General features: G+C 71.0%; 52 protein-coding genes, 8 tRNA genes and 1 pseudogene (1 of these 61 running past the window's edge). 31 read left to right on the plus strand and 30 right to left on the minus strand.

What is annotated here, in order from left to right; translation table 11 throughout:
* Positions 1–218, minus strand: a pseudogene (locus BM093_RS15650) (hypothetical protein); the annotation flags it as partial.
* A gap of 60 nt (positions 219–278) precedes the next feature.
* On the opposite strand from BM093_RS15650, the gene BM093_RS15655 reads away from it, so the two are divergent.
* From BM093_RS15655 to BM093_RS15685, 8 genes are all read left to right on the plus strand, one after another.
* Positions 279–1,331, plus strand: a complete 1,053-nt coding sequence (locus tag BM093_RS15655; protein WP_143105399.1) for a hypothetical protein — start codon at positions 279–281, stop codon at positions 1,329–1,331.
* A gap of 206 nt (positions 1,332–1,537) precedes the next feature.
* Positions 1,538–1,798, plus strand: a complete 261-nt coding sequence (locus tag BM093_RS35140) for a hypothetical protein (protein WP_143105400.1) — start codon at positions 1,538–1,540, stop codon at positions 1,796–1,798.
* 286 nt (positions 1,799–2,084) lie between these two features.
* Positions 2,085–2,279, plus strand: coding sequence for a hypothetical protein (locus BM093_RS15660; RefSeq protein ID WP_093343644.1), 195 nt, complete (start codon positions 2,085–2,087; stop codon positions 2,277–2,279).
* A 185-nt stretch (positions 2,280–2,464) separates the two neighbouring features.
* Positions 2,465–6,091, plus strand: a complete 3,627-nt coding sequence (locus BM093_RS15665) for a hypothetical protein (RefSeq protein ID WP_143105401.1) — start codon at positions 2,465–2,467, stop codon at positions 6,089–6,091.
* Positions 6,092–6,464: 373 nt separating this feature from the next.
* A complete protein-coding gene (locus BM093_RS15670; RefSeq protein ID WP_093343649.1) occupies positions 6,465–6,815 on the plus strand; it encodes a hypothetical protein in 351 nt (116 codons plus the stop codon).
* Positions 6,815–7,048, plus strand: coding sequence for a hypothetical protein (locus BM093_RS15675; RefSeq protein WP_093343652.1), 234 nt, complete (start codon positions 6,815–6,817; stop codon positions 7,046–7,048). The genes BM093_RS15670 and BM093_RS15675 overlap by 1 nt, the downstream gene beginning before the upstream one ends.
* A gap of 63 nt (positions 7,049–7,111) precedes the next feature.
* Positions 7,112–7,987, plus strand: coding sequence for a hypothetical protein (locus BM093_RS15680; RefSeq protein WP_143105402.1), 876 nt, complete (start codon positions 7,112–7,114; stop codon positions 7,985–7,987).
* Positions 7,984–8,187, plus strand: coding sequence for a hypothetical protein (locus BM093_RS15685; protein WP_093343657.1), 204 nt, complete (start codon positions 7,984–7,986; stop codon positions 8,185–8,187). Before BM093_RS15680 ends, BM093_RS15685 begins: the two co-directional genes overlap by 4 nt.
* A 175-nt stretch (positions 8,188–8,362) precedes the next feature.
* On the opposite strand, the gene BM093_RS37930 is transcribed toward BM093_RS15685, so the two are convergent.
* Positions 8,363–8,494 (minus strand): hypothetical protein, encoded by a 132-nt coding sequence (locus BM093_RS37930; RefSeq protein WP_281248711.1) that lies wholly within the window; start codon positions 8,492–8,494, stop codon positions 8,363–8,365.
* A 141-nt stretch (positions 8,495–8,635) separates the two neighbouring features.
* Complete coding sequence (locus BM093_RS35145; RefSeq protein ID WP_143105403.1) at positions 8,636–8,836, minus strand: hypothetical protein; 201 nt, start codon at positions 8,834–8,836, stop codon at positions 8,636–8,638.
* A 28-nt stretch (positions 8,837–8,864) separates the two neighbouring features.
* Between BM093_RS35145 and BM093_RS15690 the strand changes: the two genes are divergently transcribed.
* Positions 8,865–9,527, plus strand: coding sequence for a DNA-formamidopyrimidine glycosylase family protein (locus BM093_RS15690; RefSeq protein ID WP_245773551.1), 663 nt, complete (start codon positions 8,865–8,867; stop codon positions 9,525–9,527).
* Positions 9,528–9,552: 25 nt separating this feature from the next.
* Positions 9,553–10,197: a hypothetical protein gene (locus tag BM093_RS15695; protein WP_093343663.1), complete on the plus strand. Its 645-nt coding sequence runs from the start codon at positions 9,553–9,555 to the stop codon at positions 10,195–10,197.
* Between the two features lie 132 nt (positions 10,198–10,329).
* Here BM093_RS15695 and BM093_RS15700 read toward each other — a convergent pair whose 3' ends face one another.
* Positions 10,330–10,980 carry a phosphatase PAP2 family protein gene (locus tag BM093_RS15700; protein ID WP_177238505.1) on the minus strand — a complete coding sequence of 217 codons (651 nt, stop codon included), beginning with the start codon at positions 10,978–10,980 and terminating at the stop codon, positions 10,330–10,332.
* Positions 10,977–12,698: a glucose-6-phosphate isomerase gene (pgi, locus tag BM093_RS15705; RefSeq protein WP_093343669.1), complete on the minus strand. Its 1,722-nt coding sequence runs from the start codon at positions 12,696–12,698 to the stop codon at positions 10,977–10,979. Before pgi ends, BM093_RS15700 begins: the two co-directional genes overlap by 4 nt.
* A gap of 472 nt (positions 12,699–13,170) precedes the next feature.
* On the opposite strand from pgi, the gene BM093_RS15710 reads away from it, so the two are divergent.
* From BM093_RS15710 to BM093_RS15720, 3 genes are all read left to right on the plus strand, one after another.
* Positions 13,171–13,638, plus strand: a complete 468-nt coding sequence (locus BM093_RS15710) for a DoxX family protein (protein ID WP_093343672.1) — start codon at positions 13,171–13,173, stop codon at positions 13,636–13,638.
* A gap of 118 nt (positions 13,639–13,756) precedes the next feature.
* Positions 13,757–14,596 (plus strand): HipA family kinase, encoded by an 840-nt coding sequence (locus tag BM093_RS15715; protein WP_093343674.1) that lies wholly within the window; start codon positions 13,757–13,759, stop codon positions 14,594–14,596.
* Positions 14,593–15,039 carry a DUF3037 domain-containing protein gene (locus BM093_RS15720; RefSeq protein ID WP_093343677.1) on the plus strand — a complete coding sequence of 149 codons (447 nt, stop codon included), beginning with the start codon at positions 14,593–14,595 and terminating at the stop codon, positions 15,037–15,039. The genes BM093_RS15715 and BM093_RS15720 overlap by 4 nt, the downstream gene beginning before the upstream one ends.
* Before the next feature lie 36 nt (positions 15,040–15,075).
* On the opposite strand, the gene BM093_RS15725 is transcribed toward BM093_RS15720, so the two are convergent.
* On the minus strand, positions 15,076–15,552 hold the full coding sequence (locus tag BM093_RS15725) for an SRPBCC family protein (protein ID WP_093343680.1): 477 nt from the start codon (positions 15,550–15,552) through the stop codon (positions 15,076–15,078).
* Between the two features lie 86 nt (positions 15,553–15,638).
* On the opposite strand from BM093_RS15725, the gene BM093_RS15730 reads away from it, so the two are divergent.
* Both BM093_RS15730 and BM093_RS15735 read left to right on the plus strand, forming a co-directional pair.
* Positions 15,639–16,745 (plus strand): phosphotransferase family protein, encoded by a 1,107-nt coding sequence (locus BM093_RS15730; protein ID WP_245773552.1) that lies wholly within the window; start codon positions 15,639–15,641, stop codon positions 16,743–16,745.
* A 198-nt stretch (positions 16,746–16,943) separates the two neighbouring features.
* Positions 16,944–17,426, plus strand: coding sequence for a DUF6069 family protein (locus BM093_RS15735; protein WP_093343683.1), 483 nt, complete (start codon positions 16,944–16,946; stop codon positions 17,424–17,426).
* 5 nt (positions 17,427–17,431) lie between these two features.
* Here the strand turns inward: BM093_RS15735 and BM093_RS15740 are convergent, their stop codons facing one another.
* Positions 17,432–18,772, minus strand: coding sequence for a cytochrome P450 (locus BM093_RS15740; protein ID WP_218162791.1), 1,341 nt, complete (start codon positions 18,770–18,772; stop codon positions 17,432–17,434).
* A 165-nt stretch (positions 18,773–18,937) separates the two neighbouring features.
* On the opposite strand from BM093_RS15740, the gene BM093_RS15745 reads away from it, so the two are divergent.
* On the plus strand, positions 18,938–19,813 hold the full coding sequence (locus tag BM093_RS15745; RefSeq protein WP_093343686.1) for a metallophosphoesterase family protein: 876 nt from the start codon (positions 18,938–18,940) through the stop codon (positions 19,811–19,813).
* 80 nt (positions 19,814–19,893) lie between these two features.
* Here BM093_RS15745 and BM093_RS15750 read toward each other — a convergent pair whose 3' ends face one another.
* Both BM093_RS15750 and BM093_RS15755 read right to left on the minus strand, forming a co-directional pair.
* Positions 19,894–20,178: a hypothetical protein gene (locus tag BM093_RS15750; protein WP_093343689.1), complete on the minus strand. Its 285-nt coding sequence runs from the start codon at positions 20,176–20,178 to the stop codon at positions 19,894–19,896.
* Positions 20,179–20,219: 41 nt separating this feature from the next.
* Positions 20,220–20,471 carry a type B 50S ribosomal protein L31 gene (locus tag BM093_RS15755; protein WP_093343692.1) on the minus strand — a complete coding sequence of 84 codons (252 nt, stop codon included), beginning with the start codon at positions 20,469–20,471 and terminating at the stop codon, positions 20,220–20,222.
* A 77-nt stretch (positions 20,472–20,548) separates the two neighbouring features.
* Here BM093_RS15755 and BM093_RS15760 point away from each other — a divergent pair, with 77 nt between their 5' ends.
* On the plus strand, positions 20,549–20,953 hold the full coding sequence (locus tag BM093_RS15760) for a hypothetical protein (RefSeq protein ID WP_093343694.1): 405 nt from the start codon (positions 20,549–20,551) through the stop codon (positions 20,951–20,953).
* Here BM093_RS15760 and BM093_RS15765 read toward each other — a convergent pair.
* Positions 20,950–21,441: a pyridoxamine 5'-phosphate oxidase family protein gene (locus tag BM093_RS15765; protein WP_093343697.1), complete on the minus strand. Its 492-nt coding sequence runs from the start codon at positions 21,439–21,441 to the stop codon at positions 20,950–20,952. The two genes, BM093_RS15760 and BM093_RS15765, sit on opposite strands and share 4 nt — an antisense overlap.
* Before the next feature lie 87 nt (positions 21,442–21,528).
* On the opposite strand from BM093_RS15765, the gene BM093_RS15770 reads away from it, so the two are divergent.
* Positions 21,529–22,401, plus strand: coding sequence for an SDR family oxidoreductase (locus BM093_RS15770; RefSeq protein ID WP_093343700.1), 873 nt, complete (start codon positions 21,529–21,531; stop codon positions 22,399–22,401).
* Between the two features lie 9 nt (positions 22,402–22,410).
* On the opposite strand, the gene BM093_RS15775 is transcribed toward BM093_RS15770, so the two are convergent.
* Positions 22,411–22,821, minus strand: coding sequence for an NUDIX hydrolase (locus BM093_RS15775; RefSeq protein WP_177238506.1), 411 nt, complete (start codon positions 22,819–22,821; stop codon positions 22,411–22,413).
* 44 nt (positions 22,822–22,865) lie between these two features.
* Positions 22,866–22,941: transfer RNA gene (locus BM093_RS15780), tRNA-Gly, on the minus strand.
* A 125-nt stretch (positions 22,942–23,066) separates the two neighbouring features.
* Between BM093_RS15780 and BM093_RS15785 the strand changes: the two genes are divergently transcribed.
* Positions 23,067–24,614, plus strand: a complete 1,548-nt coding sequence (locus BM093_RS15785) for an amidase (RefSeq protein ID WP_177238507.1) — start codon at positions 23,067–23,069, stop codon at positions 24,612–24,614.
* 22 nt (positions 24,615–24,636) lie between these two features.
* On the opposite strand, the gene BM093_RS15790 is transcribed toward BM093_RS15785, so the two are convergent.
* From BM093_RS15790 to BM093_RS15830, 9 genes are all read right to left on the minus strand, one after another.
* Positions 24,637–25,530, minus strand: coding sequence for an SMP-30/gluconolactonase/LRE family protein (locus tag BM093_RS15790; RefSeq protein ID WP_093343710.1), 894 nt, complete (start codon positions 25,528–25,530; stop codon positions 24,637–24,639).
* 118 nt (positions 25,531–25,648) lie between these two features.
* Positions 25,649–26,650, minus strand: coding sequence for an LLM class flavin-dependent oxidoreductase (locus BM093_RS15795; protein ID WP_093343713.1), 1,002 nt, complete (start codon positions 26,648–26,650; stop codon positions 25,649–25,651).
* A gap of 152 nt (positions 26,651–26,802) precedes the next feature.
* Positions 26,803–26,877: transfer RNA gene (locus BM093_RS15800), tRNA-Val, on the minus strand.
* A gap of 1 nt (position 26,878) precedes the next feature.
* A tRNA-Cys gene (locus BM093_RS15805) sits at positions 26,879–26,950 on the minus strand.
* A 32-nt stretch (positions 26,951–26,982) separates the two neighbouring features.
* Positions 26,983–27,055, minus strand: a tRNA-Gly gene (locus BM093_RS15810).
* A gap of 225 nt (positions 27,056–27,280) precedes the next feature.
* Positions 27,281–27,355, minus strand: a tRNA-Val gene (locus BM093_RS15815).
* 1 nt (position 27,356) lies between these two features.
* A tRNA-Cys gene (locus BM093_RS15820) sits at positions 27,357–27,428 on the minus strand.
* 21 nt (positions 27,429–27,449) lie between these two features.
* Positions 27,450–27,522: transfer RNA gene (locus BM093_RS15825), tRNA-Gly, on the minus strand.
* A 178-nt stretch (positions 27,523–27,700) separates the two neighbouring features.
* The gene (locus BM093_RS15830) at positions 27,701–28,129 is read right to left on the minus strand and encodes an SsgA family sporulation/cell division regulator (RefSeq protein ID WP_093343716.1); all 429 of its coding nucleotides are present in this window, start codon (positions 28,127–28,129) and stop codon (positions 27,701–27,703) included.
* Between the two features lie 279 nt (positions 28,130–28,408).
* On the opposite strand from BM093_RS15830, the gene BM093_RS15835 reads away from it, so the two are divergent.
* The 4 genes from BM093_RS15835 to BM093_RS15850 all read left to right on the plus strand — a co-directional run bounded on the left by BM093_RS15835 (position 28,409) and on the right by BM093_RS15850 (position 30,795).
* Entirely contained in the window at positions 28,409–29,122 is a 714-nt protein-coding gene (locus tag BM093_RS15835; protein WP_093343719.1) for an RNA polymerase sigma factor, read from the plus strand.
* A complete protein-coding gene (locus BM093_RS15840) occupies positions 29,119–30,093 on the plus strand; it encodes an anti-sigma factor (protein ID WP_093343722.1) in 975 nt (324 codons plus the stop codon). The genes BM093_RS15835 and BM093_RS15840 overlap by 4 nt, the downstream gene beginning before the upstream one ends.
* Before the next feature lie 26 nt (positions 30,094–30,119).
* Positions 30,120–30,662 (plus strand): TIGR02611 family protein, encoded by a 543-nt coding sequence (locus BM093_RS15845; protein ID WP_093343726.1) that lies wholly within the window; start codon positions 30,120–30,122, stop codon positions 30,660–30,662.
* A gap of 61 nt (positions 30,663–30,723) precedes the next feature.
* Positions 30,724–30,795: transfer RNA gene (locus BM093_RS15850), tRNA-Val, on the plus strand.
* Between the two features lie 672 nt (positions 30,796–31,467).
* On the opposite strand, the gene BM093_RS15855 is transcribed toward BM093_RS15850, so the two are convergent.
* The gene (locus tag BM093_RS15855; RefSeq protein ID WP_093343729.1) at positions 31,468–32,226 is read right to left on the minus strand and encodes a hypothetical protein; all 759 of its coding nucleotides are present in this window, start codon (positions 32,224–32,226) and stop codon (positions 31,468–31,470) included.
* A 213-nt stretch (positions 32,227–32,439) separates the two neighbouring features.
* Between BM093_RS15855 and BM093_RS35985 the strand changes: the two genes are divergently transcribed.
* Both BM093_RS35985 and BM093_RS15865 read left to right on the plus strand, forming a co-directional pair.
* On the plus strand, positions 32,440–35,046 hold the full coding sequence (locus tag BM093_RS35985; protein ID WP_093343732.1) for a hypothetical protein: 2,607 nt from the start codon (positions 32,440–32,442) through the stop codon (positions 35,044–35,046).
* Between the two features lie 2 nt (positions 35,047–35,048).
* Entirely contained in the window at positions 35,049–36,539 is a 1,491-nt protein-coding gene (locus tag BM093_RS15865) for a hypothetical protein (protein WP_093343735.1), read from the plus strand.
* A gap of 40 nt (positions 36,540–36,579) precedes the next feature.
* Here the strand turns inward: BM093_RS15865 and BM093_RS15870 are convergent, their stop codons facing one another.
* From BM093_RS15870 to BM093_RS15895, 6 genes are all read right to left on the minus strand, one after another.
* On the minus strand, positions 36,580–36,861 hold the full coding sequence (locus tag BM093_RS15870; RefSeq protein WP_093343738.1) for a PIN domain-containing protein: 282 nt from the start codon (positions 36,859–36,861) through the stop codon (positions 36,580–36,582).
* Positions 36,862–36,939: 78 nt separating this feature from the next.
* Positions 36,940–39,546 carry a GmrSD restriction endonuclease domain-containing protein gene (locus tag BM093_RS15875; RefSeq protein ID WP_177238508.1) on the minus strand — a complete coding sequence of 869 codons (2,607 nt, stop codon included), beginning with the start codon at positions 39,544–39,546 and terminating at the stop codon, positions 36,940–36,942.
* Positions 39,546–39,920: a hypothetical protein gene (locus BM093_RS15880; protein WP_093343743.1), complete on the minus strand. Its 375-nt coding sequence runs from the start codon at positions 39,918–39,920 to the stop codon at positions 39,546–39,548. Before BM093_RS15880 ends, BM093_RS15875 begins: the two co-directional genes overlap by 1 nt.
* A complete protein-coding gene (locus tag BM093_RS15885) occupies positions 39,917–42,313 on the minus strand; it encodes an AAA family ATPase (RefSeq protein ID WP_093343746.1) in 2,397 nt (798 codons plus the stop codon). Before BM093_RS15885 ends, BM093_RS15880 begins: the two co-directional genes overlap by 4 nt.
* A gap of 68 nt (positions 42,314–42,381) precedes the next feature.
* The gene (locus BM093_RS15890) at positions 42,382–43,212 is read right to left on the minus strand and encodes an 8-oxoguanine DNA glycosylase OGG fold protein (RefSeq protein ID WP_093343748.1); all 831 of its coding nucleotides are present in this window, start codon (positions 43,210–43,212) and stop codon (positions 42,382–42,384) included.
* 179 nt (positions 43,213–43,391) lie between these two features.
* Positions 43,392–48,632 (minus strand): AAA domain-containing protein, encoded by a 5,241-nt coding sequence (locus BM093_RS15895; protein ID WP_093343751.1) that lies wholly within the window; start codon positions 48,630–48,632, stop codon positions 43,392–43,394.
* A gap of 591 nt (positions 48,633–49,223) precedes the next feature.
* Here BM093_RS15895 and BM093_RS15905 point away from each other — a divergent pair.
* Positions 49,224–49,538 (plus strand): hypothetical protein, encoded by a 315-nt coding sequence (locus BM093_RS15905; protein ID WP_143105404.1) that lies wholly within the window; start codon positions 49,224–49,226, stop codon positions 49,536–49,538.
* Positions 49,539–49,702: 164 nt separating this feature from the next.
* Here the strand turns inward: BM093_RS15905 and BM093_RS15910 are convergent, their stop codons facing one another.
* Positions 49,703–50,743, minus strand: a complete 1,041-nt coding sequence (locus BM093_RS15910) for a hypothetical protein (protein ID WP_093343756.1) — start codon at positions 50,741–50,743, stop codon at positions 49,703–49,705.
* Positions 50,744–50,785: 42 nt separating this feature from the next.
* On the opposite strand from BM093_RS15910, the gene BM093_RS15915 reads away from it, so the two are divergent.
* The 5 genes from BM093_RS15915 (at position 50,786) to BM093_RS15935 (ending at position 55,854) form a co-directional block, all read left to right on the plus strand.
* Positions 50,786–51,415, plus strand: coding sequence for a TetR/AcrR family transcriptional regulator (locus BM093_RS15915; RefSeq protein ID WP_093343759.1), 630 nt, complete (start codon positions 50,786–50,788; stop codon positions 51,413–51,415).
* 220 nt (positions 51,416–51,635) lie between these two features.
* A complete protein-coding gene (locus tag BM093_RS15920; RefSeq protein WP_093343761.1) occupies positions 51,636–52,046 on the plus strand; it encodes an ArsR/SmtB family transcription factor in 411 nt (136 codons plus the stop codon).
* Positions 52,043–53,770, plus strand: coding sequence for a SulP family inorganic anion transporter (locus tag BM093_RS15925; RefSeq protein WP_093343764.1), 1,728 nt, complete (start codon positions 52,043–52,045; stop codon positions 53,768–53,770). Before BM093_RS15920 ends, BM093_RS15925 begins: the two co-directional genes overlap by 4 nt.
* Before the next feature lie 273 nt (positions 53,771–54,043).
* A complete protein-coding gene (locus tag BM093_RS15930) occupies positions 54,044–55,012 on the plus strand; it encodes a TrmH family RNA methyltransferase (protein WP_177238509.1) in 969 nt (322 codons plus the stop codon).
* Between the two features lie 449 nt (positions 55,013–55,461).
* Complete coding sequence (locus tag BM093_RS15935) at positions 55,462–55,854, plus strand: STAS domain-containing protein (RefSeq protein ID WP_143105405.1); 393 nt, start codon at positions 55,462–55,464, stop codon at positions 55,852–55,854.
* A 332-nt stretch (positions 55,855–56,186) separates the two neighbouring features.
* Here the strand turns inward: BM093_RS15935 and BM093_RS15945 are convergent, their stop codons facing one another.
* Positions 56,187–56,510: the 3' portion of a LysR family substrate-binding domain-containing protein gene (locus tag BM093_RS15945; protein WP_093343773.1), read on the minus strand. 384 nt of this gene lie beyond the right edge of the window; 324 of the gene's 708 nt are visible here — the last part of the coding sequence; the start codon falls outside the window, past its right edge; its stop codon occupies positions 56,187–56,189.

Consider the following 56,510-nt stretch of genomic DNA (forward strand, 5'->3'; position numbering starts at 1 on the left):
CCCTCGAGCGCGGACTCCAGGACCCGCTTCGTGAGCTGCGCGAGCAGGCCGTTCTCGCCGGTCAGGTCGAGCCCGTTCGCGCGGGCGCGGCCGGCGAGTTGGGCGATCAACTGCTCGTCGACCGCGTCGAGCCCTGCCTGCGCGCCGTCATCATCGACGAGCTGCTCCTCGTCGGTCACGCTGTCGAGGTCGACCGGCTCAGCTGCTTGGTCTGTCATCGGGTCCACACTCCTTGATCGGAGTTACACCGATGTTCTTACAGTCCCCCCTGGTCGGGTGTGGGTAAGTCGACGGCGGATGAACCGGCGTCGTGGGTGTTCCCGGGTCGACTGCCGACGGATGTGGACGGTCTGAATCCGGGTTCCGGTGAGGGCTTGGTGCAGGCGTTCATGGAGTATCGGAAGCCGGACAAGAAGGAGGGTACTCCGGGGAGGAACGTGCAGGTGCGACACAATGTGCGTTTCGCGTCGGATGAGGGTGAGTCGCTTGTCAAGCTGATGTACGAGCGGTCGGGTTCGTCGCTCGCGGCGGATCTGCGCAAGATGTGGTCGGGTAAGAACGCGGGTAACGCGAATGCGTCGGCGGAGACGAAGCGTCGTCTCGACGCGGGCACCTACTCGATGTCGATGACTCTCGTCTTCCAGCCGGACACGATCACGCAGCTTTTCGACGACAAGGGGTCGGGTACTCCTCAGCGGTTCGTGTTTGCGGCTGCGTCTGATCCGAACATCCCCGACGGGGAAGTGCCGCGTCCGGAACCGGCGAAGGTGGATTTCCCGACGCTTGGGCGGGAGTTCTCTCTAGAGGCGGGATCGGTTCGTACGGGGTTGCGTCGAAAGCACCTCGCACTCGCACAGGGTGCGGTGATTCCGGAGTCGGAGATGGATTCTCAGCGTGACGCGGTTGTTGCTCGTGTGGCTGCGTTGCTGATGGCTCTTGACGGTCGTTTCGACATGGTGACGGAGGATGATTGGCGGCTCGCGGAGATGGTGTACGAGACGTCCTCTGCGGTTCGTGATCAGGTGCTTACCGCTGCTCGGGAACGTCGGGACGCTGAGCGGGATGCAGCGGTGGGGCATCGTGCGCGTGCTGCCGCGGTTGCTCAGTGGGAGTCGACGTCGGTCAACGCGAAGGTTCACAAGCTTGCTGAGTGGGTTGCTCATCGGGTCGCGACGAAGGGTCCCCTGACCGTGTCGAAGTTGAAGCAGGGTCGGGACAACAGTGAACGCGTCTACGTGGAGTCGGCTATCGACCACGCGGAACGTGAAGGCTGGGTGGAGCTTCGGGGTAACACGGTTTCGGTTCGGATTGCGGATGAGGTTGCGGCGTGAATGTCTTCGTGGATTCTGGTTTCAAGTATACCGTCGATAGTGGTTCTAGTCCGCGGGTTGTGGAGTTGTACGGGCTAGAGGTTCTGGAGTTCCGGTCTCAGGGTCAGTTGGTGCGGGTCGCTTTGGATCACATCATCTCGATTGTTGGCGACCGTCTTAGTGACTGATTATTGCTGAAAGTTCTTCCCCGCCGCTCGGTGAGAAGGGTGATCGGTGTACCGGGCGGCTGGGTTCCTCGCGGCTTTCGCCGCAAGATTCTTAAGAAGGTGGTTTGTATGTCTCGACGTGTTACGTCGTTCGCGGTTCCGCATGATCTGTGGGAGCGGGCGGCTGATGAGGCTGCGCGGCGCGGGTGGACGCGTTCGCAGTATGTGCGCTATCTGCTCGCTCAGGACTTGGGTGTGGATGCGCCGGTCCCGTTTGACCGGGAGCAGCGCGAGCGGCGGGAGAAGGCGGGTGCCAAGTGACCGGCGACCACTCCCGTCCGTCCCCGCGGGATCTTGGAGGCAAGAGCCGCCCCGTTCCCGGTGGGTCCACACCTCGCAGTCGTCGCAGCGAGCCGCTTCCGGGGTGCCGGAGGGTCAGTGTGGATCTTCCGGAGCGGTTGTGGCAGGACCTGCTTGCGTGTGCGAACGAGGATCGGGTATCGGCTGCAGGTTGGATTGCGTCGGCGACTCGTGAGGCGGTCCGCGGGTACCAAGGTGGGTTCCGGTTCGAGACTCATGGTCTCCGCGAGCGAGAGGCGGCTGAGCGGTGAAGGTTGATACCTACGATGCGTGGATCGAGCAGCCGGTTTCGATCAACATGAAGCGGCGACTGATTAACCGGGTACGTCCGCTTGCGGATGCCGCCGGTGTGTCGGTGACTCGATGGATTCGGGACGTCGTGTTGACGGCGGTACGCGAAGCGGAGCTTAGCGAAGCGGAGGAGTCGGTCGGCGACGACTGATCGGTAAGACGCCGCTGACCTGATCAGTCGGTGGTGATAACTGAATACGCGCTACCCGGTCATTCGGTTCCGGGTAGCGCGATAACCGAATAGCGAGGTGGCGCATGGCGTCAATGACATCGGCACAGGCGACTGTGCAGATCGTTCCTGTACTAACTAATTTTCAAAGGAAAGTCACCGCCGGTGTGAAGGCGGTTAAGGCACCTGATGTGAAGGTGCAGGTTGATGTTGATCGCGCGTCGCTGAAGCGTGCGGAGGCGGATGTCACGGCAGCCGCTAAGCGTATCGAAGCGGCTCGCGAGACGGAGATCAAGTCAAGCGAGAAGGTGCGTCTCGCTGAGTCGAAGTTGGCGGAGGCGCGTTCGAAGTTCGCGGCGGATAGCTCGAAGGTCATCGCTGCGGAGAACGCGCTCAACTCCGCGCGGCGCGAGTCGGTGCGCGCACAGTCTGCGGTGTCGATGGCGACCGCGGATCATGAGCGTGCGGTTACTCGGGTGTCGGAGGCGACTGACCGGTTGGAGCGGTCGACGCGTCGCGCCGCGAATCCGCTGGCGCGTTTGCAGCTCACGTTGCGGGCGGCGAACGGCGAGTTCGACCGGATGCAGAAGCGTTCGGCGAATGTCGCGTCGGGCATGGTGCGGTTGGCGGCTACGTCGCTGGCGGCGGGGTCGGCGGTGTCGACGCTGGCGGGTACCGCGGGTGGTGTGGTGGCGCTGGGTGGCGCGGTGGTTGCCGCGTCGGGTGCTGCCGCTGTGCTGCCCGGTGTGCTCGCGGGTGTTGTGGCGTCGGTCGGTGTCGCGAAGATCGGTTTCTCGGGGCTGTCGGACGCTGTCAAGAATGGCGGCGAGGATCTCGACAAGCTTGCACCGTCGGCACGTCGCGCCGCGGAGGCTCTGCGGGGTTTGGCACCGGAGTGGGACAAGCTGCGACGCTCGGTGCAGGATCGCATGTTCCGCGGTGTTGACGGTGACATTCGGTCGCTGGCGTCGAAGTCACTTCCGATGCTGCGTAGGCAGCTTCCGGAGATCGCGGCGGGTTGGAACGACGCGTTCCGCGGGGTGCTCCAGTATCTCGCGCAGAAGGAGCCGTTGCGTCAGGTCGGTTCGATTCTGAACAACACCGCGAACTTCACCAAGTCACTTGGTGAGGCGTTCGCGCCGGCGGTGGCGGGTCTGCTCGGTTTCTCGACGATCGGTTCCGAATATCTGCCGGCGATCGGTCGCTACATTCGCGAGGGTTCTGAGTCGTTCGCAGCGTTCGTGAATAGCGCGGAGGGTACCGCTAAGATCCGTGGTTGGATTGATGGTGGTATCACGGCGCTGAGGCAGTTGGGTGAACTGCTCGGTAATGTCGGCGGGATCATCGCAACCGTGTTCCGGTCGATCAACGCGCACGGTGCAACAACGGTGCAAACGATGATCGACGTGACTGCGCAGTTCCGTGACTTTTTGAACTCTGCTCGCGGTCAGGAGGTTCTGACGACGCTGTTCACGAACCTTCGCGGGCTTCTCGATAACCTGCGTCCCGGGTTGGACGCGGTGGGTCGTGTGGTGGGGCATCTGGTGATGCAGGTGGCGCCGCTGCTGCCGTCGCTGGGTAAGGCGATCTCCGGTGTGGCGCTCGCGGCGGAACCGCTGGTGCGGGTGCTCGTCACGCTCGCGACGTCGGTGCTCGGTCCTATCCTGTCGCTGGTCGGGCAGTTCCCGACGGTGTTCGTGGGTGCTGCTCTCGCGGTGGGTGGGCTTGCGGCTGCGATCAAGCTCCTGGTCGCGTATGCGGCGTTCCGCGCGTGGCTGACCGGGATCATCGGGTTGCTGTCGTCCACGGGGCTCGCGGGGGCTGCGGCGGCTGCCGGTGGCGCGTTGCGCGGGTTCGGTGGTGCGCTGCTCGCGGCTGCTACCGGTCCGATCGGTCTCTCGCTGATAGCGCTCGGATCGCTCGTGGCGGCGATCAAGCTCACGTCGGTGAGCACCAATGATGCGGCTGCGGCGATGCGTCAAGGTGGCGCGGCTGCCGAGGAGATGCGCGTCAAGGTTGCTGCACAGACGTCACAGGTCGGTGACGGGCTGGTGCCGGCGATCGACCGGGCGGCTGCCTCGTTCGACAACTGGATCAAGTCGGAAGTGCTCGGTATCGCGACGACGGATTCGGTGAACCGGCAGATCGCGGAGCAGGACCGGGTGACCGGGCAGCTTGCGCTCGCGTACACGTACGCGGATCAGAAGCTCGCTGCGTGGCGTACCGCGGTGGACCAGTTCGGCGCGAACTCGCCACAGGCGATCCTTGCGAACCAGCAGTACCAGACGTCGGTCGACAATCTCAAAACTGCGCAGTCGCAGGCGGGTCAGGCGACCGACGGGCACACGCAGGCGCTCCAGCGGCAGGCGAACCAGTTCCTCAGCTCGATCGACGCAGATATCGCGTGGAAGACCGCGGTGGATCAGTCGACGGCTGCGGTCGCGCAGAACGGTCGCACGGTGGACATCAACACCGTAGCGGGTCGAAACAATATGACCCAGCTTCAGGCGCTCACTCGTGCCGCGCTCACGGACATCCAGGCGAAGAAGGACCACGGTGCTTCAACGCAGGAGATCACGCGACTGACCAACGCGCACCGTGAGCAGCTCATCAGGACCGCTGAGCAGATGGGCATGTCTCGTGAAGAGGCGCGTAGGTATGTCGACCAGCTCAACTTGACGCCGGGCGACGTGAATACGCAGTTCCACACTCCGGGGCTGGCGGGTGCGATCTCGTCGGTGAAGGAGCTGAACGAGCTGATCGGCGGCTTGAAGGGCGATGTCTCATTCAACGTCGGGCAAGCGAACCTTCCTCGCAACATGCCGCGTCTTCCGGGGCGCGCGGAGGGCGGTCCCATTTATGGTCCGGGTACTTCCACGTCGGACAGCATCCTTGCTCGTCTGTCGGATGGTGAGTTCGTGGTCCGGGCTGCGGCGGTTAAGCAACTCGGGTTGCCGGCACTGCACGCAATCAACGCGGGTGTGCTGCCGACTGCGGCATTCGCTCGTGGCGGCGTGGTGAACGGGTCGCGAACCTACAACTTCGAAGAGGTCAACAAGCAGTTGAAGGCGCTGAAGGATGAGTGGTTCCCGCCGCTTCCTCCGGGCGTCGTGATGATGGGGGGCAATGGGACTGGTGACCAGCTCTCGAATGCCCGTATCATCGCTGCGGTTGCGCGTCAGATGGGCTTCGGGCGCAATGGTCTCATCGTCGCGCTTGCCACTGCGCTCCAGGAATCCGGGCTACGCAACATCAACTATGGTGACCGTGACTCAGTAGGGCTCTTCCAACAGAGAACTTCGCAGGGTTGGGGATCTATTGCGCAGATCATGAACCCGGGCTACTCGGCGTCGAAGTTCTTCCAGGCTCTCCGCGGTGTGCGTGGTTGGGAACGGATGCCGGTCACGGTTGCAGCGCAGCGAGTGCAGCGCTCCGCATTCCCGAACGCTTATGCGAAGTGGGTTGGTCTCGCTTCTCGCCTGGCATCTCAGGTGGGCTTCAAAGCCGGCGGTGTTATCCCCGGTCGGGTGACCGGTCGGGATGACCGGCTGGTGCTCGCGGGTGCGGGGGAACGCATCTTGAGTCACGCGCAGACGGAGTCGTTCGATCGTCTGGTTCGTGCGCTCACGTCTCCGTCGGCGGCGGTGTCGCAGGTGCAGCGTGGTCGCGACCTCGCTGGCGTTGGTGCTGGTGCTCGGAAGGTTGTGCACTACAACCAGAACAACACGTTCACCGAGACCGTTCAGGCAGACCATGCGATCAACCGCATGACCTTCCTCGCTGGTGCACCCTGACCTACCCGTGACCGTGCACCCCACCTACCCGGTACCCCGGTGGTGGGGTGCCGGTGGGTAGGGGTGCATGGGTAGGCATGGTGCATGTGCACATGGTTGCTCTGTGCATTGCAGAGTAAGTGAATGTGAATGATTGTTTCATTGTTTCGTTGTTTCAGTAAACATTTGAAACTATGAAACTTGGGAGCCGGTTGCCGCTGTCGCATGTGGACACGGCGACCGGCTCCCGGTGCGCGGATGATGTTGTGCCGCAAGGACCCGGGGGAGGATTTCCCCCTCCCGCCCCTGACTCGCGGGCGGCATCGGGGCTGACTTTGTGCAAGCCACTTTCACGCGGGGGGTTGCATACTACGCAACACGGAAGGGACAAGGAATGATTGAGGATTTCGACTACACGCAGGGTCTCGGTGTGACCGGGGCTCAGGTGTTCCGCGAGTTCGCGGGAAACCACATGGACAACCCGGATGAGCTGCTTCAACTCCGCTCGCTCGCGAAGCTGTTTGACGCGGTGGACGCTCTGGATTCTGCGCTCGCGGAAACTGGGGTGATGGTGAAGGGGCGGGAAGGCACCCTCGTTGTGAATGGTGCGGTGCAGGAGCGTCGTATGACGCTGTCCGCTATCTCGAAGCTGTGGAAGGATCTTGGTTACTCGCCGGCGACTGAGGACCCTCAGACGAGGTCTGATCGTGCCCGTGCTGCGGCTCGTGCTCGGTGGGACCGGTAATGGCGTTCAAGGGTCGTCCGTCGGAGCGTGCGGTGTACAACGACCGTTTTGACGCGATGCACGAGGGTGAGCTTGCCGCGGAGTCCATGCACCTGTGGTGTTCGAACGGTGTGGATCGGTGGGGGTATACCGCAATGGATATGGACCGCTATGACGAGTGGCGGGAGTGGCTCACGTCGGTGACGGAGGACGAGCTTCGTGACTGGGTGCGCGCGCACGGCGCATCCGAGTAAGTAAGTAACTCAGTAACGCTAACGTGCCACTGGAATGATGTGGCTGGAAAAAGGAGTTTGACAATGGCTGAAATGCGTAACGATGCGACTATCGCCCCGGACCACCTGGGGCGCTCGACGCTGGTCGTCGAGAGTAACGACTTCCAGATGGGTCACCCGGTCATGGACGGTCTCCGCGCGGATCGTGCGGCGGACGGTGCTGCGGACTCGCTGAAGCGGGCGGGTATCCCGATCCCGGAGCGGGTGGCTTCCGCGTACGTGGTGTTCGCGGCTATCAAGTCGCCGGTCGCCCCGGAGCCGCCGTCGCTGATGGCGACTCCGAAGCAGGTGGACGCCTACTACACCGCGTACTCCCGGTACCTGGTGGAGCGGGACGCGCACGAGCACCGGGTATTTGCCGGCAGGCAAGAGTTGAAGAAGCTGGTTGCCGCGTCTACCGGTGAGGTGCTCGACAGCATCCGTGACCGGTTCGACGCTGCGGCTGCGGAGTTTGTGGAGGCTCACCGCGCGCTGTCGGGTGTCGCGTCGCTTCAGGATGCGGCTGCGGACGCGACGGGCGACCTGGTGAAGCTGTGGCACCAGCGCGACCGGGCGAGCGCGGAACTGAACAAGATCACCAACGCGGTCAACGGGTGGCTGAAAGCCAACCGCAACGGTGAAGGCTTGAAGTCGATGCAGCTCGTTGCTCTGGTGGCTGCTCCGACGCACGGGTGTCGCGACCTGTACGCGCGTATCCGGGACGACAAGTCGCCGCATGCCCGGTGGGCTGCTCTGACGGATGCCGGCTGGTCGCTGGAGCTTGCGGCGAGTATGAGCGACTACCGCGCGCGGTACGACGTGATCGACGACCGGCTGGAGGATGCGACCGCGGATGACCCGTCGGTGCGTGTGGAGTCGATCGGGGTCGTGCAGGGGCGCGGCTCGCGGCTCGCCCGATGAGTGACGCGGACATCGGCACCACGGAGGAGATGTTCTTCCCGACCCGGCACCCGGAGCTGTTTCAGGACGTGGTGATGAGCGACTTCACGCCGTGCGCGGTGTGCGGCAGGTACGCGATGGTGCTCAACGCGCGGTTGCCGCTGCCGGTGCACGTGGACGGGTCGGTCAACTACCACTGTTGGGAGACGCTCGCGGGGTAGAACGCGTGTTCGAGTCTGTGTTAGCGTGGTTGTCGGGTGCTGAGCGTGGGGAAGGCGCTCGGCACCCGCTAACGTAGGCGTCGCTGACGTGAGTAACGTTGTGCAGCGGGAAGCCCCGGCACCTGAGTATCGCGATTACACAGGTTCCGGGGCTTCTCGCGTCGCGCGTTAGCCGCTACTCGCCGCCGGGGTGGATGTAGCCGTGCACGTTCCACTCATGACACGCGATGTCGGTGTCCATGGCGACGTCGGTGTCGGGTGCGGTGACGTACCCGCAGCCTGGGATCTCGCAGACGTTGAGCGACATGGTTCTATCTCCAGTTGTTGAGTGGCTAGTGCTTACGGGGGGAGCGGGAAGCGAACCACCGGCGTAACCGGTGCCACCATCCGCCGTTGGTGTTCCTCATGCCCCACCGTCCGTGACGACGCGGGTTGCGGTGTCTGCCGCTCACCGGTTGTCCGGGTCGCGCATGTCGCCGCAGGCGGCTGCCTTCAGGTCGCGCTCGACGATTGCGGACAGGTACCCACAGAGTTCGGTACGCGCGTCCGCGCGCTGCTCCGGGGTCACGGTGCGGTCGTTCGCGGTGGCGAGTAGCTGTAGCGCGTGCGCGGAGACGGTGATGCGCAGGTACTCGGGTTGGTCGTTCATGGTGCCGCTCCGTGTGTCTCAGGTACGGTTGGCTAAGACCCTGTGGTGCGACACAGCCACCGCCGCCGGCAGCGGCACGACCACCACCGACGACGCCGGCCCGGCGCTGGGCCTGCACCTCGGCATGGGCGGACGGATCGTCGTCACCGACCCGGCGGGCGAACCGGTCGGGGAGGGGCCGGTCCCCGCCGACCGACGGCCCGATGCGGCCCGGTGGACCCGCTTCACCGTCACCTTCGACGACGGCGGCGAGCTCCGGCTGGTCGACAAGCGCCGTCTCGGCCGGGTGCGGCTCGACCCCGACCTGTCCGGCCTCGGCCCGGACGCGGAAGGGATCGCGCCCGCGGAGTTCCGGGACCGGCTGGCGCGCGGGCGCTCGACGGTCAAGGCACGACTGCTCGACCAGTCGGTGATCGCCGGGGTGGGGAACCTGCTCGCCGACGAGACGCTGTGGCAGGCGCGGATCGACCCGCGCCGGCGGGTTCCCGACCTGACCCGCACCGACCTGGACCGCGTGCACCACCACCTGGGCCGCGCGCTGGCCCGGGCGGTCGCGCACGGCGGTGTGCACACCGGGGAGGTGATCGAACACCGGCGCCCGGGCGGGCACTGCCCGCGCTGCGGTGCCGAGCTGGCCCACGGCACGGTCGGGGGCCGGTCGACCTGGTGGTGCCCGCGGGAGCAGACCTGAGCACGCGACCGTGCACAATCGACCCGTGCCGGACGAGTCGGACACCGCCCTGCTGTACGTCGACCGTGGTCTCGTGCGCGCCGACGACGGCCCACCCGACCAGCGGGCGCAGCGCCGTGCGCACGCCCGGGCGCGGGCCGCGCGACGGGTGCGGTGGGCGGTGCCGGCGGCACTGCTGCTCGCCGTGCTCGCGGCGTGGCCGGTGGGCTCCGCGCCGCTGTTCTGGCTCGCGATCGCGGTCCTGCTCGTCGCCGGCGTCGCGATGGTGGTCCTGACCCGCGCCGCCCGGGTCGCCCATGCCGTGGCGGGCCTGCCGGTGCCGATCGAGATCACCGGGAAGGTGGCGACGGCGCTGCGCTCGGTGCTGGCCATGACCCGCGGCATCGCGGGGCAGCGGGCGCTGCGGCGCTCCGGCGCGGCCGCCGAGGGCATGCGGGTGCTGCGGGACTGGTCCACGGCGACCGACGGGCTGCGCACCAGCTGGTTGCGCGGCGACGTGGCGGCCTGGCACGAGCACGCCCGCACCCTCGCCGCCACCGGCGCCCGCGCCGACCGGGTCCGGGCCGACCTCGAGAGCGGCCCCGGCGACAGCGCCCCCGGAAGGAACGGCCCCGGCGGGCCCGGAGACGGTGATCCGGGGAGCGGCGGTACCCGGGACAGCGGCAACTGAGCGGGCCGAGTCCCGTCTGGCCCTGTGCCGGCGGCCGGACCGACGTCGCCCCCCGCCGGTCGGCCGTCGCGCTGGCCGCGCCCACGCAGCTCGCCGACCAGTTGACCCCGGCGTCAACCCGTCCGGGACCGGTCAGCCCCGAGCGCGAGCCCGGGCCGTCGTCGCAGCCAGCACCGCCACCCCGGCGACCGCCAGACCCGCGCCCAGCGCCCACCCGGCGAGCACGTCGGAGACCCAGTGCACGCCCAGGTAGACCCGGGTCGCCCCGATCGTCGCGACCCACAGCACCGCGAACGTCGTCAGCAGCGTCCGGGCCCGGGCGGCGAGGCGGGGCCACAGCACGAGCACCAGGGCGGTCCACGCGGCGGCCGCCATCGTCGCGTGCCCGGACGGCAGCGACTCGTTCGCGACGGCCATGACCTGCAGGTCCTCCGGCGGCCGGGCCCGGTTGAGGATCCGCTTGAGCACGGTGAACACCACGCTCGTGACGAGCGGCACGACCGCCACACAGATCCCCTCGGCCCGGTGACCGCGCCGGGCCAGCACCGCACCGCCGACGAGACCGACCACCGTGCTGCCCACCGTGTTGCCGATCTCGGTGAGGACCCGCGCGACGACGGTGACGCCCGGGATCCGGTCCGCCGCCAGCCCGGCGGCGGCGACGAGATCGCCCTGCTGGAGCACGCCGGTGTACGCGATCGTGATCAGTACGGCGGCGAGCACCAGCAGGGCCCCCGCGGCGCCGGCGAGCGGCCGGGCGTCGCGGGGCGCGGGACAGGTCACCGACCGCGCCAGCCCCGGTAGCGCTCGATCAGCGCGGCGGTGGAGGCGTCCAGGCCGGCCTCGGCGGCCCCGGGCGGGTCGGCGGCGTACAGCGCCGGGCCGAACTGCTTCGCCATCACCTTGCCGAGCTCGACCCCCCACTGGTCGAACGAGTCCAGACCCCAGATCACGCCCTCGACGAACGTGACGTGCTCGTAGAACGCGATCAGCTGTCCCAGCACCGCCGGTGTCAGCCGCTCGGCCAGGATCGTCGAGGACGGCCGGTTGCCCGGCATGACCTTGTGCGGCACCAGCTCGGCGGGCGTGCCCTCGGCCGCGATCTCCTCGGCGGTCTTGCCGAACGCCAGCGCCGCGGACTGGGCGAACAGGTTCGCCATGAACAGGTCGTGCATGTCGGCCGCGTCGTCCCCGAAGCCCTCGCCCGGGAGCGTGTGGTGCGGCTGCGCGAACCCGATGAAGTCGGCAGGCACGAGCCGGGTGCCCTGGTGCAGCAGCTGGTAGAAGGCGTGCTGGCCGTTGGTGCCCGGCTCACCCCAGAAGATCTCACCGGTCGTCGTGGTGACCGGGGTGCCGTCGCCGCGCACGGACTTGCCGTTGGACTCCATCGTCAGCTGCTGCAGGTAGGCCGGCAGCCGGTGCAGGTACTGCGAGTAGGGCAGTACCGCGCGGGTCTCGGCGCCGAAGAAGTTCGAGTACCAGATCCCCAGCAGGCCCGCGATGACCGGCAGGTTCCGCTCCAGCGGCGTCGACCGGAAGTGCACGTCCATCGCGTGCATGCCGGCCAGGAACCCGGCGAAGTGCTCCCGGCCGATCGCGCACATCAGCGACAGGCCGATCGCGGAGTCGACCGAGTAGCGGCCGCCGACCCAGTCCCAGAACCCGAACATGTTGTCGGTGGAGATGCCGAACTCGGCGACCTTCTCCGCGTTGGTCGACACCGCGACGAAGTGCCGGGCGACGGCGGCGGGGTCCTGGGTGCCGAGCCCGGACAGCAGCCACGACCGCGCGTTGCGGGCGTTGGTCAGCGTCTCCTGGGTGGTGAAGGTCTTGGAGGAGACGATGAACAGCGTGGTGGCCGGGTCGAGGTCGGCGACGGCCTCGGTGAGGTCGGTCGGGTCGATGTTGGACACGAACCGGCAGACGAGGTCGCGCTGCGCGTAGTCGCGCAGTGCCTCGTAGGCCATCACCGGCCCGAGGTCGGAGCCGCCGATCCCGATGTTGACGATCGTGCGGATCCGCTCGCCGGTGTGCCCGGTCCACGCGCCGGAGCGGACGGCGTCGCTGAACTCGCCCATCCGGTCGAGGACCGCGTGCACGTCGGCCACGACGTCCTGGCCGTCGACGACGAGTTCGGCGTCGCGGGGCAGGCGCAGCGCGGTGTGCAGCACGGCGCGGTCCTCGGAGGTGTTGACGTGCTCCCCGGTGAACATCGCCTCGGTGCGCTCGGGCAGGCCAGCGGCCCGGGCCAGCGCGGTGAGCAGGCCGATCGTCGTCCGGGTGATGCGGTGCTTGGAGTAGTCGAGGACGAGGTCGGCGCCCTCGGCGGTCAGTGCCGCCGCACGGTCCGGGTCCTCGTCGAACAGCGCCCGCAGGTGGCGGGGCTCGACCTGGGCCGCGTGCTCGGTCAGCGCCGTCCACTCGGGGGTCGCGGTGATGTCTGTGGTTGTGCGGTCACGGCCGGCGCTGTCCCTGCCGGTGACGTTGCTCGTGTCGGACACGCCGCCATCATTCCGCAGCACCCGGGGGTGGGCGCGACGGCGGGACGGTCCGGTGTGCACTGGGCCGCTCGGGGGGACCGTCCATCGCAGACGGCCGTGCGCGGGACGAGCGGTACGTCCGGATCGGTGGGCTGCGACACCCAACCGACCGTCCGTCACGGGCTCCGAAGTTACCGGCCGGTAGTGCGACACCCGGGTGGCCACGGGCCGGGTCCGTCCACGTTCCGTGTGCGTGAGCTGGGCGGACGTGGGAGGTCGCCGACCGCTCGTCCGGTCGTGCCGGGAGAACTGCCGGTCGTGGGTACGCCGCACCCGGCGTGCTGTGAGCCGGGCGGCATTCGTCGCGCGATGCGGTCGTCTCGTCGCGCAGGGTCGCTGGACCGGGTGGACCACGGCGCGACGACTCATAGGGTTCGGTGCATTCCGTCGTGAACGGGTCACGCCTCGTGTTCACGCTCGTACTGGAGGAACCGTGTACCGCTCCCTGACCGGCACCCCGCGGGACGTCGTCCTGCTCGTGGGCCGCCTGCTGCTCGCCTACATCATGGTCATGCACGCCTGGAACAAGATCGATGCCGGGCTGTTCGGCACCGCGACCCTCTTCGCCAAGTTCGGCATCCCGCTGGCCATCGCGGCGGCGTCGTTCACCATCGTCGTCGAACTGGTCTTCTCCGTCTCGGTGGCGCTGGGCCTGCGCATGGTCGTGCCGGGCGGGCTCATGACGTTCGTGATGTGCGGTGCGATCTGGTTCGTCCACGGCCAGAACGGCCTGTTCATGGCCGACAACGGCTGGGCGCTCGTCGGCACGATCATCTGCGGCACGCTGTTCCTGATGGTCTCCGGGCCGGGCCGGTTCAGCCTGGACGCGGTGCTGGCGACGCAGGCCGAGCGCCGGCTGGAGCAGACCCAGGCGATCCCGCGCCAGACCATCTCCGTGTGAGACCTCCCGGCCCGCCCGAGTCGCCCGGCCGCAGCGTCAGGGCCCGGGCGGGCCGGTGACCCCGGCGCCGGTCGCTTCTCGATCGCGGCCGCGCGGCGGGCTCGGATAGCCTCCGCCCGTGCTGCGCCACGTCACCGCGACCCGCTACGTCACCCCGCTGCGGGAGGGCGGATCGCTGCCCGGGCTGATGGAGGCCGACGACCTCGGGACGTACGCCGTCAAGTTCGTCGCGGCCGGTCAGGGCCGGTCGGTGCTCGTCAACGAGATCGTCGCCGGCGAGCTGGCCCGGGGGCTCGGGCTGCCGGTGCCGGAGCTCGTGACGGTCGAGGTCGACGGCGACCTCGGCCGGACCGAGCCCGACCAGGAGGTCCAGGAGCTGCTGCAGCGCTCGGCCGGGCGCAACCTCGGCACCGACTTCCTCCCCGGCGCCCTCGACCTCGACCCGCTCGCGTTCGACGTCGGGCCGGAGTGCGCCGGGCAGGTGCTGTGGTTCGACGCGCTGGTCGGCAACGTCGACCGGTCCTGGCGGAACGCGAACATGCTGCTCTGGCACCGCAGCCCGTACCTGATCGACCACGGTGCCACGCTGACGTTCGCGCACGACTGGTCCGCGGCCGAACGCTTCCCGGCGAAGCCGTTCGACGCCGGCGACCACGTGCTGCTGGGCGCCCACCCGGACCTCGGTGCCGCCGACGCGGCGCTGGCCCCGCTGGTCACCGGGGAGCTGCTCGACCGCGTCCTGGCGCTGGTGCCCGACGAGTGGCTGACCGGCGAGCCCGGATTCGACGGGCCCGGCGCGGTGCGCGCGGCCTACCGGGAGGCGCTGCTCGGGCGCGTGGCCCGGCGGGAGGCATGGCTGCCCGGCGTCGCCGAGGCGGTCGCCGCGGGCCGGCCGCGACCGGTGCGCCGCGAGCCCCGCCGTCCCTCGTGGCTGCGGATCGGCGGTGCCGCGCGATGACCCGGCTCGTCACCTACGAGTACGCGCTGCTGCGGGTGGTCCCGCGGATCGAGCGCGGGGAGTCGCTCAACGCCGGTGTGCTGCTGCACTGCAGGCAACGCGACGTCCTCGCCGTGCGGGTGCACCTGGACCGGTGTCGGCTGGCCGCGCTCGACCCGGCGTGCGACGCCGAGGCGGTCACCGACGTGCTGGAGACGATCGCCGCCGTCGCCTCGGTGCCCGAGCCGCCGCGGTCGGACCGGCACAGCACCGGGGCCCTGGCGGCGCGCGGCCCGGGGGCGGGGGAGGACATCGGCAGGCGGTTCCGGCGGCTCACCACCGCGCGCAGCACGATCGTCCAACCCGGACCGGTCCACACCGGCCTGACGGCCGACCCGGACGCCGAGGCCGACCGCCTGCTGGACCGGCTGGTGCTGCCGCCCGGCCCACCCCGCGGGGAGTGAGACCGGGCGGCCGCGCCGCCGGGTGCGCGCCGGTGCTCAGCCCGCGGCCACGCGCCCGGCCTTCTCGATCGAGTCGGCGAGCTGGTCCTCGGTGAGCAGCGGCAGCAGACCGCGGAACCCCTCGTCGGTCACCCCGCTCCAGTCGTAGACCTGGGTGACGCGGGTGCCGGAGCCCTCGGGCTCCAGCCGCCAGGTGTAGGAGTGGCCCTCCACCCGGACGCCCCCGATCTTCTCGGTGTAGCCGTCGATCGGGTGCAGGTTCGGCGCCCAGCCGATCGCCCGGTCCTGCTCGTAGGTGGTGATCGTGTTCCGGACCTGGTAGTCCCCGAGCAGGTCGTTGCTCATGTTCATCACGAACTCGTCGCCGACGCCGGAGACGCTGTCCGCGCCCTCGACCCCGCGCAGCATCGTCGTTCCGTCGATCTCCTGGTGCCGTGCCGGGTTCGCCAGCAGGGCGAACAACTGCTCCGGGGTGGCGCCCACGGTGCGGGTGACGGTGATGCTCTGGCTCATCAATGGTCCTCCTCGACCGGTCGTCGCGGCCCGTCCGCCGATCGCGGCGGGCGGCCACAGCGGAGATCCTGCCCCAGGGGGCCGTCGTGCGCAGCACCGTCGCCGACGACCTGGCCGACCCGCGGACGATCATGTTGGATCGGGGGATGGCCGACGCGCACGACGGAGTGGACCCGGTTGCCCTGACCCGCTGGCTCGCCGCCGAGGTCCCCCAGGTGGTCACCGGGGACGGCCCGGTGACGGTGGAACGGATCTCGGGCGGGCACTCCAACCTGACCTTCCGGGTGGTCGACGCCGAGGGCACCCGGTTCGCCCTGCGCCGCCCCCCGACCGGCGGCGTGCTCGCCACCGCGCACGACATGAGCCGGGAGTGGCGGTTCCTCACCGCGCTGGCCGGGACCGGGGTACCGGTCGCCGAACCGGTCGCCCACTGCGAGGACCCCGGCGTGCTCGGCGCCGGCTTCTACCTGATGGGCTGGGTGGACGGCGTCGTCCCCGGCGATCGGGAGGCCGGTGCGGCGATCCCGGAGGCCCAGCGGCGCGCGTGCGGGCTGGACGCCGCCGACGTCCTCGCCGACCTGCACGCCGTCGACCCGGAGACGGTCGGGCTCACCGACCTGTACCGGCCCGGCCGCTACCTGGAACGCCAGCTGCGCCGCTGGCACAAGCAGGCGCACGCGGGTGCCTTCACCGACCTCGCGGCGATCGACGCCGCGCACCGCCGGTTGCTGGCCGAGATGCCCGACGAGCCGGTGGCCGGGGTCCGGATCGCGCACGGCGACTACCGGCCCGGCAACCTCTCGTTCCGCGACGGCCGGGTCGCGGCGATCTTCGACTGGGAGCTGGCGACGCTCGGCGAGCCGCTGGCCGACCTGGGCTGGCTGGTCGCGTCCTGGGGACGGCCCGGCGACGACCGCCCGGCCATCACCAGCGGTCCGACCGAGGCACCCGGCTGGCCCGAGCGCGACGAGGTCGCCGCCCGGTACGCGCAGCGTTCGGGCCGGTCGGTGGAGCAGCTGCCGTACTGGACGGCGTTCGCGTACTGGCGCTGCGCGTGCATCGGCGCCGGGGTCTGGACCCGCTACGCCCAGGGCAACATGGGCGCCACCGCCGAGGCCGGCGCGGAGCTCGACCTGCGGCGGGAGGGAGTCGTCGCCGACGCCGAGGCCGCGCTCGCGGCACTCGATCGGTGAGTCGCGCGCGGGTATCCGGTACGGCCGGTTCCGCCTCGCTCGGCCGACGCGTAGCCTTCCCGGCACGCCGGGTCACCGGCCGGACGGCGGGGGACGGCCGGATGCGCCACACTGTGGCCGCCGAACGGCTCAGCACACGGCCCGCCCGGAGCGGCCCGCGCTGCCCGACCGTCCGCACGAGACCGGGAGAGATCGACGATGTCCGAGGCCGACGACCGGACCCGTGAGATGAGCCGCAGCACCCGCGGTCCGCAGGGACCGGCGGTGCAGGCGAGCCGGCTGTGGGCCGGCGGCGTCGCGACGGCGGTCATCGCCGCGCTGATCGCGCTGGTCGGGTTCCTGATCGTGCGCGTGCTGCTGCAGATCCCGTACCTGGCCCCGATCCAGGCGGACGCGATCGGCGGCTGGGACGGCGCGGTGCAGCTGGCGATCATCGCGGGGCTGGCCGCGCTGGCCGCCACCGGCCTCGCGCAGCTCCTGCTGCTGGCGGTGCCCAGCCCGATGGCCTACTTCGGCTGGATCGCGGGCCTGCTCACCGCCGTCGCGACCGTCTACCCGCTGGCGTTCTCCACGGAGCCGCTGACGGTGCGGATCGCCACCGGAGTGATCCACCTGGTGATCGGCATGGCGATCATCAGCCTGGTGACGACGACGGTGACCAGCGCGTCCACCCGGGGCTGAGTGCCTCACGCCCCGACCGGCACCCGGGCCTTCCCCAGACGGACGGGCAGCGAGCGGTAGCCCCGCAGCACCCGGGTGCCCCGCAGCTCGGCCGGGCCGTCGGCGGCCAGGTCCGGGTACCGGTCGAACAGCGCGCGCAGCCCGACCTCGCCCTCCATCTTCGCCAGCGCGGCGCCCAGGCAGTAGTGGATGCCCTGGCTGAACGCGACGTGCTTGTCGGCGCCGTCGCGGCCCACGTCGAACCGGTCCGGCTCCGGGAAGACCTCCGGGTCGCGGTTCGCGCCGCCGAGGTGGGTCAGCACCAGCGCGCCGCGCGAGATGGGGTAGCCGCACACCTCGGTGTCGCGGGCCGCGACCCGGCCGGTGCGCTGCACGGGGGAGTCGAGGCGCAGGATCTCGTCGACCGCGTTCGGCCACAGCGACGGGTCGTCGCGCAGCCGGGCCGCCTGGTCGGGGTGGGCGAGCAGCAGCTTGGTGCCGTTGCCGATCAGGTTGACCGTCGTCTCGAACCCGGCCGCGAGCAGCAGCAGCCCGAGCGAGAGCAGTTCGTCGGAGCTGAGCCGGCCCTCGTCGGCGTCGTAGGCCTGCACCAGCGAGGACAGGATGCTGTCGTTGGGGTGGCGCCGCAGGTACTCGAAGTGGCCGGACATCCAGTCCGACAGGGCGTCGATGTCCTTCTCGGACTTGCGAAACATCGGGTAGCTCAGGCCCATGTCGAGCGAGTAGGCGCCGCCCTCGCCCCACTCCAGGAACTGCTCACGCATCGACACCGGCGCGCCCAGCATTTCGGCGATCACCGTCGCCGGCAGCAGCGAGGCGTAGCGGGTCATGAGGTCGACGCGCCGGTCCGCGCCGGCGTGGGACTCCATCTCGTCGAGCAGCTCGGCGGCGACCTGTTCGGTGCGCCCGCGCAGCCGCGCGATCGCCTTGGCACTGAACGAGCGGGTGACGAGCTTGCGGATCCGGTTGTGGTCCGGCGGGTCGATCGCCAGAAGCGACGGCGGCTCGACCGGGCCGAGCGGCCAGCGTCCGCCGGCCCGGAGCACCATCTGCAGCAGGGTCGGGGCGTTCTCCGGCATGCGCATCCCGACGCAGAAGTCCGGGCTGCGCAGCACGGCCGTGGAGATCTCGTGGTCCACGGTGCTCCAGGTCAGCGCGGAGCGGACCAGCCTGCCCTGGGCGCGCAACGCCTCGTAGGACGGATAGGGGTCCCGTACCGCCTCCGGGTCGGTGATGATCCGGGCGCCGAGGTCGCCCCTGGCCGCCTGCCGGGTCACCTCCCGGCGCATCGCCCCGTGCCGCAGCAGCCACCGGACCCACCGCCGTGCTCCGCGCGATCCCGCCATGTCGACCTCCCCGAGTCGGTCGGCTCGCCGTCGAACCTGAACGTCGTCGAACCTGAACTCCGTCGAACCCTACTCCCGGTAACCTACTCCGGGTAACCGCTGTTCGGCCATCCCCGCGGCACCGGGTGCCCGGCCGCCGGACACCGGTGGAGTAGTAGTGGTGGGGTGTCCGCTCCCCTCGGGCCGCGCCTGCTCGCGGTCAGCGACCTGCACGTGCGTCACCCGGAGAACCGGGAGATCGCCGACGCGCTGGTGCCCGGCCACCCCGGTGACTGGTTGATCGTCGCGGGGGACGTCGACGAGCGGATCGAGAGCGTCGCGGCCACGCTGGCCGGGCTCGCCGAGCGGTTCGCCCGGGTGCTCTGGGTCCCCGGCAACCACGAGCTGTGGACCCGGGCGAAGAACGCCGACACCGCCGAGGAGTCGCTGCGCGGGGTGGCCCGCTACGAGGCGCTGGTCGGGCGCTGCCGGGAGGTCGGTGTGCTCACCCCGGAGGACCCGTACCCGGTGTGGGACGGGCCGGGCGGGCCGGCCGTCGTGGCGCCGCTGTTCGTGCCCTACGACTACACGTTCCTGCCCGCGGGGACGTCCACGTCGGACGACGGGCTCGCCGCCGCCTACACGGCCGGTGTCGTCTGCACCGACGAGCACCTGATGTACCCGGACCCGCACCCGACGCGGCAGGCGTGGAGCGCGGCACGGGTGGCGGCGACCGCGGCCCGCCTCGACGCCCTGGACGCCGACGGCCTGCCGACGGTCCTGGTCAACCACTGGCCGCTGGTCCGCGAGCCCTGCGACGTGCTGCGGTACCCGGAGTTCGCGCTCTGGTGCGGGACGACGGCGACGGCCGACTGGCACCGGCGCTACCGGGCGGCGGCGGTGGTCCACGGGCACCTGCACATCCCGCGCACGGTGGTGGTCGACGACGTGCCGTTCGTCGAGGTCTCGCTCGGCTACCCGCGCGAGTGGCGCCGGCACTCCGAGCGGTTCGGCGGGCACTTCCCCGACCTGCTGCCGCGCACGGTGCTCCCGGCGGAGTAGGCGCGCTGCCGGCGGAGCGGCTGCCGGCAGAGCGGTAGCCGGCGGGTGGCCGCCGGCGGGGTGGCTGCGGCGGCGGCCCGCTACCGCGGGAGCTCGCGGGGTGGTGGCGGGGTGACCGGCCGCCGTCTTTCCGGGGGCCGGCGCGGCACGAGCAGCCACCACAGCAGCCACAGGCCCGGCCCGCTGGAGAGCAGGATCATCGTCGCCAGCACGCCGTCGCGCCACAGGGTCCCCGCGACGATCCAGCCCGCGATCCAGACGACCATCGCCACGAGCCGGATCCGGATCTGCCTGCCGTGCTCGACCGCGAGCGTCTCGTGCAGGTCGGTGACGACCTGCACCGGCTCGCGGCGGTGACGGCGCACGCCACCGACCCTACGCCGCAGGTGTGTGCCGGCGACCCGGCTCAGGTCCTCCGCTCGCCGAACCGCCTGCGGAACTTCTCGACCTGGCCCGCCGAGTCGAGCACCCGGGTGTTGCCGGTCCAGAACGGGTGCGACACCGCGGTCATGTCGACCCGGACCAGCGGATAGGTGGCCCCGTCCGACCACTCGACGGTCTCGGTCGAGGTCTCGGTGGAGCGGGTCAGGAACTGGTCGCCGGTGGCCATGTCCCGGTAGACGACCGGGCCGTACGCGGGGTGGATGCCGGGTTTCAACGGGGTTCCTCCTGTGCGGTCGGCTGCTACCGTGCCACTGTAAACGATAACGGTTTCTGTTTGCAGGAAGGTGGGACATGGACGGGTTCACGGTGGTGCGCTGCCAGACGTGCGCGCACATGGCGTCCGGTTTCGACGAGGACGCGCACGGCACGGTCGCCGCGTTGCCCGGCGTCGACGAGGTGCTGGCCGAAGGACTGCGCGCGGTGGTGCGCGACAGCCGGCACGGGGTACTGGTGACGTCGGGATGCCGGCTCCGCCCCGGGCTCTGCGGGGCCCGGCGGCCGGGCCTGATGGTGCTCGTGCAGGCCTGTGACGCCGAGCGCCGGCCGGTCTCGTCGGTGATCGCGATCGGCCCGGTCCGCAGCACCGGCGACGTCCGGGCCGTCACCCGGTGGCTGCAGACGGGAGCAGCCCCGGACCCGATGGCACTGCCCGCCCGCCTGCGCTGCGCGATCGAGCGGGAGGGCGCCCACGGCTAGTCCTTGCGCACCACCTCCTCGGCGCCGCCCGCCCGCCAGACCGTGATGTCCAGGTGGCCGTCGACGATCTGCACGCACGAGCCGCCGAGGATCTCCGCTGCGGGGAAGTAGCCGAACTCCTTCCCGCGCAGGTCCAGCCCGATCTCCTCGAACAGCGCGTGCGCGAAGCGCTGGTGCAGGGCCGGGTCGCGCACGTCGTGTGCGGTGCCCCAGATCTTGGCGTCCCCCTCGGTCACCCGCGTGTCCACGGTGGCGGTGTGCAGCGTGAACCGCGGGTCCCGCCGCAGGTCGGCGAACTTGCGGGTGCCCGGCATCCCGATCAGCCACAGCTCGCCCTCGAAGACCCGCGGCTCCACGGGGGAGACCCGTGGGAAGCCGTCCGTGCGCAGCGTGCCGAGCATGCAGAGGTTGCCGGTCGCGGAGTGGCGGCGTCGGAACACCTCGGAGACCGTGGGCGCCGCCGCCACGAACTCCGTCCAGGTCGTCATGCCCGTGCACGCTAGGACCGCCCACCGACAGTTTCACCGTGCGCGTCCACCGTGCGCGCACGGTGCCGCCTCCGCTAGGAACGGGTCGTGGACACCCTCCGGCGCGACCCGTTCCCGCTGCGCGGCCGCACCGCGCTCGTCACCGGCGGCGGCCGGCGCGGCGGGATCGGGCACGCGACGGCGTGCCGGCTCGCCGCGTACGGCGCGAGCGTGGTCGTCGCGCACTTCGCCCCGCACGACGCGGAGCAGGAGTGGGGTGCCGACGACGTCGACGCCGCGCTCGCCGAGGTCCGTGCGCACCGCCCGGGCGAGGGCGTGAACGAGAGCCCCGGCGAGGGCGCGAACGTGGGTCCGGACGACGGCGCCGTCGTCGCCGGTCTGCACGCCGACCTCGCCGACCCCGAGGAGCCGCAGCGTGTCGTCGACGCCGCGCGCGAGCTCGCGGGCCCCCTGGACCTGCTCGTCGCGAACCAGGCGCTGTCCGGTTCGGACGGTCCGCTGGGCGGGCTGGGGGCCGAGCTGGACCGTCATTGGGCGGTCGACGCGCGGGCGTCGATCCTGCTGGCCCAGGCCTACGCGAACGCGCACGACGACACCCGCCCCGGCGGTGCGATCGTGATGATGACCTCCGGGCAGGCCCGGGGGCCGATGCCCGGCGAGGTCGCCTACGCGGCCGCCAAGGCCGCAGTCGCGGGGGTCACGCTCACCCTGGCCGACCAGCTCGCCGACCGCCGGATCCGGGTCAACACGGTCAACCCCGGCCCGGTGGACACCGGCTACCTGGGGGAGGAGGCGTTCCGGGCGATGGCCGGGATGTTCCCGTTCGGCCGCTTCGGCGAACCCGACGACCCGGCCCGGCTGATCGCCTGGCTGTGCACCGACGAGGCGTACTGGATCACCGGCCAGGTGATCGACTCGGAGGGCGGGTTCGCCCGGCACCGCCACGGATGGCGGCCCTAGAACCCAGCCCTAGACCAGGTCGTGCCCGTCGTGCGCCCGCGACGCCGGCGCGCCCGTGGACAGGGCGTCGGTGACCCGGGCGGCGAACACCGGCGGCATCCGCCGCACGGCCTCCTCCGGCGTGACCCACTCGACGGCGCTGGTCTCCTCCCGCGGCCCGGCGGTCCCGGCGACGGGGGAGCAGCGGTAGACGAGCACGACCACGTCGCGCAGCAGGTTCTTGTACACGCCGGTGAGCCGCTCGACCCGCACGGTCAGCCCGGTCTCCTCGTGGACCTCGCGCACCACGCCGTCCTCGAAGCGCTCCCCGGGCTCCAGGACGCCGCCCGGTGGCTCCCACCGGCCGTCGTCGCGCCGGCGGGCGGCGAGCACGAGCCCGCCCGCGGACACGACGACGCCGACCACGGCGACCGAGTGCACGCGCGAGAGCCCCGGCCGATCCGGCCGGGGCTCTGGGGGTGTCATGGAGCGGACGACGGGACTCGAACCCGCGACCCTCACCTTGGCAAGGTGATGCGCTACCAGCTGCGCTACGTCCGCAGTCGCTCCGGAGCATCCCGGTGCGTGCGGTGGTGACCCTAGCGCACCGGGTCCCGGCCTTTACACGCCACCCTCGTGCGCCCGAAGCTGCTCCGGAGTCCCCGAGTGAGACGAGGAGCACACCCGTGACGATTCCTCCCCCTGACGCGGCCCGCCTGGCCGCGCTGAACGAGCACTTCGGGTTCGGCCTCACGGCGCCCGAGATCGAGGAGTACGGCCCGGCGGTCGCGGCCACGCTCGGTGCCTCCGAGCGGGTCGCCGAGCTCTACGCCGCGTCGGCTCCGGTCGCGCCGGACCGGGAGTGGTCCACCCCGGAGGCCGCGGACGACCCGTACGGCGGCTGGTACGTCACGACGTCGATCACCGGCGCCGGGGGCGGGCCGCTGGCCGGGCGGACCGTCGCGATCAAGGACAACGTCTGCGTGGCCGGGGTCCCGATGACCAACGGCTCGGCCACCGTGGAGGGCTTCGTCCCGGCCCGGGACGCGACCGTCGTGACCCGGCTGCTGGAGGCCGGGGCGACGATCGCGGGCAAGTCGGTCTGCGAGGACCTGTGCTTCTCCGGGGGCAGCTTCACCTCGCGCCCGGCGCCGGTGCGCAACCCGTGGGACCCGGCCCGCAACGCCGGCGGCTCGTCCAGCGGCAGCGCGGCCCTCGTCGTCAGCGGGGCGGTCGATCTCGCGCTCGGCGGTGACCAGGGCGGGTCGGTGCGGATGCCCGCCGCGTTCTGCGGCGGTGTCGGGCACAAGCCCACGCACGGTCTGGTGCCCTACACCGGGGCGTTCCCGATCGAGCAGACGATCGACCACCTCGGCCCGATGACCCGCACCGTCGCCGACGCCGCGCTGATGCTCGCGGCGATCGCCGGCGTCGACGGCCACGACCCGCGCCAGCCCACCGTCGTGGAGTCCGTCGACTACACCGCCGAGCTCGCGACCCCGGCCGAGGGGTTGCGTGTCGGTGTCGTGGCCGAGGGGTTCGGCCGCCCGGAGAGCGATCCCGGGGTCGACGAGGCGGTGCGGGCGGCGGTCGACACGCTGCGCGGCGCCGGGCTCGTGGTCGAGGAGGTCTCGATCCCGTGGCACCTGGACGCGATGGCGGTCTGGAACGTGATCGCCACCGAGGGGGCGGCCTTCCAGATGGTCGACGGCAACGCCTACGGGATGAACTCGCAGGGCCTCTACGACCCGGAGCTGATCGCGCACTACGCCGCCCAGCGGATCACCCGCGGGGCGGAGCTGTCGAAGACGGTGAAGCTGGTGGGGCTGTCCGGGCGCTACACCTTCGAGCTGGGCGGCGGGAAGTACTACGCGATGGCGCGCAACCTGTCCTACGAGCTGCGGGCAGCCTACGACGCCGCGCTGTCGTCGTACGACCTGCTGGTCATGCCGACCCTGCCCTACACCGCGCGGGAGCTGATCGGCCGCGACGCCCCGCTGGAGACCTACCTGTCCACGGCGCTGTCGATGATCGGCAACTGTGCACCGTTCGACGTGACCGGGCACCCGGCCGCCTCGGTACCTGCCGGACTGGTCGACGGGCTGCCGTCCGGCCTGATGATCATCGGCAGGCGGTTCGACGACGCGACGGTCCTGCGCGCGGCGCACACCTACGAGCAGGCCGGGGGCGGCTTCCCCGCCCCACCCGTGGCCAGCGGGGCGGCCGCGGGCTGACCCGCGTGCGGCGGGCGGCCGGTCATGGCCGTCCGCCGTGCGGGACGTCCACCCGCGTCGCGACCAGCGCGCCCTCGCGGGCGTTGCGCCGGGCGTCCTCGGCGAAGTCGGGAGCGGTGCAGGCGAACAGCGTGCGCCCGTCGGCGCCGCCGAGCATGCAGGCGTAGACCCCGGTGCCGACCGGGATCTCCTCGAGGACCGCGCCGCCCTCGCGGACCCGCAGGAGCCGGTTGCCGAGCGCGTCGGCGACCCAGACCGCGCCCTCGGCGTCGAGGCAGCACCCGTCCGGGGCGACGGAGAGCCCGGCGAGTGCCTCGTGCAGGTCCGTGGTCGCGGGCAGGTCGCCGAACCGTGCCCAGTCCCGGCGGTGCGACAGGGACCCGTCCGGGCCGACGTCGAACGCGCTGATCCGGTTGCCGAAGGTCTCGGCGACCAGCAGCACGCCGTCGTCGGTGAGCATGCTGCCGTTGGCGAACCACATGTCCTCGGCGACCGGGGTGACGGTGCCGTCCGGGTCGACCCGCAGCAGCGTCGCGGGCGCGAGCGGCGCCCCGCCCATCAGGTCGAACCCGAAGTTGCCGACGAAGGCGCGTCCGGCGGCGTCGACGACCATGTCGTTGACGTGCCCACCGACGTGCGCGCTCAGGTCGGCGTGGGTGACGAGCGTGCCGTCGGCCTCGCGGCGCAGCAGCCGGGCGTCGCGCATGGACACCACCAGCAGGCGGCCGTCGGGCAGCCGGCCCAGCCCGGACGGCTGCTGCGGCACCTTCGCCTCGACCCGCAGGTCCGAGCCGTCCTCGCGGGCCGAGCAGACGCGGTGGGTGTAGAAGTCGACGAACCAGACACGGTCGTCGTACCAGCGCGGGGCCTCGGCGAAGGTGAGATCCGGGACGACGGTGGTCAGCTCACGGGCCATGGGGTCCTCCGGCGGTGACGACGATGATCGGACGACGGTGATCGATCGCAGGGTCACGGGGTCTGCCGAGGGTGTCAAGGAACACACCGGGAGGCGGTGGGGCGGCGCGGCGAGCGGGTCAGGCCGGGGCGGCGGTGCGGGCGGCGTCGAGGAAGCGTTCCAGCTCGCGGCGGGGATCCGGCCCGCACGGCTGGTAGACGATCTCGGTCACTCCGCGTGCGGCGAGGTCGTCGAGCGTGCGCCGGACGCCGTCGCGGGTTCCGCTGATCGTCGCCTGGTCCAGCAGGACGTGTCCGCCGGCGTCCCAGGCGGCGCGGTCGGCGTCGTTGAGTTCCACGCAGTGCCCGGAGTGCACGGCCAGGTGCCGTTCCCGCTCGGGCGTGCGTTCGACGGCGTCCATCCAGGCGTCGCCGCCGGGCAGGCCGCGGACGGCGTCGGGCCCGCCGAACTCGTAGGCGCCGTGGTAGGCCAGTGCCCAGCCGGGCCCGCCCGCGGCGCGGATCCGGTCGGAGCCTGCGGGCTCGGCGTCGTCGAGCACCGTGCCCCAGGCCAGGTATGCGACCCAGGAGTACTCCGTCATGAACTCCGGTGTCTGCAGGGTGGCGTAGAGGCCGTCACCGAGCTCGCGGGCGACGGCGTCACCCTTGGGGCCGAGCGCACCGATGAGGACCGGGACGTCGATGGGCCGGGCGGGGGAGTGGCCGTCGGGGTGCATCATCCGCATCCGGGCGCCCTCCCACTCGACGACCTCGCCGCGCAGCAGCGCGCGGTAGGTGCGGATGTAGGCGTCCATGAACCGCCAGGTGATCGCGCCGTAGCCCATGGCGCGGCGGCCGGTGAACCCGGTGCCGAACGAGACCGCCACCCGGCCGGGTGCGAGCGCGGCGAGGGTGGCCGTACCGGCGGCGTTGACCATGGGGTGACGCAGGCTCGGCACGAGGACGCCCGGGCCGAGCCCGATCCGGGTGGTCCGCTCGGCGGCGAGTGCGAGCGTCATCCAGACGTCCGGGCTCTGCTGCGGGGTGTCGTAGACCCAGGCGCGGTCGTAGCCGAGCTCCTCGGCGAGCGCGATGTCGTCGGGCGAGCTCAGGCTCGTCGGGAAGGCGCACGACACCTGCATGACCGACCTCCTCGTGGTGCGCGTCACACGGCGCACCGAGCGCAGAGTCGTCGGAGGGGGAGTGCGGTGTCAAGCGTGGTCGGTCACGGTGTGGTCGCGGGCCCGGGAACGAGAAAATCCCCGGGCCGATGCCGGCCCGGGGATTCCCGGTGTGGTGCGCGATACTGGGATTGAACCAGTGACCCCTACCGTGTCAAGGTAGTGCTCTCCCGCTGAGCTAATCGCGCGAGGCGGCGGCGGGAATCGAACCCGCGTACAGGGCTTTGCAGGCCCTTGCCTAAGCCACTCGGCCACGCCGCCGGATTCCCGGCTCGTGAAACGAGACCCGGCCGAGCGGACGACGGGACTCGAACCCGCGACCCTCACCTTGGCAAGGTGATGCGCTACCAGCTGCGCTACGTCCGCATTTCTCCGTACCGTTCCCGGAGCGTTTCCGCTCGTTCCCGGTGCGTTGTCAGAACACTATCGCACGGCCCGGAGCGTCCGACGAGGGGGTGGGGGTGACTCGTTCCCGCTGGTCATCGGGTGGACGGCGGTCCCGTGGTGGGGTCTTCGGGGTGGGCCCCTGGATCCGAAGGGTCCGGGAAACAGAAGATCCCCGGGCCGATGCCGGCCCGGGGATTCCCGGTCTGGTGCGCGATACTGGGATTGAACCAGTGACCCCTACCGTGTCAAGGTAGTGCTCTCCCGCTGAGCTAATCGCGCGAGGCGGAGGCGGGAATCGAACCCGCGTACAGGGCTTTGCAGGCCCTTGCCTAAGCCACTCGGCCACTCCGCCGAGAACTGAGCGACTTCTCCGAGCGGACGACGGGACTCGAACCCGCGACCCTCACCTTGGCAAGGTGATGCGCTACCAGCTGCGCTACGTCCGCGTGAGCACCGTGTTCCGGGCCGGGGAGGCATGCGCGATGTCTGCCCGGCTGTCCGTCCGCGGTGCGGTGAGAGAACACTAGCACCCGCCCCGAGGGGGACACACCCGCCCCCCTCTCCACCACCGCAGGTCCTCTCATGTGCGGAGATCGACTCCGCACGGCGGTGGAGTGCGTGGGATCAGTCCTGGGCGGTGGTGTCGAGCAGGTCCGCGAGGGCGGCGTCGAAGTCCAGCCAGGAGTACTCCGAGGTGGCCGGGACGGCGTCGTAGGTCGCCTGCAGGAACTCCGAGAGGGTCTGCGCCGAGGTGGTGAACAGCGCGTGGCCGGAGGGGGAGGTCAGCTCGAGCTCGATCCGGGCCGGGTCGTCGCTCATCGGCTGCACCCGGACGTCGCCGGTGCCGGCGGAGTCCACCAGTCCGTCGGCGAGCAGGTCCCGGGCGAAGACCCAGTCGACGGTGGAGTCGTGCCCGGTCCGGAACGAGGCCTGGACCGCGTAGGGGTCACGGCTCGTGTAGGACAGTTCGACCTTCACGGGCACGACCGGCGCGTCCGGAGCGATGAGCTCGAACATGGCCGTCGCCCGGATCGTCTTGGACTCGTCGCGCATCGGTCATCCTCTTTCTGGGGGGGCGTTGCGTGGGGCGTCAGTCGGGAGAACGAGCCAGACGGCCTCGGGGTGACGGGTTCGATGCGCATCAACGTGGATCACCACGGGATGACGCCCGTTCGAGTCACACCGGTGTAACTCCGTGCTGCGGGGATGCGGCTGAACGTGGCCGCGACGGCCCTGGCGTGTGAGGTGCGCGACGCGGCGCGACTACGCTCGACGAGGCGTCCGAACCGTTGGGGCGCGGACCTCGAAGAACGCGACGTGAGGACATCGCTGGTGGCAGGCATCGCCGACCCGCCGGACCCCCCGGAGCACGGGCGGCCCGGTGACGGTGCCGCACGCGCCGATGCCGCGCAGCGGGCCACCGCCCGTCGCGAGGACTCCGCCCGACGTGCGGAGGACGCGGTCGACGTGGGGCTCGTGCAACGCATCGTGGCCGGGGACTCCACCGCGCTGGGTGAGTTGTACGACCGGTTCGGGCGGCAGGCGTACTCGCTGGCGCGACGGATCTGTGTGGACGACGGGCTGGCCGAGGACGTCGTCCAGGAGGTCTTCCTGGCGTTCTGGCGGGACCCGGCGCGGTTCGACCCGAACCGCGGACGCTTCGGGACGTGGCTGCTCACGCTGGTGCACCACAAGGCGGTCGACGCGGTCCGGCGCGAGAGCGTGATCCGGCGCCGCACCGTCCCGGCGGCCGAGGACGGCACGGAGTGGAACGCCCCGCCCGGGCCGGGGGCCGACGAGGGGGCCATCGGGTCCCTGGTCGCCGGCACGGTGCGGGACGCGCTGGGCCGCCTGCCCGCCGAGCAGCGCCAGGTGCTCGCGCTGGCGTACTACGGCGGGTACACCCAGCGCGAGGTCGCGGCGAAGATCGGGGTACCGCTGGGGACGGTGAAGTCGCGGATGTTCACCGGGGTGGCCCGGCTGCGGAACCTGCTGGGTCCGGTGGTCGGCGACCCCGACGGCGGCACGGCCGGAGGGATGTCGTGAACGGCGAGGTCGGGTACGGCGACGGGACGCGCCCCTGCCCGATGGTCGAGCAGACCGTCGGGTGGGCGCTGCACGCGCTCGAGCCGGACGGGGAGGCTGCCGTCCTCGAGCACCTCCCGGGGTGCGCGGAGTGCCGCGGGGTCGCCGCGGACGTTGCCGGGGTCACCGTGGACCTGGCCACCGCGCTGCCGCAGGAGGACCCGCCGCCCCGGCTGCGCGAGTCGATCGTCGAGCAGGCCCGGCGGACCCCGCAGGTCGGCCGGGACGAGCGGCCGGCCCCGGGGGAGTTCCGCAGGCCGGCGGACGAGGGGCGCGGTCGTCCGGTCGCGCCGGACGCCGACCGCTCGCCCGTGTCCGTCCCGCCGCCGGACGCGGGCCGGCGGTCCGGGCCCGCTCACTCGTCGCGCCCCGCGCCGGGCGACGCCGGACGGGTTGCCGGAGAGCGCCGCCCGCCGGCCGGCCCCGGCCGCACCGGTGAGCGCCGTCGTCGGCGACGGTTGCTGGTCGCCGCGGTGGCCGTGGTCGCGGTCCTCGCCGGTGGCGGGGTCATGGCCGGGGAGATCCAGAGCCTGCGCGCCGAGCGTGATGCGAGTCTCGCGCAGGCGCAGCAGATGGAGGGCGTCCTGTCCGCGCTCGCCCGGCCGGGGACGCGGCACGCGTTCCTCGCGCCGCAGCCCGACGCGGCCGCGGTCGCCGTGGTGCTCGTGGCCGACGGGCAGCGCGAGATCGTCCCGATGGGACTGGAGCCGAACCACACCGCCGAGCAGACCTACGTCCTGTGGGGCCTCGACGGTGACGCGAACCCGACGGCCGTCGGAACGTTCGACGTCCGCCCGGGAGCCGACGGACCGTTGTCAGTAGCATCGCTCGAAGGCGGGACGTACGGCACGTATGCCGTCTCGCTGGAGCGAGGGCGGGAGGCACCCCCCGCACCCTCGGCAGTGGTCGCGGCTGGGCAGGTGGAGACCTGAGTACGACGGAGCAGAACGACACCGGTGTGCCGGCGGTCGCGGGAGCGAAGCCGCGGCGCCGGTACACCGGCCTCCGCAAGTGGTTCCGGCGGACGAAGGTCCGCTACCGGGCGTTCCGGGCCCGGGTGGCCCGCAACCCCGTGCTGGACACGACCTATCGCGTGACGGCCGGGGTCCTCGGCACCGCGATCGTGATCCTCGGCATCATCGCGCTGCCCGCCCCCGGCCCGGGCTGGGCGATCATCTTCCTCGGCCTGGGTGTGCTCGCCGCCGAGTTCCACTGGGCCAAGCGCCTGCTGCACTGGGTCCGGGTGCGCTACGACGCCTGGGTGGCCTGGATGGGCCGCCAGACGCGGGTGGTCCAGCTGCTGGTGATGACGGCCATCCTGGGCACCGTCGCCGCCTGCGCCTGGCTCATGGGCATCTTCGGCACCGTCGGCGGCTGGGTCGGGCTCGACTGGCCGTGGCTCGAGTCGCCCTTCAAGGAGTACCTCGGGCCGCCGGCTCCGCCCGTCCCGCCGGTGCCCCCGGTCCCGCCGGCTCCGCCGCTGGTCACGCCGCCGCAGTGATCAAGGGCCACCCCCGTGAACGGGTGGGGGAGGGGCTGTGTAGAGTAAGTATCACCGCTGAGGGCGATTAGCTCAGGGGGAGAGCGCTTCGTTCACACCGAAGAGGTCACTGGTTCGATCCCAGTATCGCCCACAGTCAAAGGCCCTGGTCAGAGACTCATTTGAGAGTCTGGGACCAGGGCCTTCGTCGTGTTCGGGGTCGCTGCCGGAGCATTCTCGGGGCATCCGCTTCAAATCGGATCGGGCACGGCTCCGTCATCATTATCGCCCGACTCGTCGTCGCGGTCGTCGAGCGCCCGGAGGATGCGCTCGCTGTTGTCGGTCCGCCGCGTGTAGAGATCCAGGGTCGTCGGTGCGTTCGGCTCGTTCGACCAGCGGTCCCGCTCCGCGCTCGCGGGCGCCCTCGCCGAGCACCATGCCGACATGGGCTCGCGGCGGTGACGCCGAGGCAGATCCGTTGGGTGAACGGCTCCCGCACGTCGAGCACGTCCTTGGACGGCTCCTGCAGGTAGCCATGGGCTGCGAACAGGGCGGCGCGGCCCTGATCCGCATGGGCGATCCCGTCCCCGGCACGGGCGTCGACCGTGACGGGGACGGCGTTGGCTGCCCGGCGCCTGACGCGTGGATCTTGCACTGCGAACGGCCCCTCGTTCGGTTCTTCCGGGCCGGAGAGAGATGTGCAGAAGGTTCCCTTCTGCGGTCGCGACGGCGCGACCAGACGATCTCGCGAACGAGGGCGCCCGCATACTTCGGGGACGCCGGGAGCGCAGCGCCGAGGCACTCCATGACGTGAAGACCGGCGGGGTCAGTACTCGGCAGTGACGTCCCGTGCGCCGCCGCTCGGCATGAGCGACAGGAGGTCGAAGTCGGCGATGTCCCTGTACGGGACCAGCTCGCGGCCCGCACCGAAGGTGCGGGGCATCTGCAGCTTGATGTTGCGCCCGGGCTTGCGCTTGCGCGAGAACCGGTGCCGGAGGTCTCGTTCGGCCTGAGTGATGTCGACGTGGCGGGCCTCGACGACCTGCAGCACGTGGCAGTCGGGGTTCGTGAGGTGCTGCCGCCCCCGAGCGTCCGTGCCGTGACCGAGCTTCACCCAGTTCTGCCAGGCGACGAGGTAGAGACGCTGGGGAGCATCGGCACGTGACTCCCACGAGCGCGAGGTCGGGTCCATGCGCAGGGAGCCCAGGACCTGCTTCTTCCAGGGGGCGAGATAGGCGGCGCGCTCCTGCCCCCGGAGAGCGCGCTCACGTGCATTGCGAGGGCGCTGTGCCTTGGGAAGTGCCTCGGCGAACCGGCGAAGGGCATCGACGTGCGCTGACACGGTCTCGGCAGTCTGGGGCCCCCGGTAGGTCCGTGGACGGACGTACTCCCCGGTGACGCGGTCGTCGACGACTTCCAGCGCCTCCGCCACCGCCACGATGTTGTCCAGGAGCCGGAGGAACACTCCCTCCTTGTCCTCCAACTCTTCTCCGGACGTGTCGAGAACGTCGTCGACGGCGGCGGCGAGCGAGCGCAGCACCAGGTCGTTGAGGAAGGAGAAGACGTCGGCGTCGACGGTCTCCACGCGCCGACTCCGCGTCCGGTCCACTGCGATAGTCATGCCGCTCCCAGGCCGTCCGATCTCTCCGGCCATTCGCGTACACCGCTTAGGCCGTTACGGAGGCGGCGCGAGGGCCGTTCGGCCTACTCAATACTGCTGAAGACCCGTGGGAACCGGTAATCGCGGCGGCCGGCCGGCGATGGGACAGGTGACAGTTCCGGCCGAGGGGAGCAGGGAATGGGCGGGTTGCAGTCCGGGGGCGGCACCAGCGCGGTCGCCGCGTCGGCTCACGCGGGATGTGAGCGGTTCCGGCTCACCGACCCGTTCATCACCAGTAGGACCAGGCGAGCGACGGCGACCTTCCTCGGTTTCCCGGACGACTCCGCCGGCATTCCCGAGGCCCGCTGGATGCGCGCGATGACCTTCGAGGCCTTGGTCCACGGCGAGCGCTTCGTCTCGGAGCTCCTGACCCGTACGGTCGGACGGCTCGGGCTGCCGCGACCGGATTCCGTCCGGCGCCGAGACTGCGGCGGGAAGGTCGGCAGCACCGCCGCGCAGCTGGTCTCCGCACACGAGGCTGCGATCTCCGGTCAGGCGACGATGCTGACCCGGCTCGCGGTGCCGTACGTCCATCTGGAGCACCGCGCCGACGCCACCGCGGTCCAACCGGACTTCGCGATCGTCTGCCCGCGGGTGGACGGCGGGTCTTGGCTGATCATGGGCGACGCGAAGGACTACGAGCGGATCCGTTCCCGCATCGACGACCAGCGGATGCTGAAGGGCTTCCTGCAGGTCGCGCTGGGAGCCGAGTCCGCGGAGGCGTGGTCGAAGCTCCCGGCGGGCATGTCCGTGCACCGCTCCGGCGCACTCGCCGTCCCGCGCAACGCCTTCTTGCAGCCGGAGCCGGTCGTCGAGCTCCTCGACGACCACCGCGGCGAGGTTCGGGCGCGCGCCGAGGAGCGGCTGGCAATGCGGGCCAAGCTCGGCGACGACCGTCCGACCGACGACGAGCTGGCGGACTTCGTCGCCCACCAGACCGCGGTGTTCGACCCGCGCAGCTGCGTCACCTGCAGCCTCTTCACCTACTGCCGTGCAGAGCTGCGCGCCCGCCCCGAGCCAGAGGCGCTGCTCACCGAGATCGGCGTCGAGCGGCACCTGCACGCAGCCGTCCAAGCCGGCACCGCGCCGAAGAGCGTGACCGACCAGGTGGAAGCCACCCTCAGCGGCCTTCCCGCCTGGTCCGACCGACGGCGGACGGACCCGGCGGGGGAGCCGGGAACGATCGACGTCGTCGTCGTGAAGTCGGACTCGGCCGCGCTGGGTGTGCACGGCGTGGCCGTGCGGTCCCACCCGGGAACCTGGGTTCGGCAGACCTTCGCCGACCCGCAGTCGCCGCTGACCCGACGGGCCGTGATGCGCCTGATCGGCGAGGCGATCCGCGGGCACTCCGGACGGCTACCCGTCCAGCTCGTCGTCCCGGACCGCCCGACCGCCGATCTCCTCGCGACGGCCGCGGACTCCCTCGCCGGCGTCGAGCTGAGCAGGCTGCGGTGGGAACGTGACCTGGAGCAGGGCCGCCCCGCGCTGACTTTCGACGGTGCCGAGGCCACGATCCCCGAACCGCTGCACCCGGACGAACGCCTCGCCGTCAGCTTCCTGCTCGAGGAGGACCGCGCTCGTGCGATGAGGTTGCGGACGCCAATCCTCGACCTCCGCTCGATCCTGGCCGCCCACGTGACGGCCGGGGGACCGGCGATGGACGCCGGCCGCCTCGACTACCTGGTCACCTGGGCCGAGGCCACCGAGCCGCTCGACCACCGCGCGGTGTCCGACGCCATCACCGCGCAGGAGCAGACTCCGGGCGCCCGTCTGTCCAACGTCGTCTCGGACGCGCTCCACGGTGCCCGCCGCGAACGCGCCGGCGAGGTCTACGAGGAGCTCGTCTCCGAGGCACTCGACTACCGGATGTCGGTCGTCGAGCGGGCGATCGCGGTGCTCTCGGGACTGCCGTCGTCGCGGCTCCGTGAGGTGCACCGCGCGCTCGAGGCGGACGCCCAGGAGGTGTGGGGTCGTCGGCTCGCGCTTCAGGCGTCGGACCTGGTCCGCTTCTCCCGGACCTACACGAGCTGGCGCAACGCCCAGGTCGAGATGCTCGACGACGATCGCACCTGCGCGGTCCAGCTCGGCTCCCTTGGCGACTACGGGGTCGCGCACGACCGCGCCGCAGACGCCGGTGTGCGCGAGCTGGCCCTCGCGACCGTCACCGCCGTCGAGCCGCTCCGGCTCCGTGTCCGGTCGCGTCGACTCAAGGCGGGCACGCGCGTCGTCGCGCTGCACGTCAACGGCGAGGCCATGATCGAGCGGGCGTCGACCACGCTGAAGATCCAGGGCGGGTCCTTCAAATTCGGGCAGATGGCGATCGGCGATCTCGTCGAGACGGCGGGCGACGAGCTGGAGTGGCAGCCCAAGGTGTGCCCTCCGCTCGCCGTCGGCGACGAGATCGTCCTGGCGGACGCCGCCTGGTTCGGCAAGCTGTTCAAGAACAGTGTCGACCTCGCGGTAGCCCGGCCGAGCCAGGACAACCAGGCCGCACCGAAGTCGGACTGCGGGCCGGACACCTACACAGCCGACAAAGGCAAGCACCTTTGGTGCTGCCGCCCCCACGCCGTCGCCGAGGCCGAGTGGTCGGACACGCTCGCGGTGCGTCGGGCGCGCGGAGAGCTCAATCCGGACACCTGGCCACCGCTCGTCGACGAGGAGCGGTTCGACGTCGGCGGTGACGCCCCCGCCGAGCCGCCCGCCTCCGTTGCCCCCGCCGCCCTCACGATCGACGACCTGGACTGACAGTGACCATCTGCTTCACGCCCGCGGCCGCCCACCTGACCGACGCCGCCCACCACGGAGATGCCGCACGAGGCAACGTCGCAGCCTCCGACCGGGCCATCGCCGCCCTGCAGCAGGTCCTGGCGAGCCAGGCCGACCACGACAAGATCCTCCTCCGGGCCGCTGCGGGCGCCGGCAAGTCCGTCGCCCTCGTGCGGATGGTGGCGACCGCGCTGGAGCACCCGAAATGCCACCGGGTCGCGGTCACGGCGTTCGCGAACAAGCAGGTCTTCCCGCTCGCGGGTTCGCTCGGAACCGAGCTCGGGGCCGCGACGGTGTGCCTGTTCGTGAGCAAGGACCGGCTCGACGACATCCCCGACCACGTCCTCTCCGCGGTCACCGTCGCGACCGGCCTGGATGACATCCCGGACACCGCGCGCGTCGTGCTCGGGACGTCGCACAAGCTCGGCGCGATGTACTACCGGACGCGGTGGTCGCAGCTCGGTTCCGTGGCCAACGGCGATCGCCCCTTCGACGTCCTGTTCGTCGACGAGGCGTGGCAGCTCCCGCTGCACCGCTACGCGACGGTGGAGAAGCTGGCGCCGCTGTCGGTGGGCGTCGGGGACGTGGGGCAGCTGCCGCCCATCGACCCGTCGGAGAACCCGTGGCGCGGCGACCCCGGCTACAACCCCTACCGCGCCTGGCCGACGGCGTTCGAGGCCCTGGACAGCACCGTCACGATCGACCTCCCCGCAGTCTGGCGCCCGACTGCCGCCCAACTCCCGCTCTGGCGAGCCTTCTACAGCGACTGGGACCGCCTCGACTGCGTCGCCGGCCCGGGCGACCGCCGCATCGACCTGCCGCCCCTCGACGGCGCGGTCCGGACGGTCTGGGAGGCCGTCGCCACCGGCGCCCCGACCCTGCTGGAGATCGACGGTCTGCCGGACGCCGAGGCCCCCGACATCGACCAGCCACTGCTCGACGAGCTGGAGCGCCTGCTGGAGCCGCTGCTCGCGGGCGGTTTCTCCGCGATCTCAGCCCGCCACGACGGCGCCTGGCAGCCCGCTGGGGAGAAGGTCATCGACTCGGCGGATCCCGGCGACGACCCGTTGATCGTCATCCTCGCCACCCGCAACCAGGCCGTCGACGATGCCGCGGAGATGGTCGAGCGCCTCACCACCCGCCTCGACCTTCCCGAGGGTGTCCTCCGCGCCTCCACCGTGGACTCCTGGCAGGGCCAGACCAACGCGATCACGATCGCCATCCACCCCCTCTCCGGCGCGGACAAGCTCGACGACTTCAACTCCGCCTTCGGCCGCCTCGCCGTCACCTGCACCCGAGCCACCCACGGCCTCCTGATGCTCGCCCGCAGCGGCCTCGACCAGCTGTTAGACGACGCCGCAGCTCAGCCGGGCACGCCCCTCGGCGAGCCCGGCACCCGCTCACTCCCGAGGCAGACCCACCAACGGATCCTGAACACCTTCAATCGCGCCGCTCTGCAGCTGCAGCCATGAGTCCTTCCTGCGGCCGGCTGCTCAGCCATCCGTAGGACGGCTACGTGTAGTCCGTGCGGTCCTGTGCGCGTTCGAACGCCCCGCAGCGGAGGCGGGTGTTCCAGACCCGACGCCCACCGCTGGGCTGGGGTGGTCCGGTCCAGCGGCGATCCGGGTTCCACCAGCAGCTCTCGACCTTGGCCGTCCCGATGTCCAGAGCCTCGTCCAGCGCGGGGGCCAGGTCGGTGTCGTGGGACGCGAGGATGACGAGTCCGATCTCCGGATCCGCCGCCTCACGGACGAGTGCGAGAGCGACCAGGACGTCGACTCCCTTCTCACGCACTTCTGAGATCATCCGGCGCTCGTCCCGACTCTCAGGGCGGCGATAAGCGGGAGGAGGAGTGAATCCGGCAACTGCTGGTCACGATACTTCGGGGCCATCGGTTGGGTGTCGATGCTTCTGCAGGCCGGGAACGACCAGATCCGGTTCAAGCCCCCGCCCGGTGGAGGGCGTGAGTCCTGAAACGTGAGATGCCCTCACACGTTCGAGGAACCATCGTTGGGCCTCACATGCCGCCTGCAGGCCGTCCTCATCACCGAGTAGCGCGAGAGGGACGGACGGCCGCAGCTCCAGCCGCGAAATCGGGATGTCGACGCCTGGAATCTTGTTGACCATCGTCCTGAACTCGTCCCGGACTGCGGTGTCGTCGAAGGGCGGCCGAGTAGTCAGATGCTGGAACACGACCTCGACCACGCCCGAGGTGGGCTTGATGGCCCACGGCCAGAAGTGTTCCGAGTAGTGCACCATGGGGAAGCAGCTGGTCTGAGCGCCGGTGCCCCAGGAGAAGGCTCCGCCGGCCGCGCCCCAGTCGTCCAGGAGCCGACGGACCCCGTCCCGGACCGTGGTGGGCTGGTTGGCTTCGAGCTGCAGCCAGAAGCGCTGTTCGTCGCGGTCGTTCGTTGCTTCAGCCGGTACCTCGATCCCAATGAGCGCAGCCAGGTCGAGAGGCCCCAGACGTTGAGCGGGTTCGGCTCGACCTTTCTCGGTGAAGCGGATTCCCTCGGCGCGGAGGACGTCCGAAGGCTTGTCGGTACGTGCCGGATCGGGCCAGCGGAACTCCGCTGAGACCGTTCCGTCAGCCCGGAGAACCCGCCACGCGTTGGGGACAGGCCGGCCGGCGAGGTAGTTCCCCAGAGGCTTGGGATGTACGCCGCTGACCGCGGCCAGATCCCCATAGGACGTCCACGTGCCCTCGGGCATGGCCGCGCAGATGCGGCGCACGGCCTGCCACTGGTCGGAGACGTCGGTCGCCGTGGCCTCGCGACGTGGACCCGGCCACACGGCGGCGGCGCGGGCCGCCAGCGCCGCGCCGCGATCCCGGATCTGGGGCAGTCCCCAGCTCGGCTGCCGTGCGACTTCGGTACTCATCGAGAACTTGCTGAACCGTAGGAGTTCCCGCTTGTCGGCGAAGGGCTTGTTCGAGAGGTCGGGGTTGTAACCGGTCAGAGTCAGGTTTCCGAGCAGGTGTACTACCCGCTGGTGCAGATCGGCAGGCGTCTCGCCGGGCTCGACGTCGGGTTCCAGCAGTGCAAGCCACTCCGGGGTCGGTGTCTGTGGGAGGACGTGTTCGACCTGCACGGTCGTCTGCTCCCAGTCGATGAGTTCCTTGTGCCCGTAGCTCTCCTCGAGGCGCCGGAGCACGAAGAGCCGCTGGGACGCCCGCCCGACCCAGTAGAAGTTGAGGGTCTGGATGCTCTCGGCGAGCTGTTCGTCGTCGGGCCAGAAACGCCGGGGCTGGGAGAGAAAGACACGGAGTGCTTCGGCGGCGTCAGGGGTCTCGGCCGCGGCTATCGCGGACTGGGCGAGCGCCCGGTTGATGCCCGACGCAGTTCGACCGCACAGCATTCGTCGGACCAGGTAGGACTCCAGGTACAGCATCGCCGTCTCTGCCTCGCCCTCAGCTGCGCGACCGGTCTCGCGGCGGTCGAGCAGGACCATGAGGACGGGGTAGACGGCTTCGCCGCCCCACTGCGCCAGGCGTCGCAGCGCGGCTGCCGCCTCGCGGTCCGGCGGCTCGGTCAGGGAATCGGGATGGATGATCGCGTGAAGGTGACGGGCTCGCCTCGCGAGCTCTACGATCTCCGTCTCGACGGCGTCCTCGTCGTGGGCGATGGGACGGAATCGCTTCTGCTGCGCGAGGTAGGTGTCGCTGCGCCGTAGTTCGGGCTGGCCGCGGAGGACCAGATCTAGGTAGGCGAGCGTCTCGACATGCTGCGTACCGAGAACTTCCTGCATGGGAGCCCACACCTTCGTGTAGACATCTTCGGCTCGGCTGGGAAGCAGCATGAACAGGTGGTTTCGCAGGAGATCGCCCAGGCTGAGAGCCATACCGGTGTTGTTCAGCGACTCGAAGATGCGATGGACGTTGTCGTCCTGCTCCGCAGTGACGGACACGACGTCGAGGCGACTAACGATGGCCTGCTCGATCCTGTTCAGATCATCGGGATCCTCGGGGTCGTCTGCAGCGGCGATCTGCCCCAGGAAGTACCGGTAGGCAGCCGCGACGTTTCCGCCCGTCGGCTTGTGCTCTGCGGCAATACAGGCAGTGAACGCCTCACGATCCGTCTGAGTGGGGAGAAGCTTGAAGTGGTCGTTCCCGGTCTGGTACTCGTTCACCAGCCACTGCCGATGGATCCGGTCCGCAGCCCGAGGGCTCTCAGCGCGGACATGATCCCGCAGCGCGGCCAGCGCGAGCATGAGCGTCGTCAGGCGCTGCTGCCCGTCGACGACGAGCCAGCGCTGAACACCACCGGCGATCGTCGCATTTGCGGGTGCCAGCACCAACGATCCGACGAAATGGCCGGGGGAATTCGGGTCGTCGCCGAGCGCCTCCGCCTGCGCCACAACGTCTGCCCACAGCCGTTCGAGCTGCGGTTTCTGCCACGCATAGGTGCGCTGGTAAAGAGGAACGAGGTACTGCTTCTCTCCCTCGAGGATCGGCTTGAGGGTCATCTCCTTCGCCTGCATCAGGCGCTCCTCCGAGTGTCGAGATGCTGGGTCACGTCGAGAACCTCGCTGTGCCATGCGCGGAGCTCGGGCCCGGTGGGGGCGAGTTCGTAGGCGTGATGGTGGGCGGCTCGGGACAGGGTGTGCCAGAGTTCCGTGGCGCGGGCACCGAGGCTGGGGTCGACCGTGAGGCTCAGGGTGAGAAGTTGAGCCCTCCTGCTACGGACCGCTGCCATCGCCGGATTATGGGCGGCCCAGAAGTCGTCCAGGCCGTGCTCGAGGGCCAGGCGGACGAGCCAGGTGCAGGTGCGGGGCCAGGCGCCGTACTCGACCAGATCGGGGTCATTGAGGATCCGGTCGGCGACGGCGAGGCGACGGAAGGCTTCGTGACTCACGTCTGCAGCCACTCCGCGAGTTTCTCGACATCCTGGATGAACGGCTTGAGGTCGCCGACCATGCCCTTATGGGCACCCTTCTTGCACATTCGGAAGGCATCGGCGGCACCGGGACCGGCCGCTGCGAGCTTCACGGAAAGGTCACCACCGTTGATCGTGTCGAACACGGCCAGGTTGGCCTTCTTGTTGGTGGTATTCGCCTCGAGGATCGCCGCCTCGACCTCGGCGTGCGAGTAGCCCTTGCCGAGGCGGGCGGAGCGGATCTTCGCGTGGCAGGCGGCCTCGATGGCACTGCGGCAGCACGACGCGACGAGCTCGCTCCGGACGTCCGGCGGCAAGGCTGTGGTCAGGTTCATCGCGCGGGCGTCGTCGAGATAGCGGGCGATCGGATCACCGCTCGGACGCATCTCGACGGCGGAGCGTTCGCCGCGTGCGACCTCCCAGATCGTCGCGGACAGCTCGAGGCGGCGGACGGCATCGGCCAGGCGGTCGTCGTGGGTGAAGACCACGACCTGTCGGGTCAGCGCGACGTCGGCCAGTACCCGAGCGAGGCCATCGACCTTTGCCGGGTCCATGGCCTGCACCGGGTCGTCGATCAGGACGAAGCGGAACGGACTCTGGTCCACCGTGGCTCGCGGGAGAAACAGTGACAGACCGAGAGCGTGCAGCTCGCCCTGGCTCATCACGCCTAGGGCGGTGCCGCCGTCGACGTCGTCGATCCGAACGTCCATGGCGACCCGGCGGCGGTTGGCGGCGCCGTCCAGCCGGACCGGACCGAGCTCGACGTTGCTCTGCTGACGCAGCGCCTGCCAGGTCTGCCGGGACTGCTCGGCGAAGGGAGCGAGGCGTTGGTCGCGGAGCTGTGCTGACGTATCGGCGAGCCACTTGTCAGCGCGTTCGAGCGCGGCGAGGCGGTCGGACTGGGTGGCGGCCTGTGCGGCCTCGTCGTGCCAGGCACTGAGCCTGCGGGCGACGGGGGCCCAGGCCTCGTCGAGCCGGGCGAGCTGCGCCTCCGCGTCCGCCTTCTTCGCTGCGAGTGCGGTGCGCGCAGGCCCATGGGCGGTCTCCAGCGCCTGGGCGAGAGCGGCGGGTCCCTCGGCATGCCGGACAGCCGACCACGTGTCCCACACATCGCCGGCCAAAGGGATCGGCTGTACCACGGAGCGGGCGTCCGCTGTAGCGCGATCGAGCTCCGACATCGTCCGCCGCGACTCCGCGGTGGCCTGCTCCAGGTCTTCCATACGACCGGCTGCCCGAGTCCGCCACGCGTCGTCGAGCGTCCCCTTCTCGCAGACCGGGCACGACTGAATCCCGGATTCGGCGTGGTCGTGCAGGGCGGTGCGCAACAGCTCGACGACGCGGTCAGCGTGGCCGGTCTCGGCGTTCGCCACCGCGGCGTGCTCGTCCAGTCGCCGGCGGATCTCCGCCGTGGCGGTGGCGATCTCGTCGGGTTCCGGCAGCCGCAGTTCGAGGACGGCGCGTAGGCGGGCGGCCTCCGCATCCGGTTCGCCGGCTCCTGCAATCAGTTCGGCGATTGCGGCAAGATCAGGTTTGGTGGGTTTGAGCAAGGCGGCTGCCTGGGTGATCCGGGGATCGTCGCTGTTCTCCAGCTCGGCCCGCAGGGCTTTTCGTTGCGCGTTCGCGGAACGGGCGGCCTCACCGATCCGCTTGCGAGCCGCCTTGATCCGGTCGTGGGCTGCAGTCAGCGCGCCGAGCCCGAGCAGGCGGTGCAGGGCGTCGTGCAGCTCGCTGGGCTTGCCGTCGATCAGCGCGCCGAGCTCGCTGTAGGAGAGGAAGGGGCGGTAGGTGCTCATCGCGTCCCGCCAGCTGGATCCGTCGAAGTCTGCGCGCTTCGCCTTCGGCTCCTGACGAGTCCAGCGGGCTTCGTCGAGCTCTGCGCCCTTCTCCCACCGCTTCTCGATCCGAGTGGTGCCCGAAATACCTGCGGTGATCAGATCGACGGCGACGGAGCGCTCGTCGTCGGTGTGGATGTTGCGCCAGCCGTCCCGCCAGACGCTCGTCCGGTTCTCCCAGCGGCGGCTCGTGCCGGTCAGCACCAGCTCCGCGGCTTCGGCGAAGCTCGACTTACCGGATCCGTTCCGGCCGGTCACCAGGGTGAGCCCCGGGCCGGGCCGTAGCGGCAGAGTCGCGGGAGCGCCGATGCCGCGGAAACCTTCGACGTGAACGGCGGCCAGGTAGACGTTCGGGTGCTCAGCGGCCTCGGAGGTGGCGCGTTCTGCCGCGGGACCTCCGCGGCCTTCGACGGCGTCGGTGAGCTCCTGGTCCCCCGCCCATGCGGCGAGAACGAGGCCCGACACCGTGTCGTCCGCAGCCTCGTCCGCAATGAGGCGCTCCAGCAGCAGGTCGTGGAGGCCGTGTTCCGCTACGTTCATGCAGTCCCCCGAGGATTTAGCGATGTGATCACGCTAGCGATGGGTGGTGACCCGCTGTCCCCCGGGTGTCACGATCGGGTGACTGCGGTGTCGATGAGTTGCCTGATCTGCTGCAAGGGGTCCTCGGCAGCGTCGGAGGTGAAAGGATCGAGGACGGCGACGGCGGTCCGGAGATCATCGAGGGCCACCAGCGCCTCGCCGTGGGGGTCGGACTCGACCGTGAGGTCCGCCGATCGGTAACCGCCGTCCGAGGCCCGTTGGTCCAGGAAGACCAGCTCCTCGACCTGGTCGCTCGGTATGCCGAGCAAGGTGCCCCACGACTCCAGGCGATCGAGGTAGAGGCCGTACTGGCGGGTGGACCAGGTGCCGGCAAGGCGGAGACCCGCGTGCCGGGCGAGCCACCGCCGGACGACCTGGTCGAGGACGGGAGCGGTCCGTCCGTCGTGCTGGTCGCGTACGGCAGCGGTGCAGAAGTAGATGTACTTCGTGCCGAACGCCGGGCCTAGATAGGGGAGAGGTGCGGCCGCCATGGCGGCGAAGGCGGCCTCCGGGCCATGGTGAGCCGCTTCGGCTACCGCGCGCAGGCGAGGTCCGGCTGCGTCTCCACTGTGGTCGAGGATGCGGCGTGTACGCCAGGCGCCGTAGCCGACACGGCCGTAGCCCCAGGCCATCGCGGTGACGAATGCCCGGATCGCCTGCTCGTCGCTGTCGGTCGCCGCGCGCGCCGCGACCTCGGCGTCACCCCGGTCGATCGTCGGAGTCGTGGGCAGCCGATCGTCGCCGATCCACTTCTTCCACGTCGCACAGCGCCAAGTGGTCGGACTCTGCCGTCGACCGGACGTGCACCACCTCTCGAACGCCAGGTGAAGTCGCGCCGGGGCCTCGTTGCTCACCGTCATGAATCCCTCCGACCGGGGAGGTTAGGGGCCTGCCGCACCCGCGACCCGGCCCGTGAAGCCCTCTCACTCGGAGGAGTGACGGGAGGTGGGTCATGCCGCGACGGGTGCGGGAAGGACCCCGCGCGCCGAGCCGATCAGCGGGCCCGGCAAGACGGCGCGGCCGCCGGGCGACGCCAGGCTCAGGGATAGTCGTGACCCTCCGGTCCGTCGCAGCGGACGAGGGGGGCGACCTGCTCGAGCCTGGCGCGGATCACGTGACCGAGCTTCGTGTTGTCGTAGCGCTGCATCGTGGCGCGGTACACGGCGGTCGGATCGCCCCACCCGAGATCTGCCGCCTCCTCCGCCATCACGGCGGCGAGCTCGGCCGGTGGAATCTGGTCGAACGACCGGGCGCCGAGGTCACGGACACGGACCTCTGGTTGGTTGGGCAGCCGCAACGTGGCCGGTTTGATGCCGGACTCGCCGAGCGGGTTGTCCCGCACGAGTCGGCCGGTCCGGATCGCCGAGCTGATGGCGGAGTTCAAGGCCTTCGTGATCAGGGCGCCGGCACGCCTGCCCGCGGACGAGCGGACGTAGACGTGGCGCAGCCGGCTGCCGAGCACCGGGCCCTCTACCGCGACGATGGCGACGAGGCCGTCGACGATCTGCTTCGTCGACGCGTCCGACACCGGCGTCGTGGCACCGTCGAACTCTTGGTAGGAGGCCCGGTGCACCCGGCCTTCGGCGAACGCCTCAGCCGCGGCGTCCGGCTCGACGTCGATCATGTCGTCGGATGAGACCTCGACTTCCGCAGCGGCGGTGGGCTCCACCGCGGTGGGTGCCGGTGGCGCCACGTCGACGGTGTGTACTCCCCACGCGGGGGTGGGTGCCTCGGTGTCGGGCCCGTCGTCCGTTTCAGCCGCGACCGGAGCCGCCCAGCCCGCGGGGTGGATGTCGAGCTCCGCGAGCGTCGCCCAGAGCGGCTCCAACGCGGCGACCGGGTCCCGGTAGAACTCGGACTCCAGGATCCGGTGGAAGCGCCAGCCGCAACGCTCCAGTTCCCGCTGCCGGCCCATGTCCCGCTGGTAGGCCTCCGGGCCGTGCCAGAAGTCGCCGTCGCACTCGATCGCCAGCCGCCGCGTGGGTCCGACGGCGACGAGGTCGATCGAGTAGCCGAGCGACTCGAACTGCGGGATGAGGGTGTAGCCGCGGGCGGCGATGCGGTTGTGCACCCGCTGCTCGAACAACGAGCCGAACGGGGCGACCGGCATGTCCTCGGAGACGAGGCCGGTCGTCGCGCCCTCGTGCTCCTCGACGCCGCGCGCGGCGATGCCGTAGCAGTAGTCGAGCAGCTGGTAGCGCATGTCCTCGGGATTGGTGAGGGTCGTGCGGTCGACCGAGTGGAACACCCACAGCTGGTCCTTGGCGCGGGACGCGGCAACGTTGTAGCGCTGGACGTACATCGTCTGTGTCAATGCCGTCAGCCGGCGCTCGGGCCCCGGTGCCGCCACCATGGACAGGAAGACGACGTCGCGTTCCGAGCCCTGGAAGTCCGCCGCGTCGCCGCAGCGCAGGTCTCGCGCCGCCCACTCCTCGGGCGTGATGCGGTCGAGCAGCGCCTTCTCGATCGCCTTGGCCTGGCCCGTCCCGAGCAGCGAGATCACGCCGATCGTCCGACCGTCGTAGGCCGGGTCGGCGATGCACTTCTCGACCTGCTCGACGATGGCGTCGACTTCGGCAGGGTTCGTCCGGGTACTGGAGGACCCCTTCTCGTACCCGTCCGGCACGAAGACCGGTTTGACGGGCTCGAGCCGGTCCGCGCCGAACTGGCGGACGGGAACGAGGCGGACGCCGTCCGGCTCGTAGGCGATGCGGTTCGAGAAGCCGATGATCTCCGGCACGCAGCGCCGGTGCTCCACGAGCGTGATCATCCCGCTGAAGCGCATCTTGGCCTCGTCGAACAGCGACCGCTGCGGGTCCTGCCACGTCGACCGGAACTGGTCGTCGAACAGGTACTGGGAGCCCAGGTCGCGCAGCTCCTGCTGGTCGACGCCGACGGCCGACGGCGACACCTGCCGGTCGTCGCCGATCACGACGATCTTGGGGGCCAGGTACTGCAGGAACGAGGACTCGATGCCCGCCTGGGAGGCCTCGTCGACGATCACGACGTCGAACATGTCGGGCCGCACGTCGAACTGATCGGCGATCCGGTACAGCGGCATGATCCACACCGGTACGGCCGGGCGGCAGCGGTCCATGGCCGAGCGGATCTCGCGGCGGCGCTGCGCCGCGTAGGTTCCGGTGCCCTTACCCAGCCGCTTGACGAGCGCGGCGTACTGCTCGAGGGCTGCCCGGGAACCGCGGGTGAGCCGGCCGGGTGCGACGGCGTGGTCCCAGGCGCGGATCGCGGACAGCTCGGTGACGTGGCCCCGGATGCGGTCGTCGACGGCGAGGATCTCGCGCTGGAGCGCGTTGACGTCCGCGGCCTCCTGCGACGACAGCCAGCTCGATGCGACGGCGTGGCTCCAGCCGTCCTCGATGTCCGCGATCCGCTCGTCCCACACGGGGGAGTCGGGCGTGCTCGCGACCGCGGCGGCGAGGCCGGGGGCGCCGGTCAGCCGGGCGGCGAGCTCGTCCCGGTGACGGAGCAGCTCGCGGACCTCCCACAGTCGGGCGAGTCGCTGGTGCGCGGAGGCGTAGGCGCGGTCGTCGCGTGCGCGCGCCGCCCGCAGGAGGAGCGAGAGCGCCGGTGCGGCGTCCGCTTCTCGCTCGGCGTCGACCAGCGCGGTGATGGCCTGGTCGACGCACGCCGTGGCCGCGGTAGCCTCCTCGGCCGTGTGGACCGCCGCGAGCACGGCGAGGTACCGCTCGACGGACGCCGGGCTCAGCCAGGCGGGGCGGGGGAGCCCGAGAGCCGCCACCCGACCGTCCTCGGCGAGCAGCCGGGTGTCGAGACCGAGGAGCCTGCCGAGCGAGGCCACCTCGGCCCGGTGCCATTCGAGCCGCTCGGCCGGGGTGTCCTCCGGCGGGATCACGACCGAGGTGGGCCAGGCCCGGTCCAGGGCGTCCAGAACGTGGTTCGCGTCGACCCAGAGCAGGAACGCACGCACCTGGGGCGCGGTGGTGGGAGCGAGGCCGTTCACGCGGACGCGCGCGAAGAACGACTCGGCGGTCTTCACCGCGCGGGGCGTCAGCATGCTCTGCTTGGGTAGGCCGTCGCCGCCCAGCTTGATCGTGTTCCCGGCGTCGAGATGTGCGTCGACGCCCTGGGCAGCAGGGACGAGGAGGCCGACATCGCCGCCCTGCACCGTCACCGTCGTGGCCGGTCCGAGGTCGGCGATCAGCCGACTCGCCTGGTCGATCAGTCCGCAGATCTCGCCGTGTCGCCCGCTCCAGACCGAGCTGCGCCCGCGTGCGAGGTCGGCTGCGGCTTCCTGGAGCCACGCCTCGTCACCGCCGAGGAGCTCACGCGTGTCGCGGAGCAGGATCCCGACGCGGTCGGCGAGCAGCCGCCGGGTCTCCGCCGTCAGCGCCGTCGCCGGTGCGTACGCGGCGTCGGTGCGCAAGCCGGCGTAGGACTCGGCGATGCCCCGGGCGTGACGTTCGGTGTGGACGAGCGTGGCGAATGCGGCGGCGGCGGGGAGCGCGTCGAGCGGGACGAGGCGATGACCTGCCTCCGGCTCGTCGGCGACGAGGTCGGTGTCCCGCAGGTGGCCTCGCCAGGCCGCGAGCTCCACCCCGGACAGCGGAGCACGGCCATTCGGGGCCTCGACCAGCTCGGTCAGCCAGCCGTGGCGCTCGTCGTCCGCGCGGACCTCCCGGGCGACGGCGGCGGGGGATCCCCGATAGCCGTCGAGATCGACCTCGGTCACCTCCCGCTCGCGCGCCGACCGCAGGTGGTGGCCGAGCCCCGCACGCAGCCGACGGAGGTCGTCGATGGCGTCGAGGTGCCGTCGGATCGCCCGCGCGGCGTCGTCGGCGTCGTGCTCGGAGGCGGTCGCCGCGATCCGCTCCACGGCCACCCGCAGGTCCGACATGTCCTCCCGGGAGGAGCCGACGACCGCGACCGCGAGCGGCTGGATGGCCTCGGGCAGCTTCTCCCGCACCTCCTTGAGGGCACGGTCGGTCTGCGCGGTGACGAGGATGCGCTTGCCCTGGGCGAGCAGGTGGGTGATCAGGACGGCGGCGGTGTGGGTCTTGCCGGTGCCGGGCGGCCCCTGGATGAGGGTCTGGGCCGTCGTGTCGACGCGGCGCAGGATCTGCAGCTGGCGGTCGTTGACGGGCAGCGGGAGGAACGGGTCCTCGTCGACGTGGACCACCGCACCCGCGCCGTCCAGCTCACCGTCGGTACCGAGCGGCTCGTGGTCGGCGTCCACCAGGGGACGGATGCCGTCGGGCACCTCACCGGACTCGCGCAGCTGCTCCACGATGCGCCGGAAGATCTCCAGCAGGCCCTTCTGCGAGCGCTTGCGCAGCAACAGGGCGGGCGCGAAGGAGGTGACCGGGGCCGCGGCGGGGGGCGTCGGGTCGTCCGCGTCGCGGTACTGGGCGTCGGCGGCCAGCTGGTGGGTGACCCGCCTGCCCAGCTCACCCATCCGTTCGCGGTCGAGCGGGTGCGCCTCGGTCTCCCGGGCACGGTCGCGCAGCTCGTTGACCAGGCGGGGCTGTCCGATGAGGCCGGGGTCGAGCATGTCGAGCTCGAGAGTCGCGCCCTCCACGGTGTCGTCGGCCAGGAGGGCCAGCCGGCCGGTGTCCTCGTCGAAGTCGATGCGGACCGCGGTGGTCAGCAGGTGGCGTCGCACCGTGTCGCCGGCCGGCACCGACCAGATGAGGAGGCCGGTCCCGAGGACGAGCTCGAGCTCCTCGGGGTGGCCCGCGGCGGAGACGTGGATGGAGAACAGCTCGTTGTAGTAGTCGCGGACGGGCTGGTCGCGGCCTTCCTGCTCCGCCCACGCCCGCCAGTGGGGAAGGTAGGAGGCGAAGTCCTCGTCGATCTCCGGGCGCTCGGTGCGCTCGACCCGACGGCGGGTGGTCCCGCCGTGCTCGTCGTCCATGTCGAGCGACCGGTGGTCCCGCAGGATCGGCTCACGGCCGGGGTCGACCGGCGGCTCGTCCAGCCAACCGGCGAGCTCGGTGCCGGGTTCCGGCGCGGGGACCGCTGGAACGCGGTCGATCGTCAGCAGGACGGGCTCGCCGTCGACGTGCACCTGGCGAACCCCACCACCGACAGCCGGGTGAGCCGGAGCGTCGGCGAGCCACAGCACCGCGCCCTCCCGTCGGTAGCTCTCGAGGTCCACGACGGACGTGCTGCGCAGGCGCTGGGATTCCCCGAGGAAGGTGAACAGCCGCACTGCTCGGTCGACGAGCGGATCGTGCGCCGTCGCCGGAGCGGTCGTCGTCTCCTCGTCCGTGCTTCGTGCCTCGTGCCCGTCGGCGAACATGTGGGTGCGCAACCTCTCCGTCGTGCGACGCGTCCGGCGTATCGCCTGTGAGCGATGTGTTGTGGCCAGGCAGCCGATCCGGGTGCACGAGCCTCCGTTCACCCCCGGCGAGCGGGGCATCGCTCATGCGGTCGAACGTGGACGGTTCCGCTGACGGCCTGGTATCCGATGTGTCGAGATCGTGACGAGGGATGTCTCAGATCCGAGGCTCCAATCATCATTCTTGATGATCGTTCACCGGCATCCGGCCGCGCCGTAGGGAGTGACGGCCCGAGGGGCCCCGCGCGAACTCACGTCAGCTCGATGGCTGTCGGTCGAGCAGGCGGCGGGGTCGTCGCTGTAGGCGACCATCCAGTGGGGTCGATGCGGTACCACACGTTCTCGTCCCAGAACGGGTTGTCACGGTCGTCGGCGTAGTGGTTGACGAGATGGTCGCGGACGGTCGGCCAGGTCGGGTCGCTGCTCGTCCCCTCGGGGTTCAGCGGAACGGCGACCCCCCTTGCCGGTCGCCCACATCCTCAAACGTGGCGACGCGTCCGGCTCCGGCAGGGCGGACACTTCCCAGGATCCTCGCACGCACGGGAGGCCGCCGTGATGAGCACGCTGCTCCCAGCACCACCCGAGGTGACCGGTGTGCTCCCTCGGCTCGCCTTCCAGGAGCAGAGGCGCTACCGAGCTGCGGCCCTGCACGCGCGCCGGGTCGTCCCGGGCCCGGTGGGCGAACTGATCCACCGCGAACTGACCGCCTACGCCGATTTCGGCTACCGCTTCAGCAACGACGGACTGGTTCCACGTCTGGCCGTCGCGGTGCTGGCGATCGAGTCCGACCCTGCAACGCCGGACTCGCCCCCGCCGTTCGGCATGCCGACGCCACCGCGGCTCTGTTTGCGGCCCACAGCCAGGTGACAACGATAATCGCCCCTGATCTTCGGGCAAGGCGATGTGTGTCCTGCCGGGTCGAATCTGCACACCGGCACGTTCCTCTGATCTCGAACTGCTGACGCCGACGGTCCGGACGGCGGTGTCGCTCGCGTCCTCAGTCGGCTTCCCAGCCGCGTCCGACCGGTCGGTCAGCTCGCCGATCGGCGTGCTCGGGCCCGCCCGTACTCGGCCAGCGCGGTGAAGGCGGCCTTGGGCTCCCACGGCATCCCCGGGAAGCTGCTGCCGGTGGTGCCCTCCGGGAGCACCTTCACGATCCCGAAGCTCCCGAGATCGAAATCCTCGTCGGGGTTCTCGGAGGTCGGCAGGTGCCGCGAGGCGAAGGTGTAGACGAACGCGGTGTCCACACCGGCCGTGTCGTAGACCTCGAGGAGATCGAGCAGGTAGGCGGCCTGTTCGTTCTCGTCGCGCTCGACGACCTCGGTGAGTCCCACAGCCCGGCCGCTCCGGTCGTCGTAGCTGATGATGTCGCTGCGGCTGCCCCGGTCCGCGGCCCCGGTGAACGCGGCGCAGCCGAACTCGGTGACGGCGAAGGGCTTCCCGTGCGAGGTCATGGCGGCGAGGCTCCCGGGCAGGTCCGCGGCGTTGTGCGCGTCGCGGTAACCGGCATCGGTCGCAATGAAGTCGAAGGGTGCCCAGTCGACGGCTTCCATAGGGAGTGATGCGTACCCTATGGACCCATCGAATCGCGCACGGGCGCCGGCGACAGCGCGAGCCAGCAGCGCGGCGGTCCGGCGCTGCACCTCGGGCAGGACCTCGCGGGTCCTGGCCGGGTCCGCGAGCACGGCGGCCCGCTCGGTCAGAGTCCTGCCGGGCATGAGTCCGACCGTCATCAGGCTGATCTCCGAGCCGGTGAGGAACCGGATGTCTGCGCCGTCCCGTCGGATCCGCTCGGCGCGCTCGGCGGCGTCCAGGACGAAATCCAGCATTTCCTCGCAGGTCAGATCATTGGTGAACGGGCAGTACCAGACCTCCAGGCCGGCGGCGGCGGCGTGCCGCGCCGCGGTCTCCAGGCGGTCGGCGACACCACCGGTGATCCGGACGGCGTCGGCGCGCAGTTCGTCGCGGATGATCCGCATGTCCTCGGCGACGACATCGGCGTCGAACGGTTCGTGGGTGGTGGTCCCACAGTTGGTGAAGCCGGTGTCGTAGGTGACGCCCCATGCTCGCATGACTGCCTCCATCTAGGTACTGTCGGTGCCTTATTAGCACAGATGGGTACGGTGCGTACCGTGGGTGGACGGCGGCGGCGAGGGCCGGAACTGGAGCGGGCGATCCTGCACGCGGCTGCCGAGGAGCTGACCGCGTCCGGCTATGCCGGCATGACGATGGACAACGTCGCCCGGCGTGCCGGGACGAACAAGAACGCGATCTACCGACGCTGGCCGCAGCGCGCCGCCCTCGGTGTCGCCGCCTATCGGCACATCGCCGAGGCCCGTACCCCCGAGGTGGACACCGGTGAGCTCCGTGGCGACGCGCTGGAGCTGCTGCGACAGGTCAACGAGACCTGGTCGTCGCCGCGCGGGGCGATCCTGCGTGACCTTCTGGCGGCGGCCGCCGACGAGCCGGCCCTGGTGGAGCTGCTCCGGGAGCAGGCCGGGGGCGACGCGATGAACGCGGCCTGGTTCGGGCTCCTCGGTCGGGCGGTCGCCCGTGGTGAGGCGCCGCCGGAGGCGGTGCACCCCCGTGTGGCGGCGCTGCCGATGACGTTGGTCCGTGGCGAGTACGCCGTGCGCGGCGCCTCGCGGCTCCCCGACCCGGTCCTCGTCGAGATCGTGGATGAGATCTTCCTGCCACTCGTCCGCGGGCGCGGGACGGCGAGCCGGGACGGCGACGCTGGGTAGTCGGCCCACGGTTCGGCGGGCTGCTCGGTCGACCGGCTGAGGTTCGACCTCGTGACGGCGACGACGTCCGGCGGGCCTCCGGCTGGGGAGTAAGTGTCCGCGACGGTCCTCCTCGTCGCGGCGTGCCGTCACGCGCACGGTCCTGCTCTCCGGGACGACGCGGGTCCCGAGCTCTCGAGTGATGGTTTTATACTTCCATTAATCCAGGAGGTCGATACCCGTGCCCGCTCGTTCCCGCTCCACCGAACCGCTGTATCGGATCAAGGCGGACCTGTTCAAATGTCTCGCCCATCCGGCCCGTATCCAGGTGCTCGAGGTGCTCGCCGCGGACGGCACCGACGTCTCCGTCGCCCGGCTCCTGCACGTGACCGGCTGCATGTCGTCGCAGCTGTCCCAGCACCTGGCGGTGCTGCGCCGCGCCGGGCTCGTGACGTCCAGTCGTAGTGGCAACGCGGTCTCCTACCGGCTCACCGAGCCGTTGGTGGCCGAGCTGCTGAACGTGGCCCGGGCGTTCCTGCTCGCCGGCCTGGCCCGGGACGAGGGCCAGATCGAGGCGGTCCGCGAGCTCCCGCCGCTGCCCGGGGCCAATCCGGCGTCGCTGCTGGACGCGACCAGGCGGGCCCGGACTTGACGGTCGCCGACCTGCTACCCACCCCCGTCGACTACGACCTGCGGCCGCGTACCCTGCGCGCCGACCTGACCGCGGGCATCACGGTGGGGATCGTCGCGCTCCCGCTGGCACTGGCCTTCGGAGCGAGCGCCGGCGTCGGTCCGGCCGCGGGACTGGTGACCGCGGTCGTCGCCGGGATCGTCGCCGCGGTGCTCGGCGGCTCGAACGTACAGGTCTCCGGGCCGACCGGAGCGATGGCCGTCGTGCTCGCGCCGATCGTCGCCACGCACGGCGCCGGCGCGGTCGCGCTGGTGTCACTGCTGGCCGGGGTGATCGTGCTGCTCGCGGGGGTGCTGCGGTGGGGCCGGGTCGTGACGCTGCTGCCGTGGCCGGTGATCGAGGGATTCACCCTGGGGATCGCGTGCGTCATCGCGTTGCAGCAGGTGCCCGCGGCCCTCGCGGTGAGCACGGCCCCGGGGCACAGCACCCTCCTGAGCGCGCTCGACGCCGCGAAGCGAGCGATCACGGCTCCCGACCTCGTCCCTGTCCTCTGGGCGGTGGGGACCGTCGCGCTGGCCGCAGCCACGATGCTCCTGCTGCCCAGGTTGCAGCGGGCGCTCCCGGCCTCCCTGGTGGCCGTCGCGATCGCGACTCTCCTCGTGGAGGTGCTCGGTGCGCCGGTGGCCCGGATCGGTGCCCTGCCCGACGCGCTGCCGCTCCCGGTCGTTCCGGGGATCGAGCCCGGGGTGGTGGGCGAGCTGGCCGGTGCCGCGCTCGCGGTCGCCGCGCTCGCCGCGATCGAATCGCTGCTCTCGGCGCGGGTGGCGACATCGATGACCCGGGTGCCCTACCAACCGGACCGCGAGCTGGTCGGTCAGGGTCTCGCCTCGATCGCGAGCGGTCTGTTCGGCGGGATGCCGGCCACCGGAGCGATCGCACGGACCGCGGTCAACGTCCGGGCAGGGGCGCGGACCCGGCTCGCCGCCGTCACCCACGCGCTGATGATCCTGTCCATCCTCTACCTGGCGACCGGGCCGGTGTCCCGCATCCCGCTCGCCGCGCTGGCCGGTGTGCTGCTGGTGACCAGTGCCCGGATGATCCCTGCCGCGACGGTCCGCGCGGTGTTCGGCGCCGGCCGCGGCACGGCGCTGACCTTCACGACGACCGCGGTCCTCACCGTCGCACTCGACCTGGTGCTGGCGATCCAGATCGGCATCGCCGTCGCCGCCTTCCTCGCGCTACGCCACATCGCCCGCTCCACCGCGGTCCACCGGGAGTCGCTGCCGGATCCGGCCGAGCCGGGTGACCGGCACATCGCGCTGTTCCGGATGGAGGGCGCGATGTTCTTCGGCGCGGCGGAACGGGTGTTCACCACGGTCCACGACCGTTCCGTCGACGACGACGTGCTGGTCGTGATCCTTCGCCTGTCCCGGCTCGACGTACTCGATGCCACGGCTGCCCGCGGACTGGGAGAGCTGGTCGGGAACCTGGAGGCCACCGGGGTGACCGTGCTGGTCAAGGGAGTACGGGGCGAACACAGGGCGATGCTCGACCGGGTCGGCGGCCTCGCCGGGCTGCGCCACGAGGCACACCTGATCGACGACCTGGACGAGGCGGTGGAACACGCTCGCTCCCACGTGCGGCGTGCCGAGTTCGCCGAGATCGACGAGGTCCCGCTCGTCGACGGCCGGCGACGCCACAGCGTCCCTCGGCCCCGCGGTCCGTCCGGGCCGGCGAACCCCTGATCCACCACGATGCACGGCGTCGCCGAGTTCGACGGGAACGAAAGGAGTGTTCGGGCCGACCAGGTGTCGCGCGTGCCGGCATTCGCAGAAGATTTCCCGTAGCGGGTCGACAGTGCAGTTCGGCCGACAAAAGATGGGCCATGTGGCATCCGTGGATTCGGTGCGGTTTCTGGGGTATTGTCAGAACTTGTCGTCTGTCGAACTGAGTGCGGGAGGCGTGCATGAAATCGGATCGAATCGTGGCATCCCTCAAAGGATCCGCGCGTCGCGTGGGTGCGCACCCTGGCCGGGCGAGCGGGGCGCCGCGACGCCGGCCGGTGTGTGCTGCAGGGGAGCACCCTGGTCGCTCAGGTGCTCGCGGCCGGTGGCCCGCTGGAGGTCGTGTTCCGCGCCGAGTCGGCTGACAGCACCGCTGACGAGGCCCTGAGCCGGCAGCTCCGTGACGCGGCGGTCGCGGTGCACCGGGTGCGCGACGGTGTGCTGCGGCAGGTCGCCGGAGCGTCGCGGCCGGTGGAGTGGCTGGGGGTGGCGGTACCGCGGCCCGAGGCACATGTGCAGGAGCGGTGGGGCCGGTTCGCCCTGATCTGCGACGGCGTGGTCGACCCCGGCAATCTCGGCGCGATCGTGCGGAGTGCCGCGGCGCTCGGGGTCGAGGACGTCGTGCTCACCGACCCGGACACCGATCTGACCTCGCGACGTGTCCTGGACTCCTCGCGTGGCGTGGTGCTCTCGACGCGGGTTCGTCGTTACCCCGAACCGGGTGCCGCACTGGTGGGCCTGCGTGAGTCCGGGTTCCAGATCGTGGCCACCAGTCCCCGAGGTCGCCCTCTGCAGAGCGTGTCGGGTCTGGGCGCGCGCCCGGTCGCTCTCGTCGTCGGCGGCGAGACCGACGGGGTGCGCGCCGAGGTCGAGCAGGACGCCGACGTGCTGGTGGGTATCCCGATGGCGGGTCCGGTCGAGTCGCTCAACGTCGCGGTGGCTGCCGGGATCGTGACCTACGAGATCCGGACGAGGATGATGCTCGGCGCGGTCGACGCCCCGCTCGAGCGCACCGGATCACCGAGCCCGGCCATCACGTCGGCGAGCGCAGCCGGTCCGCGGTCGGGGACCGACGGGGATGGGCGCCCGCCCGTGCCGGCGGCCTCATCACACACTTGCCGAGCGGTAGCGGGGCGAGTCCCCCGCCGAAACGGCGTTTCCGGTCGGCACCACGAGGTCCGGGCCGGCAGCGAACCGGGCTGACCGCCGCATTTCCGGAAACTGATCGACGGGCACGTTCCCGGTGATTCGTCGATATTTCCGGCGTCCGGGCAGTGCCGGATTTCGATGGGTGAGTAGAGCATCGATGTGGAGGACAGAAAGATGATCGGTCGAATTCCGTCTCGGGATTCGTGGTGGCGACGGCTCGCCGTCCGGGTGTGGGACTGGTGGGTGTGCCCGGGCGCGGGGAAGCCGTCGGGTGTGTCGAGTGGCTGGGGCCCGGCCCTGGCGTCCTGGGCGCAGCCGCCGCGCCGCGATGACCGGCGCGGGCACCGGGGCCGGCAGTGCTGAGCAGCCCGCCCTCGACCGTCACCCACCGTGCCGGCGACGATCGCGCTGTCGACGGCGGCAGTGTTGTGACGGGCGGTGCTGTGACGGGCGGTGGTGCCCCGTCGCGCCCTGCGCGTCGGACCCGGCACCAGGCGCCGATCGTGGTCGAGCGGCGGCAGGGCGACATCGTGGTGATCCGCGTGAGCGGCGTCTGTACCCGGGCCACCGCGGCGAGCCTGCTGCGTCTGACCGATCTGCACGCCGACCTCGCCACGGCCGACCCGCCGCACCGTCGGGAGCTGGTCGCCGTCCTCGTCGACCTGGAGGACACGACCGGGCTGGCGGAGGACGCGCTGCGGGACCTGCGTGGTGCCCGGTCCCGTGCCCGGCGGACCGGGTTCGCCTTCGCGCTCACCGGAGCTCGCGCCCAGGTGCATCGGCTGCCGTTACCGGTGCAGGAGCTGCTCGCCGAGTTCTCCACCTACCCGACCGTCGACGCAGCTCTGGTCGCGCTGGGCTCGGCGGCCCCGAGTCCGAACAGGGCATCTGCCTGACGGTCCGGCGGGAGTCTGCGCCGCCGCGTGGTGGGCCCGCACGGTCGGCGCGACCCGCTCCGGCACCCGGCAGGCTCCAGCACGTGCGCGGCGCATCGCACCGGTGGCGAGCAAGCCGGCCGGCTCCGTACTCGGCGTCAGGGGGCGGCGTAACCCCCGTCGACGACGAGTGCGGAGCCGGTCGTCCAGCGCGAGCCGGGACCGGCCAGGTAGGAGAACGCCCCGACGAGGTCCTCGGGCGTGCCCAGACCGAGTGGCTCGCCCGGTGAGGGTGGGCAGGGCGGTCTCGGGGAGGTCGGCGTCGTACTACCGGTGACGTCGCGGGCGGTGGTTCAGCGACGGCGCGTGCCGCGCCGAGCCGGTCGGTTCCGTACGGCCTTCTTGTTCGCGGGCGCGGGCCCACCGGAGGCCGGTGCCCCCTCGCGGCGGGGCGTGCGGGTGCTGTTGACCGTGCGCCCGCGGACGATCCCGATGAACTCCTCCATCAGGTCGGAGTTCTCCGCGTCCGGCCAGGTCAGGACGACGCCCGAGGTCGGCGCATCGGTCAGCGGCCGGTAGGTGAGGTCGCGGCGGTGGTGGAGGCGGGCCAGCGACTGGGGGACGAGCAGCACCCCGACGCCGGCGGCGACGAGCTCGACGGCCTCGGCCGTCGTCGC

It is taken from the genome of Pseudonocardia ammonioxydans (assembly GCF_900115005.1).
GTDB lineage: Bacteria > Actinomycetota > Actinomycetes > Mycobacteriales > Pseudonocardiaceae > Pseudonocardia > Pseudonocardia ammonioxydans.

Excerpts from the sequence above, each read along its gene's own strand:
- BM093_RS15910 (WP_093343756.1), bottom strand. The coding sequence starts at position 50,743 with ATGCGAGCATGGGGCGTCACCTACGACACCGGCTTCACCAACTGTGGG.
- BM093_RS15790 (WP_093343710.1), bottom strand. The coding sequence starts at position 25,530 with ATGGCCCGTGAGCTGACCACCGTCGTCCCGGATCTCACCTTCGCCGAG.
- BM093_RS15725 (WP_093343680.1), bottom strand. The coding sequence starts at position 15,552 with ATGAGCCAGAGCATCACCGTCACCCGCACCGTGGGCGCCACCCCGGAG.
- BM093_RS15685 (WP_093343657.1), top strand. The coding sequence starts at position 7,984 with ATGAGTGACGCGGACATCGGCACCACGGAGGAGATGTTCTTCCCGACC.
- BM093_RS15830 (WP_093343716.1), bottom strand. The coding sequence starts at position 28,129 with ATGCGCGACGAGTCCAAGACGATCCGGGCGACGGCCATGTTCGAGCTC.
- BM093_RS15675 (WP_093343652.1), top strand. The coding sequence starts at position 6,815 with ATGGCGTTCAAGGGTCGTCCGTCGGAGCGTGCGGTGTACAACGACCGT.
- BM093_RS15680 (WP_143105402.1), top strand. The coding sequence starts at position 7,112 with ATGGCTGAAATGCGTAACGATGCGACTATCGCCCCGGACCACCTGGGG.
- BM093_RS15765 (WP_093343697.1), bottom strand. The coding sequence starts at position 21,441 with ATGACGACCTGGACGGAGTTCGTGGCGGCGGCGCCCACGGTCTCCGAG.
- BM093_RS35985 (WP_093343732.1), top strand. The coding sequence starts at position 32,440 with ATGGGCGGGTTGCAGTCCGGGGGCGGCACCAGCGCGGTCGCCGCGTCG.
- BM093_RS15890 (WP_093343748.1), bottom strand. The coding sequence starts at position 43,212 with ATGACGGTGAGCAACGAGGCCCCGGCGCGACTTCACCTGGCGTTCGAG.
- BM093_RS15720 (WP_093343677.1), top strand. The coding sequence starts at position 14,593 with ATGACCCGGCTCGTCACCTACGAGTACGCGCTGCTGCGGGTGGTCCCG.
- BM093_RS15795 (WP_093343713.1), bottom strand. The coding sequence starts at position 26,650 with ATGCAGGTGTCGTGCGCCTTCCCGACGAGCCTGAGCTCGCCCGACGAC.
- BM093_RS15875 (WP_177238508.1), bottom strand. The coding sequence starts at position 39,546 with ATGCAGGCGAAGGAGATGACCCTCAAGCCGATCCTCGAGGGAGAGAAG.
- BM093_RS15670 (WP_093343649.1), top strand. The coding sequence starts at position 6,465 with ATGATTGAGGATTTCGACTACACGCAGGGTCTCGGTGTGACCGGGGCT.
- BM093_RS35145 (WP_143105403.1), bottom strand. The coding sequence starts at position 8,836 with ATGAACGACCAACCCGAGTACCTGCGCATCACCGTCTCCGCGCACGCG.
- BM093_RS15740 (WP_218162791.1), bottom strand. The coding sequence starts at position 18,772 with ATGGCGGGATCGCGCGGAGCACGGCGGTGGGTCCGGTGGCTGCTGCGG.
- BM093_RS37930 (WP_281248711.1), bottom strand. The coding sequence starts at position 8,494 with ATGTCGCTCAACGTCTGCGAGATCCCAGGCTGCGGGTACGTCACCGCA.
- BM093_RS15895 (WP_093343751.1), bottom strand. The coding sequence starts at position 48,632 with ATGTTCGCCGACGGGCACGAGGCACGAAGCACGGACGAGGAGACGACG.
- BM093_RS15885 (WP_093343746.1), bottom strand. The coding sequence starts at position 42,313 with ATGAACGTAGCGGAACACGGCCTCCACGACCTGCTGCTGGAGCGCCTC.
- BM093_RS15760 (WP_093343694.1), top strand. The coding sequence starts at position 20,549 with ATGGACGGGTTCACGGTGGTGCGCTGCCAGACGTGCGCGCACATGGCG.
- BM093_RS15735 (WP_093343683.1), top strand. The coding sequence starts at position 16,944 with ATGTCCGAGGCCGACGACCGGACCCGTGAGATGAGCCGCAGCACCCGC.
- BM093_RS15915 (WP_093343759.1), top strand. The coding sequence starts at position 50,786 with ATGGGTACGGTGCGTACCGTGGGTGGACGGCGGCGGCGAGGGCCGGAA.